The 57,487-nt window shown below is 60.5% G+C and carries 49 protein-coding genes and 3 pseudogenes (1 of these 52 cut by a window edge); 18 read left to right on the plus strand and 34 right to left on the minus strand.

Going from position 1 to position 57,487, the window contains the following annotated elements; genetic code table 11:
* Positions 1-170: 170 nt before the first annotated feature.
* The 3 genes and pseudogenes from J7E36_RS12375 to J7E36_RS12385 all read right to left on the minus strand — a co-directional run bounded on the left by J7E36_RS12375 (position 171) and on the right by J7E36_RS12385 (position 2,078).
* The gene (locus J7E36_RS12375) at positions 171-818 is read right to left on the minus strand and encodes an HvfC family RiPP maturation protein (RefSeq protein WP_231286341.1); all 648 of its coding nucleotides are present in this window, start codon (positions 816-818) and stop codon (positions 171-173) included.
* A gap of 59 nt (positions 819-877) precedes the next feature.
* A pseudogene (locus J7E36_RS12380) lies at positions 878-1,516 on the minus strand (DUF692 domain-containing protein); the annotation flags it as partial.
* 46 nt (positions 1,517-1,562) lie between these two features.
* Positions 1,563-2,078 (minus strand): HvfX family Cu-binding RiPP maturation protein, encoded by a 516-nt coding sequence (locus J7E36_RS12385; protein ID WP_215003248.1) that lies wholly within the window; start codon positions 2,076-2,078, stop codon positions 1,563-1,565.
* A gap of 325 nt (positions 2,079-2,403) precedes the next feature.
* Between J7E36_RS12385 and J7E36_RS12390 the strand changes: the two genes are divergently transcribed.
* On the plus strand, positions 2,404-2,796 hold the full coding sequence (locus J7E36_RS12390) for a Rieske 2Fe-2S domain-containing protein (protein ID WP_231286342.1): 393 nt from the start codon (positions 2,404-2,406) through the stop codon (positions 2,794-2,796).
* On the opposite strand, the gene J7E36_RS12395 is transcribed toward J7E36_RS12390, so the two are convergent.
* Positions 2,769-3,218 (minus strand): MFS transporter, encoded by a 450-nt coding sequence (locus J7E36_RS12395; RefSeq protein ID WP_231286343.1) that lies wholly within the window; start codon positions 3,216-3,218, stop codon positions 2,769-2,771. The two genes, J7E36_RS12390 and J7E36_RS12395, sit on opposite strands and share 28 nt — an antisense overlap.
* Before the next feature lie 300 nt (positions 3,219-3,518).
* Here J7E36_RS12395 and J7E36_RS12400 point away from each other — a divergent pair, with 300 nt between their 5' ends.
* The 6 genes and pseudogenes from J7E36_RS12400 to J7E36_RS25295 form a co-directional block, all read left to right on the plus strand.
* A complete protein-coding gene (locus J7E36_RS12400; RefSeq protein ID WP_215003250.1) occupies positions 3,519-4,508 on the plus strand; it encodes an aldo/keto reductase in 990 nt (329 codons plus the stop codon).
* 54 nt (positions 4,509-4,562) lie between these two features.
* Complete coding sequence (locus J7E36_RS12405; RefSeq protein ID WP_215003251.1) at positions 4,563-5,555, plus strand: aldo/keto reductase; 993 nt, start codon at positions 4,563-4,565, stop codon at positions 5,553-5,555.
* 25 nt (positions 5,556-5,580) lie between these two features.
* Positions 5,581-6,060 (plus strand): (R)-mandelonitrile lyase, encoded by a 480-nt coding sequence (locus J7E36_RS12410; RefSeq protein ID WP_215003253.1) that lies wholly within the window; start codon positions 5,581-5,583, stop codon positions 6,058-6,060.
* A complete protein-coding gene (locus J7E36_RS12415; protein WP_215003256.1) occupies positions 6,057-6,827 on the plus strand; it encodes a carboxymuconolactone decarboxylase family protein in 771 nt (256 codons plus the stop codon). The genes J7E36_RS12410 and J7E36_RS12415 overlap by 4 nt, the downstream gene beginning before the upstream one ends.
* A gap of 2 nt (positions 6,828-6,829) precedes the next feature.
* Positions 6,830-7,912, plus strand: a complete 1,083-nt coding sequence (locus J7E36_RS12420) for an alpha/beta hydrolase (protein WP_215003469.1) — start codon at positions 6,830-6,832, stop codon at positions 7,910-7,912.
* Positions 7,913-7,980: 68 nt separating this feature from the next.
* Positions 7,981-8,277, plus strand: a pseudogene (locus tag J7E36_RS25295) (alpha/beta hydrolase); the annotation flags it as partial.
* 42 nt (positions 8,278-8,319) lie between these two features.
* On the opposite strand, the gene J7E36_RS12430 reads toward J7E36_RS25295, so the two are convergent.
* The 15 genes and pseudogenes from J7E36_RS12430 to J7E36_RS12500 form a co-directional block, all read right to left on the minus strand.
* Complete coding sequence (locus J7E36_RS12430) at positions 8,320-9,153, minus strand: SDR family oxidoreductase (protein WP_215003260.1); 834 nt, start codon at positions 9,151-9,153, stop codon at positions 8,320-8,322.
* 192 nt (positions 9,154-9,345) lie between these two features.
* Entirely contained in the window at positions 9,346-10,182 is an 837-nt protein-coding gene (locus J7E36_RS12435) for an SDR family oxidoreductase (RefSeq protein WP_215003262.1), read from the minus strand.
* 273 nt (positions 10,183-10,455) lie between these two features.
* Positions 10,456-11,349: pseudogene (locus J7E36_RS12440) on the minus strand (LysR family transcriptional regulator).
* Between the two features lie 281 nt (positions 11,350-11,630).
* Positions 11,631-13,829 carry an aldehyde oxidoreductase molybdenum-binding subunit PaoC gene (paoC, locus tag J7E36_RS12445; protein ID WP_215003264.1) on the minus strand — a complete coding sequence of 733 codons (2,199 nt, stop codon included), beginning with the start codon at positions 13,827-13,829 and terminating at the stop codon, positions 11,631-11,633.
* Positions 13,826-14,782, minus strand: a complete 957-nt coding sequence (locus J7E36_RS12450; RefSeq protein ID WP_215003266.1) for an FAD binding domain-containing protein — start codon at positions 14,780-14,782, stop codon at positions 13,826-13,828. The genes paoC and J7E36_RS12450 overlap by 4 nt, the downstream gene beginning before the upstream one ends.
* The gene (gene paoA / locus J7E36_RS12455) at positions 14,779-15,414 is read right to left on the minus strand and encodes an aldehyde dehydrogenase iron-sulfur subunit PaoA (protein WP_215003268.1); all 636 of its coding nucleotides are present in this window, start codon (positions 15,412-15,414) and stop codon (positions 14,779-14,781) included. The genes J7E36_RS12450 and paoA overlap by 4 nt, the downstream gene beginning before the upstream one ends.
* A gap of 410 nt (positions 15,415-15,824) precedes the next feature.
* Positions 15,825-17,183, minus strand: coding sequence for a hypothetical protein (locus J7E36_RS12460; protein ID WP_215003270.1), 1,359 nt, complete (start codon positions 17,181-17,183; stop codon positions 15,825-15,827).
* Positions 17,180-23,488 (minus strand): AAA domain-containing protein, encoded by a 6,309-nt coding sequence (locus J7E36_RS12465; RefSeq protein WP_215003272.1) that lies wholly within the window; start codon positions 23,486-23,488, stop codon positions 17,180-17,182. The genes J7E36_RS12460 and J7E36_RS12465 overlap by 4 nt, the downstream gene beginning before the upstream one ends.
* Positions 23,489-23,499: 11 nt before the next feature.
* Positions 23,500-24,144, minus strand: a complete 645-nt coding sequence (locus J7E36_RS12470; protein WP_215003274.1) for a 4Fe-4S single cluster domain-containing protein — start codon at positions 24,142-24,144, stop codon at positions 23,500-23,502.
* Between the two features lie 2 nt (positions 24,145-24,146).
* Entirely contained in the window at positions 24,147-25,979 is a 1,833-nt protein-coding gene (locus J7E36_RS12475) for an AAA family ATPase (RefSeq protein WP_215003276.1), read from the minus strand.
* A 210-nt stretch (positions 25,980-26,189) separates the two neighbouring features.
* Complete coding sequence (locus J7E36_RS12480; RefSeq protein WP_215003278.1) at positions 26,190-27,029, minus strand: ABC transporter ATP-binding protein; 840 nt, start codon at positions 27,027-27,029, stop codon at positions 26,190-26,192.
* Positions 27,017-27,820: an ABC transporter permease gene (locus tag J7E36_RS12485; RefSeq protein WP_215003280.1), complete on the minus strand. Its 804-nt coding sequence runs from the start codon at positions 27,818-27,820 to the stop codon at positions 27,017-27,019. The genes J7E36_RS12480 and J7E36_RS12485 overlap by 13 nt, the downstream gene beginning before the upstream one ends.
* Positions 27,821-27,834: 14 nt before the next feature.
* Positions 27,835-28,821, minus strand: a complete 987-nt coding sequence (locus tag J7E36_RS12490; RefSeq protein WP_215003282.1) for an ABC transporter substrate-binding protein — start codon at positions 28,819-28,821, stop codon at positions 27,835-27,837.
* A 283-nt stretch (positions 28,822-29,104) separates the two neighbouring features.
* Positions 29,105-30,703, minus strand: a complete 1,599-nt coding sequence (locus tag J7E36_RS12495) for a GMC family oxidoreductase (protein WP_215003284.1) — start codon at positions 30,701-30,703, stop codon at positions 29,105-29,107.
* 28 nt (positions 30,704-30,731) lie between these two features.
* Positions 30,732-32,219 carry an aldehyde dehydrogenase gene (locus J7E36_RS12500; protein ID WP_251030612.1) on the minus strand — a complete coding sequence of 496 codons (1,488 nt, stop codon included), beginning with the start codon at positions 32,217-32,219 and terminating at the stop codon, positions 30,732-30,734.
* 269 nt (positions 32,220-32,488) lie between these two features.
* On the opposite strand from J7E36_RS12500, the gene J7E36_RS12505 reads away from it, so the two are divergent.
* Positions 32,489-33,397 (plus strand): LysR family transcriptional regulator, encoded by a 909-nt coding sequence (locus tag J7E36_RS12505; RefSeq protein WP_215003289.1) that lies wholly within the window; start codon positions 32,489-32,491, stop codon positions 33,395-33,397.
* Here J7E36_RS12505 and argE read toward each other — a convergent pair.
* The 3 genes from argE to J7E36_RS12520 all read right to left on the minus strand — a co-directional run bounded on the left by argE (position 33,364) and on the right by J7E36_RS12520 (position 36,789).
* Entirely contained in the window at positions 33,364-34,557 is a 1,194-nt protein-coding gene (argE, locus tag J7E36_RS12510; protein ID WP_231286344.1) for an acetylornithine deacetylase, read from the minus strand. The two genes, J7E36_RS12505 and argE, sit on opposite strands and share 34 nt — an antisense overlap.
* Complete coding sequence (locus J7E36_RS12515) at positions 34,550-35,224, minus strand: DUF1028 domain-containing protein (protein WP_215003291.1); 675 nt, start codon at positions 35,222-35,224, stop codon at positions 34,550-34,552. Before J7E36_RS12515 ends, argE begins: the two co-directional genes overlap by 8 nt.
* 182 nt (positions 35,225-35,406) lie before the next feature.
* On the minus strand, positions 35,407-36,789 hold the full coding sequence (locus J7E36_RS12520) for an aspartate aminotransferase family protein (RefSeq protein WP_215003293.1): 1,383 nt from the start codon (positions 36,787-36,789) through the stop codon (positions 35,407-35,409).
* Positions 36,790-36,961: 172 nt separating this feature from the next.
* Between J7E36_RS12520 and J7E36_RS12525 the strand changes: the two genes are divergently transcribed.
* From J7E36_RS12525 to J7E36_RS12540, 4 genes are all read left to right on the plus strand, one after another.
* On the plus strand, positions 36,962-37,567 hold the full coding sequence (locus J7E36_RS12525; protein WP_215003295.1) for a TetR/AcrR family transcriptional regulator: 606 nt from the start codon (positions 36,962-36,964) through the stop codon (positions 37,565-37,567).
* A 100-nt stretch (positions 37,568-37,667) separates the two neighbouring features.
* Positions 37,668-38,990: a flavin-containing monooxygenase gene (locus J7E36_RS12530; RefSeq protein WP_215003298.1), complete on the plus strand. Its 1,323-nt coding sequence runs from the start codon at positions 37,668-37,670 to the stop codon at positions 38,988-38,990.
* 52 nt (positions 38,991-39,042) lie between these two features.
* Complete coding sequence (locus J7E36_RS12535) at positions 39,043-39,498, plus strand: RidA family protein (protein WP_215003300.1); 456 nt, start codon at positions 39,043-39,045, stop codon at positions 39,496-39,498.
* 8 nt (positions 39,499-39,506) lie between these two features.
* Positions 39,507-39,701 (plus strand): hypothetical protein, encoded by a 195-nt coding sequence (locus J7E36_RS12540; protein WP_215003302.1) that lies wholly within the window; start codon positions 39,507-39,509, stop codon positions 39,699-39,701.
* 85 nt (positions 39,702-39,786) lie between these two features.
* On the opposite strand, the gene J7E36_RS12545 is transcribed toward J7E36_RS12540, so the two are convergent.
* Positions 39,787-40,755, minus strand: a complete 969-nt coding sequence (locus J7E36_RS12545) for an AraC family transcriptional regulator (protein WP_215003304.1) — start codon at positions 40,753-40,755, stop codon at positions 39,787-39,789.
* A 102-nt stretch (positions 40,756-40,857) separates the two neighbouring features.
* Between J7E36_RS12545 and J7E36_RS12550 the strand changes: the two genes are divergently transcribed.
* Complete coding sequence (locus tag J7E36_RS12550) at positions 40,858-42,108, plus strand: MFS transporter (protein WP_215003306.1); 1,251 nt, start codon at positions 40,858-40,860, stop codon at positions 42,106-42,108.
* Positions 42,109-42,210: 102 nt separating this feature from the next.
* Here J7E36_RS12550 and J7E36_RS12555 read toward each other — a convergent pair whose 3' ends face one another.
* Both J7E36_RS12555 and yfcF read right to left on the minus strand, forming a co-directional pair.
* Positions 42,211-42,453: a YceK/YidQ family lipoprotein gene (locus J7E36_RS12555; protein WP_231286345.1), complete on the minus strand. Its 243-nt coding sequence runs from the start codon at positions 42,451-42,453 to the stop codon at positions 42,211-42,213.
* A gap of 114 nt (positions 42,454-42,567) precedes the next feature.
* Positions 42,568-43,200, minus strand: a complete 633-nt coding sequence (yfcF, locus tag J7E36_RS12560) for a glutathione transferase (RefSeq protein ID WP_215003310.1) — start codon at positions 43,198-43,200, stop codon at positions 42,568-42,570.
* A 402-nt stretch (positions 43,201-43,602) separates the two neighbouring features.
* On the opposite strand from yfcF, the gene tspO reads away from it, so the two are divergent.
* Complete coding sequence (tspO, locus tag J7E36_RS12565) at positions 43,603-44,043, plus strand: tryptophan-rich sensory protein TspO (RefSeq protein WP_215003312.1); 441 nt, start codon at positions 43,603-43,605, stop codon at positions 44,041-44,043.
* A 72-nt stretch (positions 44,044-44,115) separates the two neighbouring features.
* Here tspO and J7E36_RS12570 read toward each other — a convergent pair whose 3' ends face one another.
* The 6 genes from J7E36_RS12570 to J7E36_RS12595 all read right to left on the minus strand — a co-directional run bounded on the left by J7E36_RS12570 (position 44,116) and on the right by J7E36_RS12595 (position 50,402).
* On the minus strand, positions 44,116-45,039 hold the full coding sequence (locus tag J7E36_RS12570; protein WP_215003314.1) for a fumarylacetoacetate hydrolase: 924 nt from the start codon (positions 45,037-45,039) through the stop codon (positions 44,116-44,118).
* Positions 45,036-46,310: an MFS transporter gene (locus J7E36_RS12575; protein ID WP_215003316.1), complete on the minus strand. Its 1,275-nt coding sequence runs from the start codon at positions 46,308-46,310 to the stop codon at positions 45,036-45,038. The genes J7E36_RS12570 and J7E36_RS12575 overlap by 4 nt, the downstream gene beginning before the upstream one ends.
* A 123-nt stretch (positions 46,311-46,433) precedes the next feature.
* A complete protein-coding gene (locus J7E36_RS12580; RefSeq protein ID WP_215003472.1) occupies positions 46,434-47,483 on the minus strand; it encodes a type III polyketide synthase in 1,050 nt (349 codons plus the stop codon).
* Positions 47,484-47,640: 157 nt separating this feature from the next.
* On the minus strand, positions 47,641-48,081 hold the full coding sequence (locus tag J7E36_RS12585; protein ID WP_215003317.1) for a Zn-ribbon domain-containing OB-fold protein: 441 nt from the start codon (positions 48,079-48,081) through the stop codon (positions 47,641-47,643).
* A gap of 10 nt (positions 48,082-48,091) precedes the next feature.
* Positions 48,092-49,288: a thiolase family protein gene (locus J7E36_RS12590; protein ID WP_215003319.1), complete on the minus strand. Its 1,197-nt coding sequence runs from the start codon at positions 49,286-49,288 to the stop codon at positions 48,092-48,094.
* A 31-nt stretch (positions 49,289-49,319) separates the two neighbouring features.
* Complete coding sequence (locus tag J7E36_RS12595; protein ID WP_215003321.1) at positions 49,320-50,402, minus strand: hydroxymethylglutaryl-CoA synthase; 1,083 nt, start codon at positions 50,400-50,402, stop codon at positions 49,320-49,322.
* Between the two features lie 415 nt (positions 50,403-50,817).
* Here J7E36_RS12595 and J7E36_RS12600 point away from each other — a divergent pair, with 415 nt between their 5' ends.
* Positions 50,818-51,423: a TetR/AcrR family transcriptional regulator gene (locus tag J7E36_RS12600; RefSeq protein ID WP_215003323.1), complete on the plus strand. Its 606-nt coding sequence runs from the start codon at positions 50,818-50,820 to the stop codon at positions 51,421-51,423.
* 18 nt (positions 51,424-51,441) lie between these two features.
* Here the strand turns inward: J7E36_RS12600 and phlG are convergent, their stop codons facing one another.
* Positions 51,442-52,341: a 2,4-diacetylphloroglucinol hydrolase gene (gene phlG, locus J7E36_RS12605; protein ID WP_215003325.1), complete on the minus strand. Its 900-nt coding sequence runs from the start codon at positions 52,339-52,341 to the stop codon at positions 51,442-51,444.
* A gap of 150 nt (positions 52,342-52,491) precedes the next feature.
* Between phlG and J7E36_RS12610 the strand changes: the two genes are divergently transcribed.
* On the plus strand, positions 52,492-53,169 hold the full coding sequence (locus J7E36_RS12610; RefSeq protein WP_215003327.1) for a TetR/AcrR family transcriptional regulator: 678 nt from the start codon (positions 52,492-52,494) through the stop codon (positions 53,167-53,169).
* Positions 53,170-53,274: 105 nt separating this feature from the next.
* Here the strand turns inward: J7E36_RS12610 and J7E36_RS12615 are convergent, their stop codons facing one another.
* Positions 53,275-54,273, minus strand: a complete 999-nt coding sequence (locus J7E36_RS12615; RefSeq protein ID WP_215003329.1) for an NAD(P)H-quinone oxidoreductase — start codon at positions 54,271-54,273, stop codon at positions 53,275-53,277.
* A 383-nt stretch (positions 54,274-54,656) separates the two neighbouring features.
* A complete protein-coding gene (locus J7E36_RS12620) occupies positions 54,657-55,859 on the minus strand; it encodes an ROK family transcriptional regulator (RefSeq protein WP_215003331.1) in 1,203 nt (400 codons plus the stop codon).
* Positions 55,860-56,057: 198 nt separating this feature from the next.
* Between J7E36_RS12620 and J7E36_RS12625 the strand changes: the two genes are divergently transcribed.
* Positions 56,058-57,461, plus strand: coding sequence for an APC family permease (locus tag J7E36_RS12625; protein ID WP_215003333.1), 1,404 nt, complete (start codon positions 56,058-56,060; stop codon positions 57,459-57,461).
* 9 nt (positions 57,462-57,470) lie between these two features.
* Positions 57,471-57,487 carry the beginning of an ROK family protein gene (locus tag J7E36_RS12630; RefSeq protein ID WP_215003335.1) on the plus strand. It continues 991 nt past the right edge of the window, so only the first 17 of its 1,008 coding nucleotides appear in the window; its start codon is at positions 57,471-57,473; its stop codon lies beyond the right edge, outside the window.

The raw sequence follows: 57,487 nt of genomic DNA on the forward strand, positions 1-57,487 counted from the left end.
TTCGACAAAAGAGCGGCATAGTTAGGCGACGCGACAACTACCTTGAAAAACGCCGATGTATCAGGGGAGAGAGGCATTTGTAAGCCAATCCCAAGACTTCGCATGCGGATACATAGAGATACAAAAACTGACCTCGGCTTTTGATCGTCAGTCAGGACAACAGCCTTAAATCAGTGTGTCGCTGACACGCCGACTGCAGCTTGTTCATGCAGCTGGCGCAGAAGAACGTGGGCGTCAGCAACGAAGCTGGTCACATCTGATGCACCAGCCTCTGCAGCCAAAGCGTGCAACTGCGCTCGACCGTCCATGTCCGGGAACTGCTCGATCCGCTGCAACAAACGGAATGCCAGCGGGCTGACCTCGGAGAACTGCACTTGACCACTCGGCACACGGCTGATCAGCAGCAACTTCGGTTGCTCTGGCGGCTCAAAAGGCAGGTGGCCTGGCCCGAGACGATTTACGTCCCAGGTGTAAGCCAGCGGCCAGACGAGCGGGGATAGCCGAAGGGGGCGGTCGAGTAACTGCGCCGCATCACTGGCCGTTAGCGGCGCAGCGTCCAATTGCTGCAGCGCCATCTCCACCCACTCGTAATGGGCCAATTCAGGTAAGAACGCGTACCAGGAATGTTCGTGACCAGGCGAGTCCTCCAGGCTCGCTACGAAGTCTACAAACTCGCGTGCAATTTCTCCGAAACGTGGCGTTTGCGCGCGGTAGTCACGCAAAAAACGTCGAACCAGCGCACGCCAACCAGTATCGCCCAGCACGGCCACCAGTACCGGAAACGTTCCACCCAACAAACTCAGGAGATTATTGAACACCAGGTTCAGATAGATCTCAAACTTGCAGTGGAGTCAGCCATCGACGGCCACACGCACCAAAGCACGCGTTCAGGTTCCAGGCCGGCCAGGAAAACTGCTGGATCAAACCGATGATTCACTGAGTTGACGTACACATTGTTGACGTCGAGCAAAAGGTCGCAATCAGCCTCGCGAAGTACTGCATTGGTGAAAGCAAGTTCGTCCATATCCTGATGAGCAGCGGCGTAGTAAGAGACGTTCTCTACAGCAAGACGGCGGCCGAGAATGTCCTGTGCACGACGGATACGCGCAGCAACGTGATGAACTGCCTCCTCAGTAAATGGCAACGGCAGCAGGTCATATAGGTGGCCGTCGTCACTGCAGTAACTCAGGTGTTCGCTATAAAACGGCACGTCGTAGCGATCGAGAAACCCGCGTACTTGCTCAAGAAAAGACTCGTCCAACGGCGCACTACCACCCAGCGAGAGTGACAGGCCATGGCATGACAGCGGGTAGCGTTCAGCTAGCAACTGCAAGGCCTCGCCATGAGCGCCGCCGATGCCAATCCAATTCTCCGGAGCAACTTCCAGAAAATCGAAATCCCCGACGGGAGCGTCACGAAGTGTTTTGAGAAGCGCACGGCGCAATCCGAGCCCAACGGTCGGCTTAAGCGGGGGCTGTGGGGCTGAACGTTCTGATGATGAAGTATTCGTTTGCATGAGCTTAATTCTCTTACTCGATGTATCTGACGAAAGCCATAACCATTCAGCGCCTATTCAAACGCTTGATACACCGATCGATGAATGCATCCAGGCTCAGCTTGCCGGCGCCCGTGAACAGCAGCGGCACAAGTGCTACGAGATAGATCAAAGGAAGTTTGAAATTGCCGTAGCCGTTGTTGCTGATGGAGTAGCCTCTGGCCAGTTCGCTCAATGTCGACCAGTCTGCTGGCCAGTGAACTGCAGCAGTTGCCACGACGGTGACCACTATGAGGATAAGTGCAGAGAGGCGTGTTCCCAGACCGACAAGCAAAGCAATCGAACAGAGCAGTTCTGCCCACATTGATAACTGCCAATTGAACGTAGCGGGCAGCTGATTAAAGGGAAAAGGAAAGGCACCTTGAATGCTTGGGAACCAGTTCTCACCGTTCCACTTTTCCCACCCCGCTTCAAAAAACTCCCACGCCAGAAAAACGCGCAGGCTTAAAGGGGCGATCCAGGCGCCAACGCCATCAAGATTAAGGTGCAGCCGCTTCAAGACCGATGACATAGTTGCTTGCATTGGTTTAAGCCTCCGAATTGTGGTCAAGAAAATGGAAGCACTTGAACTGCTCCCAATGAGAGGTGCCAGGCACGGGACGTACTGCGCTGGCCGTGACCGTAGTTGATCCTGTCGGTGTATCTCGCTTGTGTCTTGCGCCACAGCAAACTCAATGTTGTGTAACGCGTCCGCCTCCATACACACTTGGATACAGACCAATACCCGGCAATTAATGAGGAGAGGTTCGATTCATTCGAGATCTCACACCGAGCTGAACACCGTTGTCCGAAATGCGTCAAAGAAGGCTAAGCCACTCCCGTTCCCAGCCATTGAGTTCAACTTCCTGATGCTCGCAAACCTTTGGTATGTCTTCCTGCCATCCTCACAATTGACCGACGAACTTGCGGCAGTACGCTTGCTTGGCCAGCCGTTCGTTGCCTTTCGTGATGACAACGGGAAGGCAGATCTTCTATCCGATGTCTGCGCTCATCGTGGGGGCTCGCTTTCGGCCGGCATCAAAGTTGGGGAGAGCGTGCAGTGCCCTTACCACGGATGGCTGTTTGGAGCGGACGGCATTTGCACACATATCCCGGCACAACCGCATTTGCGCATTCCGGCTAAGGCGCGAGCCGATGCCTATCCCACACTTGAGCGCTACGGCTGGATCTGGGCGTTTCTCGGCGATCTGGACGCAAACCTTCTCGCATTACTTCACTGGAAACCGAACAGCCACCCGTAGGTCTGCGGGGATACTTGGTAAAAGTCGATATATGCGAAGGGGGGGCGACGATAAAGGCATAGGCACCGCCGTAGAAAAAAACCGCCCGATAATGCATAGCCGATTAAATGAGGATGGCGGATCAGTCGCCAATAAGCGACGAATGTATTGCGTCCAACGCGGTCGCTGATCGGCCCCCATATCAACTGGCCGAGGCTGAACCCGATCAGGAACGCGGAGAAGGTCAACTCAACGCCCGCTGAATCAGTCTGTAATGCGCGACCAATGGCGGGCAGGGTAGGTAGATACATATCAGTGGAAATCGAGGCGAACGACATCAACGCACTCAGGTTGAGCATCAACTGCAAGTTGTTGGTTTTGCGCGGCACGTCCGATGAACTGCCAGCGTTGAATTCTGTCTCGGCAGGACCAAGAGATGGCACGGAGTTCGCCTAGAGCCGGTAAGTAGCTCGCTAGCATAAGTGTTACTGAATGTTTGATTAAGCCTCTAATCCCGCAAGGGGAAATGAGCACTGCTCATGAATGTTGCGGTGAATCAACGGTTGCAGCGACGATGCTTTAGATTGATGAGTTCTCTTCATATGCCCTTGCCGATTTGCCTGGGTAGTCCGCTTGAACGTCCTCCCTTAACGTCTCCCCATCCAGGATGCAGGCGACTGACTGCAACCTTCCCCCTTTCTTGATTCACGGCTGGGGGTTCGCTCACGCTGGGAGAGAACACGATGCAAAAGCGCTATCTGGGCAACAGTTCTTTAGAGGTCTCGGCACTTGGCCTGGGTTGCATGGGCCTAAGCCATGGCTATGGTCCTGCTACTGATACCAAGGATGCTGTGTCGCTGATCCGCGCCGCCGTTGACATGGGCGTCACCTTTTTCGACACCGCGCAGGTGTATGGCCCCTACCTGAACGAAGAGGTGGTGGGCCAGGCGTTGGCGCCCGTGCGCGATCAGGTGGTGATCGCCACCAAATTTGGTTTCACCTTTGGCGAGGACAACAGTCAACAGATTCTCAACAGCCGCCCGGAGCATATTCGCGAGGCTGTCGAGGGTTCGCTGCGTCGGCTCAGGACCGACTGCATCGATCTTCTTTACCAGCATCGGGTCGACCCGGATGTACCCATCGAAGACGTCGCGGGTACCGTCAAAGCGCTGATCGCCGAAGGCAAGGTCAAGCACTTCGGCCTCTCGGAAGCAGGCGCACAGACCATCCGTCGGGCGCACGCCGTGCAACCGGTCACGGCGCTGCAAAGTGAATATTCGATGTGGTGGCGGGAGCCCGAATTGGATGTTTTCCCAACCCTCTCCGAACTGGGCATCGGCTTCGTACCGTTTAGCCCGTTGGGCAAAGGTTTTCTCACCGGCGCTATTTCAGCCGACACATCGTTTGGCAGCGATGACTTTCGCAGCATCGTTCCACGCTTTGGCCAGGAGGCGCTGCAGGCCAATCAGAACCTGGTCATTCGGCTGCGTGAGATCGCCGCGCAAAAAGAAGTAACGCCTGCGCAGATCGCTCTCGCCTGGCTGCTCGCCCAGGCGCCGTGCATCGTTCCGATTCCGGGGACGACCAAGCTGCATCGTCTTAAAGAAAACATTGGCAGTGCGTCGGTCAACCTTACCGATGCGGAGCTGGAGGCCATCACCTGCGCCTTGTCGCAGATCAGCATTCAAGGTGACCGCTACCCCGAGTCGCTTAAAGCGCGTGTCGGACGCTAAGCGATGCGCGTTATCGATCCGCTGCGTCCCCCAATCTCTAAGCTGGAGACAGTCATGAAAACCCGCATTTTGGGCAACGGCCTGGAAGTGTCCGCACTCGGTCTTGGCTGCATGAACATGACCCAGGTCTACGGCCCGGCCGCCGACAAACAGGACATGATCAAGCTGATCCGCACCGCCCACGACCGTGGCGTGAACCTGTTCGACACCGCCGAGGCCTACGGACCGTTCAGCAATGAAGAGCTGCTCGGTGAAGCCCTGCGGCCAATCCGCGACCAGGTCGTGATCGCCACCAAGTTTGGCTTCGATATCGATTTGATTTCCGGTGCCCGAGGGGCTGGGCTCAACAGTCGACCGGAGCATATCCGCGCAGTGGCTGACGCCGCATTGAAGCGCCTGCGCACCGACCGTATCGATCTGTTCTACCAACATCGTGTCGATCCTGCGGTCCCCATCGAAGAGGTCGCAGGCACCCTCAAAGACCTGATCGCTGAAGGCAAGGTCAAACACGTTGGCCTCTCTGAAGCCAGTGTCGAGACGATCCGCCGCGCCCACGCGGTGCAGCCGCTGTCTGCGGTGCAGAGTGAGTACTCGTTGTTCTGGCGTGGCCCTGAGCAAGAGCTGCTGCCCGTGTTGGAGGAGTTGGGCATCGGCTTCGTGCCGTTCAGCCCACTTGGCGCCGGTTTTCTCACCGGCAAGATCGATGAGAACACTCGGTTTGATGCGTCGGACTTCCGTAACTTCGTGCCGCGTTTCTCCTCGGAGGCACGCAAGGCCAACTTGGCCTTGGTCGAGGTGATAAAGGCCGTCGCACAGCGCAAGAACGCCACGCCTGCCCAAGTGGCCTTGGCTTGGCTGCTGGCCCAGAAGCCCTGGATCGTGCCAATCCCCGGCACGACGAAACAGCACCGACTGGATGAAAACCTTGGCGCTATCGAGCTCGAATTGAGCGGCGATGACCTGCGCGCGATCCATGAGCAGATTTCGCAGATCCAGGTCCTTGGCGAACGCCTGCCTGAGGCCGTACTAAAGATGACGGGGCTTTGATCCGTCCTCATTGGGAGCTATACCTATGAATCCCCTGATCGCCCCGCTGGTTGCCTTTTCTCTGATGGCAGGCGAAGCAACAGCCGAGGAAACCAAGGAAGTGCGCGTCACCCGTATTGGCTCCCAGCCTTCCGTTCAAGGTCCTGCTGAGAACTTCACAGGCACCGTACGGGTTGATGGCCTGTTCAAGGGCGATACGCCCGCACGCATTGGCGGCGGTACAGTCACCTTTGAGCCTGGCGCACGCACCGCTTGGCATACCCACCCGCTGGGCCAGACGCTCATCGTCACCGCTGGCGTGGGCTATGTGCAGGAGGAAGGCGGTGCCCGCCAGGAAATTCGCCCAGGCGACACCGTATGGATTCCCGCCAACGTGCGTCACTGGCATGGGGCTACCGCCACCACAGCCATGACCCATATCGCGTTGGCGGAATCCCTGGATGGCAGCGCCGTTACCTGGGGCGCCAAGGTCTCCGATGCCGAGTACGCAGGCGCGCCGAAATGACTTCGTATCGCGAAACCCGCTCCCTGGCCGCGCTCTTGGCATTGTGCCTTGGCTTGGGTGAGGTTCCCGGCGTTATCGCCCAAGACGGCGTGGCACAGCCCGCCACCGCCAACGCAGCACCGCCCTGCGAAGTATTGTCGAGCAAGCAGCAGGCCATTCCACTGATTGCTGCGTTTATGGCATCCAGCGACATGCCCCGCCTTAATCAGGCGTTGAATCAAGGATTGGATGCGGGCCTGACCATCTTTGAAGCCAAGGAAATTCTGGTGCAGCTCTATGCGTACGCCGGGTTCCCACGCAGCCTGAATGCGCTGGGCGAACTGATGAAAGTCGTTGATGCGCGCAAAGCGCGAGGTATTCAGGATGCCCCAGGTCGCGAACCCAGCCTGCCCATCCCAACGGGCCAGGCGTTGGTTGAGATCGGTACCGTTAACCAGACCCGCATATCGGGTGGTCCAGTGAAAGGTCCGGTGTTCGACTTTGCGCCGGTCATCAACCAGTACCTGCAGGCCCATCTGTTCGGCGACATCTTCGAGCGCGACAACCTGGATTGGCAAGGCCGTGAACTGGCCACCGTCGGCGCTTTGGCAGCGACACCGGGTGCCGAGCCGCAGTTGCGCTCCCATATGCTGGCGAGCATGCGGGTCGGCTTGAGTGCTGGCCAACTGCGCCAAGTGACCGAAGTACTCGCCAAACACGCAGGCGAAGCAGTCGCCCAGCGTGCAAGGGCTGCGCTGACTCAAGCCCTTGCGGCATCGGGCAATTGAAGATGAAGAGCACAGGGAACGTTCTAATCCTCGCTATCACGTGCCTGCTTGCAGCCTGTGCGACGCCTACCCGCAACCCAGGCAACACTGCCGCGCCGATGCAGATTAAGGAGCAGGGCAGCTTCGCCGCCGGCGGCACCCTGATCACGACACCGGGTACGTTCGACCCGCACAAGCCCATGTTGCCCGATGGCCAAACCTACCATGGCGATCACGCCTATGTGTTTTACCAGGTGCCGGTCAACGCGCGAAAACTACCGATCGTCATGTGGCACGGCGCCGGCCAGTTTTCCAAAACCTGGGAAACCACAGCCGATGGCCGTGAAGGCTTCCAGAACATTTTCCTGCGCCGTCAGTTCAGCGTGTACCTGGTCGACCAACCCCGCCGCGGCAATGCCGGTCGCAGCATGGTAGAAGCGACGCTCAAGCCCACGCCGGACGAACAGCTGTGGTTCAACCAGTTCCGCATCGGTTTGTGGCCCAACTATTTTGACGGCGTGCAGGCCGCACGCGATGAGCAAACGCGCGACCAGTTCTTTCGCGCCATGACCCCCAACACCGGGCCGTTCGATATGGGCGTGGTTTCCGATGGCGTATCCGCGGCGTTCAACCGGGTCGGCCCCGGCATCTTGTTCACTCACTCCCAGGGCGGCGGCCCCGGCTGGCTCACCGCGATCAAGAACGACAAGGTGAGGGCCATCGTCGCGTTCGAGCCGGGGAGCAGCTTCGTCTTTCCTTCAGGAGAAGTCCCGGCACCGATACCCAGTGCCTTCGACACGGTACAAGGCACCGAGGTGCCGATGAGCCAGTTCATGGCATTGACGCGGATTCCGATCCTGATCCTCTACGGCGACAACATCCCCGATCATGCCATCGACCTACCGGCTCAAGACAGCTGGCGAGCCCGGCTCGCGATGGCTCGACTGTGGCGCGACAGCGTTAACAGACATGGCGGTGATGTGAGGCTGATTCACCTTCCCGAAGTGGGCATCAAGGGCAACACGCACTTTCTTATGTCAGACCTGAACAACGTCCAGATCGCGGACTTGGTGGCCAAGTTCCTTGCTGAGAAGCGTCTGGATTGACCTGGACTGATGGTCTGGCGAATCAGAAAAATCCTGCTGTTCACACTTCAATCGTTTGGAGAAAACGTGTGAGAAGCACTGCGCTCAAAGCCACATTCATGGCCGCGCTGGTCGGCATTTCGGCTGGCAAGAGCATGGCGGCTGACTACAGGAGGAACCCGTTCACGCTGGTCTAGGCCGGTGCGCTTAGCAAGAATGAGCCGGGCAAGGTCAACATCCATCCGGTGACCTACCAGCTGGGCGACCTGGACATCGTCGCCAACGGCTACACTCCGGCCAGCTACGACCCGCAAAGGGCCTATCCCACCGTTGTATGCACAGCGCCTGGCCGAACAAATCGCGTGCTTGGGCATCAGCGCCAGCGCGACCGGATTGTCGGCTCGCTGTGATACCGGGGGCGTCGTCTGTCAACCCGGGGTTTGCAGTTTGCCCGCGCGCATCGCAGCGATCACGCCGCCATCGATCAGCAAATCGCTGCCGGTGATGAAGCCGGCGTCGGGACCCAGCAGGAACGCAGCACTGATGGCGACTTCTTCTGGCGGTGCCATCCGTTTCGCGGGCGAAGCGGTGACCATGGTGCGGTACATGTCGCCGATGTCGGAGTTCAATTCATGCTGTGCCAGGGGCGTGACGATGATGCCTGGACTGATCGAGTTCACCCGTGCGCCACGCTCACCCCAACGGATAGCCGAGGCTTGCACGCGAAGATGATTGGCGCGTTTGGCGATCATGTAGGCAACCAGAGAGTTGGGCACGGCGTCCGCTTGCAGGAAGGGCAAGCCGAGCAGTTCTTCGGTGGGCGTATACGCCAGGGCCCGATCCTGCTCCGGGGGCAACGCCGGCATCATGTGTCCCGCCATGCTGGAAATCACCAGGGCGGATCCGCCTGGTGCGATGACGTTTTCGAACTCATCGAACACCAACGCCGAACCATAGAGGTCCACTTTCAGGATCTGCTCGACCGACGCCATATTGGGTGAAACGCCAGCGGTGTTGATGACCTGGACCACGTTACCGAGCGCAGCAGCGGCACGGGCGAGTGCCTGTACCGACTCGCGCGAGGATACGTCGACTGGGTGTGTTGCAACGGCATAGCTGGCATTGCGCATGTCCTGGGCGGCGGCGCTCAATGTCTTCTCATTGAAGTCGGCCAGAAGCACGGTTTTGCCGAACCCCTGACGACGGGCGATTGCCAGGCCGATCCCGCCGGCGCCAATAACGACAACGACTTCTTTAGTCATTTCCTTTTCCAATGGGGTGATGCGTTGTGTACAAGAGAGAGAAGGGGGCAGGTGTCTGGTTTTCGATATCCGCAGGTGTGGATGTGGATGTCCACCTGCTTCCAGGCACTGGTCTTCCCGGCGATGACGCGATCCCGCCGAGGGAATCGCGTAGGTACCAGACGGTTGAACCGTCAAGGACGACGAGGCTGACTAGCTGGGCGCCAGGTCGCCATACCAGTAAGCTGCCGTCACGCCGCCGTCCATGAGGAAGTCGCTGCCGGTGATGAAAGTGCCTTCCGGCCCCATGAGCAACGCGCCAACTGCAGCCACCTCGTCCGGGGTGCCACCGCGTCCAGCGGCGCTGCGATCGATCATGTTCCGGTAACCTTCGCCGCGAGGGCCGCTCAGCTCATCCCGTGCCAGCGGCGTGAAAATAATGCCCGGGCTGATGGTATTGACCCGCGCGCCTCGTTTACCCCAACGTACCGCCTCAGCCATCACGCGCAATGAGTTGCCACGTTTGGATACCTGATAGGCGTGCAGAGGATCGGTAATCTGGTCGGGTTGCAACATAGGCAGGGTTAGCAGATCGTCCACGGGTGTTATCGCCAGTGCCTTGTTCTGTTCCGCCGTCAACGCAGGCAAGCGGTGGCCGGCTTGTGAAGCGATGACCACGGCCGAGCCGCCTTCGGCGATGACGGTGCCGAACTCTTCCAGCACCACCGCGGTGCCGTAGAGATCGACCCGCAGGATGGTGGCGACCGGGGCCTGGGAAGGGGAAACACCAGCGGCATGAATGACCCCGGTGACCTCTCCGATTGCGGTAGCTGTACGCACCAGCGCTTGTACGGACTGGCGAGAAGAGATGTCCACTGTCGTGGTGGTGACCTCAAATCCGGCATCGAGCAAGACCTTTGCAGCCGCATCGGCGTTCTCCTGCTTCAGATCTGCCAACACCACATGTTTTCCGGCACTGACTCGCCGGGCAATGGCTTGGCCGATCGAGCCCGGGCCGATGACAACGACGACGTTCTTGCTGTTCTTCATGAACTCATTCCTGAAGGTGAGACTTGGATGGTTGGCCAAGAGCGCCTCTTGTGGGTTGTATCACCTTATATCGCTGTCCATGGCGCAACAATACGGCCCCTGGTGCATAGCTTGATGAGGAGAATTCATTAATGATGCGTGCGGATGTGCCTGGTCGCAGGTATCCACCTCATTGATGACGTCCAGTCTGCGCGGGCGGCGCGCGATGAGTCCGGGGAGAACGTTGCTCTGGGCTGCTTCATCGCGCCGTGCCGCGCGGAAACGGCGCGGCAATCAGCCTCGATAACGCAAGGCATCCAGCAACAGCGCGAACGCAGGGGATGTCTGGCGACGGTTGGGGTAATAGAGATGGAAGCCCACGAAAGGTGCACACCAGTCGTCCAGTACCTGCACCAGATCTCCCGCGGCAATATGCGGCGCGACCATGTCCTCGGGAATGTAGCTCAGGCCGAAGCCGTCAAGTGCGGCATCGAGCAGTTGGTAAGCGCCGTTGTAGGTCACTTGGCCCGACACTCGAACATTGAGGCTTTCCTCGCCTTTTTTGAACTCCCAGGCGTACAAGCCGCCATTGGTAGGAAGGCGCAGGTTATTGCAACGATGCTGTGTCAGGTCGCGGGGTGTCGAGGGTACTGGGCAATTGGCAAAGTAGGCGGGGGATCCGACGACCAACATGCGCATGTCTGGCCCGATTCGAGTGGCGATCATGCCCTGAGCCACATCTTCACCCAAGCGCACCCCCGCATCGAAACCCTATGCGGCAATATCGACAAAACTGTAGTCACAACAAACCTCGACCGAAATGTCGGGGTACTTGGGCAGGAATGTTTTCAGTACGGGCCTGAGGATAAATTCCAGCGCGTGGTCCATCGCGTTGATACGGATTGTCCCCGTGGGTTTGTCCCGCAGATCGCTCAGCGCCGCCAGTTGGATCTCCACCTGGTCGAAGTGCGGCCCAATCGTCTCAACCAGATGCCGACCGGCTTCAGTCGGTGAAACGCTGCGGGTCGTGCGCGTCAGCAAGCGCAACCCCAGGCGTGCTTCGAGGCTGCGAATCGTGTGGCTCAGCGCTGACTGGGAAACCCCTAGCTTGGCGGCCGCCTTGGTAAAGCTGCGTTCCCGCGCCACAGCCAGGAAGGCGAGCAGGTCATTGGCATTTTCTCGCAGCATTAATGAGCGTTCCGCATAAGTTTTCCTGATTCTAGTGACTAATTTTAATAGCGCACGGCGGATAGAGTGAGCGGTATCTATCGCTGCAAACGCCGTGCGTGTCGATGCGCCCTTCAAGGGGCGGAGCAGGACTGGCACACCCATCCGCATCGCCATTGCCGAAGTACTGGACCGAAAAGTGGTGGACTGGATGGAGCAGATCAGGGCCGGGACGACCCCGACGGGCAATGACGCGAGGCTGGAACGACCCTGATCGCCATGATCGTTCCAGGCTGTATCGATCAGATCATCGGCGGTAACTTATCCAGCAATTTGTCCAGGGTGATCGGGTATTCCCGGACCCGCACGCCGGTGGCGTTGTACACCGCGTTGGCAATTGCCGCACTCACGCCACACAAGCCCAGCTCACCGACCCCCTTGGCTTTCATTGGAGAGGAATACTCGTCGGTTTCGTCGAGGAAAATCACTTCCTGATGGGGGATGTCTGCATGGACCGGTACTTCATACCCGGCCAGATCGTGATTGACGAAAAAACCCTGGCGTTTGTCCACCGCCAACTCTTCCATCAACGCCGCGCCTACTCCCATGGTCATGGCGCCGATCACTTGGCTGCGGGCTGAGGTCGGGTTGAGTATTCGACCCGCCGCGCACACGGCCAACATGCGCCGTACACGGACTTCGCCGGTGGCACTGTCGACCGCGACTTCAACGAAGTGGGCGCCAAAGGTTGACTGTACGTATTGCTTGTTGAGCCCACCGAACTCGATGGAATCCTCGGCGACCAGCTCACCAGTGCGTGCGGCGGCGCCCAGGGGCAGATGCTGGTCGCCGACGCTCACCTGTCCGTCACGGAACTGCGCCTGTAGCACGTCCATGCCCAGGCGTTGCGCAACGGCTTCGCGCAGTTTCACGCAGGCGGCGTAGACGCCAGCTGTCGAGCAATTGGCGCCGAACTGGCCACCGGAACCGGCGGATACCGGAAAGCTCGAATCCCCCAGACGCACGACTACCTTGTCGAGGGGCAAGCCCATCATCTCGGCAGCGGTCTGGGCAATGATCGTGTAGCTGCCCGTGCCGATGTCGGTCATGTCGGTTTCCACGGTAACGATGCCCTGGTCATTGAGCCGGACCCGTGCCCCGGACTTCACCAATTGATTGGCGCGAATGGCGGCACCGACGCCCATGCCGATGAACCAGCGTCCATCGCGTTGCGCCCCTGGTTGCCGATGTCGCTGGCTCCAGCCGAATCGCTCGGCCCCGGTTCTAAGGCATTCAACCAGTTGCCGCTGGGAGAAGCGTCGTTCGGGTTTGACCGGATCGACCTGGGTGTCGTTGAGAGTGCGGAACTCGATGGGGTCGATGCTGAGCTTTTCGGCCATCTCGTCCATGGCTATTTCCAAGGCCATCAGGCCAGGGGTTTCTCCCGGTGCGCGCATGGCGTTGCCTTCCGGCAGATCGAGGACGGACAGGCGCGCCGTGACGCGTCGGTTGGCGCCGGCATACAGCAACTGACTGGGCTGCGCAGCCCGTTCGACCTTGCCGCCAGGCAGGTCCCCGGACCAGCTTTCATGGCCCATGGCGGTGATTTTACCGTCACGGTTGGCGCCAATCCGAATGCGCTGGATAGTCGCCGGGCGATGGGTGCTGTTGTTGATCATAAGCGGCCGACTCAGCGCGACTTTCACCGGCCGACCTGACAGGCGTGAGCCAATAGCGGCGAGCACCGCGTCCGATCGGATGAACAGCTTGCCGCCGAAGCCGCCACCAATGTAAGGCGAGATCAGGCGTACGTTTTGCTTGGGCAGGCCGAGGGTGGCCGCGAGGTCGGTGACGGACCAGTCGATCATTTGGTTGGAGGTCCAGACCGTCACCCGATCACCTTTCCAACTGGCCATCGAGGCAAAGGGTTCCATCATGGCGTGGGTTTGATCGGGCGTGGTGTAGGTCGCGTCCAGTTGTACGGGCGCGGCGGCAAATGCACCGTCGAAATCGCCATGCAGGCTGTCGGCCAATTGTTCCTTGGACTCGACTCCCAAGTCGCGAACGCTGGCCAGATCAAACACGCCGTCGTGGCGTGAATAGCTGACCTTCACCCGTTGGGCGGCACCGCGTGCTTGCTCGAAGGTCTCCGCCACCACCATGGCCACGGCCTGATGATAGTGCTGGATCTCAGGCCCACCCAGCAGCCTGGCAGTGTTGAATTTGCCTTTGCCCAGCTTGCCCGCGTTGGCGGCGGTGACGATGACGATGACCCCCGGTGCCGACTCGGCATCCGACAGGTCCATGGAAGTAATGCGACCCTTGGCGATGGCTGAGCCGATGACATAGCCATAGGCCTGGTTTGCCACGGCGTCATGATGCTCGTAGGCGTAAGGGGCCCGCCCGCAGGTCTTCAGGGAGCCTTCGATCCGGACTGTTGGCTTGCCGACCACTTTCATCTGGTCGATGGGGTTGGTCGCGGCAGGGGTATCGAATTTCATGCCTGGGTCCTCGCTTGCGCTATCACCGAGGCGAGTGTTCGTTCCACCAGGGTCAGCTTGAATGCGTTTTCATGGGTGGGGGTGGCGTCGGCCAGTAATCGTTGGGTCACCGCTTTCGCCCCGCTGGGCAGCACCGATTCGGCCGCTTCCACGCGCCATGGCTTATGCGCGACGCCGCCCAGCGCGACGCGCCCGGTGCCGTCCGATTGAATCACCGCACCAACCGAAACCAGCGCGAACGCATAGGAGGAGCGGTCACGTACCTTCTGGTAAATATGCGTGCCCCCAATGGGCGCCGGCAGGGTAACGGCGGTGATCAGCTCATTGGGCGCCAGGGCGGTTTCGATATTGGGGGTATTGCCGGGCAAGCGATGGAAGTCCGCCATGGCAATGACCCGCGTCGTACCGTCCGGGCGCACGGTTTCAACCTGGGCATCGAGGGCGCGCAGGGCGATGGCCATGTCGCTGGGGTGGGTCGCGATGCAGGCGTCGCTGACCCCGATGATCGCCGATTGCCGACTGAAGCCTCCGATGGCCGCGCAACCACTGCCAGGTTGGCGTTTGTTGCACGCTTGGTAGGTGTCGTAGAAGTAAGGGCAGCGGGTACGTTGCAGCAGGTTGCCGGCGGTGGTGGCCGCGTTGCGCAACTGGCCTGACGCTCCGGCGAGCAACGCCCGGGACAGCAGGCCGTAGTCCTTTCTGATCCGCGCATCGGCGGCCAGGTCGGTGTTGCGCACCAGTGCGCCAATCCTCAGGCCGCCCTCGGATGTGGCCTCGATGCGGTCCAGCTCCAGTCCGTTGACGTCGATTACGTGCGTGGGCGTCTCGATCTCCAGCTTCATCAAGTCCAGCAGGTTGGTGCCGCCGGCAATGAACCGCGAACCACTGACCTGGGCCGCCAACGCAGCGGCTTCCGCCGGGGATTTGGCACGTAGATATGTAAAAGGTCTCATACGTTGACCTCCGCGACTTCGCTGATCGCCTCGATGATGTTGGAGTACGCCCCGCAGCGGCAGATATTGCCGCTCATGCGTTCCTGGAATTCGCTGGCGATCAGTTGGGGGGCAGCGGTGAGGCTGGCGCTGGCGTGGCTGGGAATGCCCTGACGAATTTCATCGAGCATCGCCACGGCGGAACAGATCTGTCCTGGCGTGCAATAGCCACATTGATAGCCATCGTGTTTGACGAACGCCGCTTGCATCGCATGCAGTTTGTCCGGCGTGCCGAGGCCTTCAATGGTGATGATCTTCGAGCCTTCGTGCATAACCGCAAGGGTCAAGCAGGAATTGACACGCCGACCGTCGACGATGACTGTACAGGCACCGCACTGGCCATGGTCACAACCTTTCTTGGTGCCGGTCAGCTTGAGATTTTCCCGCAAGACGTCGAGCAGGGTGGTGCGGGTATCCACGTCCATCGCCCGGGGCTGACCATTGACGGTCAGCCCCACCATGGCCTGGATCGGTCGCGTCAGGTTCGCCGCAGAGGCTTTGGCGCTGATGAAGGGTGGAAGGGCCACCGTCGCGGCCGTCACCGCGCCGACGATCATAAAGGTGCGTCGGGATATGTTCAGCAGGTCGTCCATTGATTCTATTCCCGGTTTCGGCAGCGGTTTAGGGGTGGACAAGGCAGGCGGTGCGGGTCTTTGTCGCCCGATACGCTAGTCCTGGCCACTACTCATCAGAAAAAGTGACTCCCATGCTCGCAGATTGTTTTTGCGTTATCCGGGTATAGAGCTATGCGTCGATTTCATGAATGGGCGGGGAGTACGGCTGGCTTGGCCTGTAGGGGAGAATGGCGGAATCAGCAGAACGGATGGAGGTGTTTCAGAATGTATCTTCAAGGCAACGTGCTATGGAATCGCTGCCGGGTGGGCGGGGGACGTTAGAAGGTCTTTTCGAGAAGGATGTATACGCTGTTGATCTGTGAGAATGGCCCTTTGGGTAAATCCAGGACACAAAAAATCGCTTAGATTGCTGCGCAGGCGTTAGACGTTCATTTATGAAGAGTCTTTTGCTGACCAACGATTGCCTCTACACCAGGTCCGGAAATGCTCGTTTCTTTAAGCGGGACTTCACCCACCGAAAGTGCCCGCTCGATCAGTAACTCGCCACCCTTGTCTTTCAATAAGGCCTGCAACCGCTGGAACTCGCCGCACCAGATGGTTTCAATGTCGCGATCTCGCGTCCTGTCGCGGTCGCTGCTGAGGGCGACCGCGCGGACTTGCAGGCGGCCGTTGTCGGCTTTGCCACCCACCTCCACGCCATACCCCGGAGTGGCGGTTTTGCGCAGCACGACCCGGCCGGTTTCTGCCCAGGCGGTCGCCATGCCTTCGCGCACTTCGTAGCCGAGGCTGGCCAAGCCGCCGAGCACGGCTTCGCGACGGGCGAGGGCGGCCTGGTCTTGCAAGTGGGCAGCGATGAGCGTTTTACACTGTTCGATCAGTCCGGCCATTGCCGAGAGCTCGGTGTCGGTTGTGCAGGCGCCGATGTGACCAAGCAAGGTTGCGTGTTCGATGCCCGTGTAGGTTTCGATTTCGCTGGCCAGATCCCGTAGTTGTTCCAGGCATTCGCGCTGGCTCTGGAAGTTTCGGGTGGACGCGGCGAGGTCAAGCACCAGGCTGTCGAGCAGCAGGTTACGCCGCTTGGCATCGGTTTGCGTTTCAGCTTTTTCCAGTGCCAGGAGGAACGGCGCGGCACGCTCGGCGCCTTGCAGCAGTTGCAGCTCAACGATGTGGCGGTCAATGCGCAGCAGCCGTACGTCGCGCGTCGCATCCGGTTCCCGGGCCGCGATCCATTCGCGCAGGGAAACCTCGGGTTCGTCGACCTTGAGTTGCTGCACCAGGGCGCGTTGGGTATCGCTCAGGGTTGGCTCCTCGCTTGCCTTGCTCAAGCGGGCGAAACCCTCGGCCAGCAGACGTTCGGCATCTTCCCGACTGGCACCGCTGGCCAATCGTGAGAGGGACTCCAGCAAGGCTTGATCGACGCTTTCGGGTTTGGCTTGCAAGGCATCAAGCAGGGTCGCGGCGTTTTCCTGGACGCGTCGGTCACGTTGACGGCGCTCGGCGGCACGGAGGATCGCGCGTTCCTCGCGATCTTCCAGGTCACGGCGCAGGTGCTCGATCTCCACTGGCACGGCCTTCTGCAGTTCCGCCAATCGGTCTTCTGCCAGCAGAGCGCGCAGGCGAGCGTGTCGCGCCAGGGCGGCGGCGCGCTCCTGTTCGCTTAACTCGCCAAGCCTGGTGGCCTGTGTCTGCCAACGCTCCACGGCGCGCTCCAGGCGTTGCAAGTGGCCTTCACAGATGGAGATGATTTCTTCGCGAGTGACAATGCGAACGACCTTGGGACCACTCATTGGCAGATTTCCGTATCAACTGAAGTAGGGCTGGGTTGCGGTGGCGGTTCGACCTTCATGGCTTGTTCGATGGCTTCACGCAGGCGTGCACGCTCGCTGTCGCCATTGTGATACCAGGCTTGCGATGACACTCGGTGGATGTGCGGGATGGCGCGGTGCAGCACGGATGGGCGCCAGATTTCCCGGGCGCGGGCGCGCTCGAGCAGATTGTGGCAAGGCGCATCGCACTCGATGCCGATGGCGTACAGGCCCGTACCTGGATTTTCGATGGCGAAGTCGAGACCGAAAGCGTCGCCTTCACTGGCGGGAGCGGCTTGCCATCCCAGGGAATGAATGAACTCACCGACCAGCCTGACAAAACCATCACGCTGCTGCCCCTGCTCACGCTGCTGGCTGCTGCGGTCGGTCTGCAGGCGCTCCAGCAGCTTACCGCTGCTGCTGAATTCGCCCGAGGACAGCGCGCGAGCGTACTCCAGATAGCCTTGCAGATAGTCACGGGGGCTGCTGGGGGCACGGTGCGTGTTGAGCATGTCGGAGATATCGGCGATCGGCATCGACGTGATCATCACCACCTTGCGCCGCGCGCGGGTCACCGCCACGTTCAGGCGCCGTTCGCCACCCGTCTGCCCGAGCACGCCGAAGCTGCGGCGGAATGTGCCTTGGCTGTTGCGGCCGAAAGTGGAGGAGAAGACGATGATGTCGCGTTCATCCCCCTGCACGTTCTCCACGTTCTTGACGAACACCGACATGTCCTCGCCGTCTTCGCTGCGCTCGCGCTCCTGGGCATAGGCAGCGCGGAACAGTTCATCCTGCTCAGCGCGCTGCTCCAGGTGCTCTTCGATGAGGTCGGCCTGCTTGCGGTTGAAGGTGACGACACCCACTGAGGGGCGCTGGTCGTAGGGCTCCTGCCACAACTCGTTGAGGTACTCGACGACCCGTTCGGCTTCCTGGGCGTTGCTCTGGTTCTGATACAGCCCACCGACCTGGATCAGCTCCACGGGCTTGATGCGCTGAATGCTCGCCTGCGGGTGGCGGACCGGAACGTTAAGGCGATTGCCATAGAACGAGGCGTTGGAAAAGCCGATCAGTTCACGGTAGGCCGAACGGTAGTGGATCTGCAATGTGGTGCTGGGCAGAGCGTTACGCGCCAGTTGCAGTAGGTCAGGGCAGTCCTTGATTTCACGACGGTTCCAAGTGTCTTCGAACGCTTCGCGCTGTTCCTCATCCGCGTCTTGGTCAGGCTCGTCGCCGTCGAACATTTCGGCTTCGTCGCTTTCGATACGACTGGAAAAGAAAGCCGTCGGCGGCATTTGCTTTTCATCGCCGCTGACCACAGTGACCTGACCGCGGAACAGAGTAGGCAGGGCGAACTCAACCGGCATCTGCGAGGCTTCGTCATAGATGACAGTATCGAACAGGCCTGCCTTGAGTGGCAGTACACGGCTGGCGACGTCGGGGTTCATCAGCCACACCGGACGCAGGCTCATCAAGCCAAGGTTACTGCCCAGTTCGATGAATTCGCGCAGGCGCCGCGAGCGTTTGCCCGTCAGGCGGGTGACGTCCTCCCATTGCTTGCGATTGCCCAGGTGATCGAGGTTTATGCCGTTGGCCAGCAGCTCACGATTGAGCAGCCGCATCTGTGCATCGGCTTGTGCGAGGCTGGCGACTTTGGCGCGGGCTTCGTCCTGGCTGAACAGCAGCTCGGGATGGGTTTGCTCGATGCGGTGTTTCCAACCCAACCGCGCTTCGCGGTTGAGCAAGCGTCGTACTGCGGCTTCGAGTTGGTCGGGCGCAATGCTGTCCAACTGCTCCTGGCGTTGGCGCAACAGTGCGAGCAACTCCAGGTCGGCTGTCGTTAACTGACCGGCGCGCCCGCGGAATGTCTGGTAGGCGGCCAGGAAGGGCAGCGCCTGATGCAGACGATCCAGGCTCAGTTGATTGCTCAGGTTGTGTTCGATGGCGTGCTGCAATTGCTGCACCAGCTCTTCGCCCAGCCAATCGCCGAGTACCTTGAGTTGCTCGAGGCTGGATTGGCGAACGCCGTGGCGCATCAACGAAGCATCGAGATCGCTGAGCAGCGCCTCGAGATGTTGTTTGTCGCCGGCGAGGGCGGCCTCGTCTGCTTGTCGGGCGCGAGGCGATTGCGCCAAGGCCAGGGCCAGCGCCTGGATTTCCAGCAGGTGGCGGATGTCGCTCTTCACGAAGCTGGTCAGTTCCAGGCAGGCTTGCCTGCTCACCGTTTCCAGTTCCAATGCCTGATGCAGGGTACTCAGCTCGGCGCGCAATGGCCGCCACTGGCTTTCCAGTCGGATGGCTGCCTGCAGGGTTGGCAGCGCTTCAATAACACGGCTTTCCCCTTGGCCTTGAAGGAAGTTGCGCAGTCGCCTGCGCCGCAGCAGATGCAGGGGGTTGATGTTCGCCATCCAGGAGCGGGCAGCCATGACCTTGGCGCAGTCCTGATCCAGATGCCTGAGGGCTTTGTTTTCGAGCAGGCAGAGGACCGGTGACAAGGCGGGGGCGTAGTGGTCCTGATCGAGTTGGCCAAGTTGCTGGTCCAGTTGCTGCAGTTCGCCGAGAATCGACTCACCCCGTGGGAGCCGACCCTCTTCGCGGCTGCGGAACAGCGGCAGCCAGCGCGCAAGACGCAGTCGTTGCTCTTGCTTCAGGTCAAGCAGGGCAGCGACATGGGCCGCTATCCAGTGACGGTACGGCGCCGGGTCGTCGATCTCGAAGCTGGCAGGGTGTGCCTGCAACGTGGCCTGACGGTTGTTTTCAGCCTGGGTGAAACTGTGCAAATTGTCGGTGAAGGCCTGCAGGGTCGCCCGGTCGGCGGCGAATGACTGCAACTGCCCCAATGGGCTGCCTTCGTAGCGTGCGGGTAACCACAGGCGAATCAGCGGCGCGCAGCTTTCTTCCAGGCGGGTCAGGCTGGCGAGGTCCAGGGAGGCCAGGCGTTGGCGCAAGGCCGGAAACTCGAGCGGAGCGGGGCCGGACTCCAGTTCGATCAGTTCGCCAAGCAGCCTGCGATAGCTCAGGCCGGTATTTTCATCCAGGCGATGCAGGCTCTGGTGGAAGCGGTCGAGCTCGCCCTCCAGGGCCTCGATGCGGGCCGCGACCTGTTCGCGCTGGCGCTGGCAACCCTGCGCCTGACTGCCGTTCGTGAACAGGCTTTCCAGCTGTTCGCGGATACCGCGAATGACGGGCTCGCGGTCACGGTTGACGTCATTGAGCATGACGATGCGTTGACCGAGGCCTTCGGCGACCAGACGTTTGTACACCACCTCCAGCGCCGCATGCTTCTGACAGACAATAAGCAAGCTGCGCTGGCGGCCGATAGCATCGGCGACCATGTTGACGATGGTCTGGCTCTTGCCGGTTCCGGGAGGCCCCTCGACCAGCAGTCCCGGGCTCTGCCGGGCCTGGATCACGGCCGCTTCCTGGGACGGATCGCTGGCCACGGTGAAGTAGCGTTGCAGCTCGCCAGGCGGTGCCTCGTGCCCGGTTTCGTCGGCAGTCTTGAGGCGCAACGCCGTTTCCAGGCCGGTGCCAGCGGGTGACAAGGTCTTCAGTTGGCGCAGGTCCTCACCGATGGCTTGTCCCATGAACGTCACGTGAAACAGCACTGCCGCGCAGTCCAGTTCATCTTGGTAGGGAGCAATCTCTACCGTGCTGGCGGGCAGGTTGCCTAGGGCGCGTGAGCGGATGCTGGCGAGCATGCCGAAGGCGTCCATCACATCCGTCGCACGAATTGACGAGCGCCCTAGCAGTTCATCGGCGGTCTTGCGCCAGCGCTTGCAGGTTTCGGCGCCGAGTACGCTTTCCAGTGCAGGGTTGAGCCGCACTTCCTCTCGTTCACTGTCAAACGCCAGGGCGACATGACCACGTGAACCCAGCTCCAGCAGCAGTCTCACTGGCCACAGCAGCAGCGGGATGATCCGCGTACGCGTGGTGCCGCGAGGGTCGCGGTTGAGCAGGAAAGGGAAGCCCAGGTAGAGCCCGTCGATGCCGGTGTCGCGTTTGTACAGTGCGCTTTGCCGGTACAGGGCCTGCAAGCGCGATTCAAGTTGGCCGTTGAGCTGAAAACTCTCCGGATCGAGGTTTACTGCTCGGGCATTGCGTTGCAGTAAATGGTCGAGCAAAGCCGTGGCCGGACTGCGCTGGCTGTTCAGTTCGTTGAGGTCGATCCGTGCGGTGGTCTTGCCGATGCTCATACGCACCAGCGGCCCGCGCATCACGGCGGTCACCACCTTCTTCTCGAAGAAGTCGAGGATCTGTGAGACGTACTGCTGTTTCTGTGGTTCCAGCCAATGACTGGTCGGAATGGCCAGCAACACCAGTGCCTGGGCCAACGGCATACGTCGCTCCAGACGGAACTGCTCGGCCCACTCATCCACTGCCGGCACGCCACAACGAGCAAACCCTTGGATGCGCTCGTCGACGCTGCGGTACAGCTCAAGTCGCGAATGCAGCAGCAGTTGGGTCGCCGCTTCGGCGTCGAACCAGCCAACGTCAGCATTGCTGGCCAGCTCGGCGGCGGCCTCTATGATCGAGGATGCCGAACGGAACTGACTGATCGCGGCGCTGAGCAGCACGATCAGGTCTTCTTCGGCGATCACCCGGCGCTCCGACAGTGAACTCAGTCCTGGGTGGTCGGTGTCTGGAAACAGGCGTTGGCGCTCCTGCCACTGCGTGGCCAGCTTGGCTCGCGAGGTCGACAGCAGGAGTATCCGTAGCTGCTCTTCAACCAACTCGATGTGCTGGTGCAAGGCGCGCTGACGAACGTTTTCGGCGCGGGATTTGAGGCGCGACAGCCAGTTGTCGGTTTGCAATTGCTCGAGCAGGTCCGGGACCGACCCGCTGATCAGGCGATAGCCTTCCAGCGGATGCTCCAGCAGCCACCCTGGCGTGACGATGTCGCCACGATGGATCAACGGGATTTCCGGGTTGAGGATTCTCAAGGCCAGCATGAGACGGAAGTCGTCCTCGATCCCTTCGTGCTGGACGACCTGACGCAAGCCAGCGACCAGGGAAGGGGCGAGACCGACCTGCTCGGCCCATGTCACGATCACACCGCGCAGCAAATGGTCCAGGGCCTGTTGCCAGTTATCTGCCTGGGCTGCCGCCAGGGCGAATACGCCGGGCTTATGGAAGCGACGCTCACCCAGCAGAAGGGTGGCACCTTCACCTTCGTCCGTTTGCTGGACGGAAGAGGCCGGCGCCTCGACCGCACTACCCTTGAGCCAGCCTTCGACCTGCGGCCATTGCCAGCGCTGATGACGGTCGCGTGCCAGCAGACCTCGCAGCAGCAGGTTCAGACGTGGATCGAGATCGTCGGGGATTGGCACGCCGTTGGCCAGTACGTGAATGAGAAACGCATTGGCGTTGATGCCGTCGAAGCAGGCGCCCTGGGTCAGTTGTTCGAGCAGGATCATGCCCAGGCTCCACCAGTCCGAGGCGGCCGCAACGCCGCCTGCGATGGCTTCTGGCGCCATGTAGCGACTGGTTTCCAGAGGCGAAACGATGTCCAGGTCGAACTCGGACAGGCGTGCCGAACCGAAACCGCTGATGACCAGGTCCAGTGGTTCGCGAGAACGTACCAGCAGGCTGGCTGGGCGCAGGTCACGATGGCGCAGGCCAGCCTCGTTGAACGCATGCAGCGCCAGGCCTAGTTCGTTGACCACATGATGCACGCTGTCGCTGTCGCGAATCACGCTGCCGAGGTCTGCCAGGGTTCCGCCGGTGAGTTCCTCAATGACCTCGTAGGCACGATCATCCCAGCGGCCGGTGGCGATGATTTCAGGTACGTGCTCGCGTGGCAGTCGGCGAATCACGTCATAGATCGCCGGGTCCGGTTCGGCACCGGGTCGATACAAGGTCAAGACTGCTCGTTGCGCGGTTTCATCGTGCTCGGCGAGGTATCGCTCACGTACGCCGTCGGTGCTGCTGATCTGGCGGATCAGGCGCCAGCCATCGATCAGCGTCTGGGTGATGCCTTCTGTTTCATTGCTGTCCCGAAGCGCCCCAGAGGACGTTGCTTGCGCAGGTGAGCTGCCACATTCAAGGCACATCAGATCACCATCGGCCATCGGATGGCCATTTTCGCAGAGCAAGGCCGGTGCATTTTCCTGGGCCGGGCTGGCTGGCGGGAGGGTTTCTTCGGTAAAGATGGCTTGCGGCCGCCAACCTTCGGCATGGATGGGTTCGCCGGCGAGGTCCCAGCCGCAGGGTTGTTCCTGAATGAGCCCTTCGCAGAACATTTCCTGGAGGGCGCGCTCGGTTTTGCAGTTGGGGCAGAAACGTATCATGGGTGCTCCACTCAGCGGCGTCGCGACGCGTGTGCGCTGATCTGTAAATGGTGGCCTTGTTCATGCAACAGATCGCGCAAGCGCAACAGGTCGCCACGTCGTGGGATGCCGGCCATCCAGACGCTGCCACTTTCGTCAAACATCAGGTCGAGCGCCTTGTCGGCGGGTTCGAGCGAGCGTTCATAGTGGCCAAGGCGTGCCCGGCCCAGTGGCGTGAGCAGGTTCAGGCGTTGATTGTCACTGCCGCGCAAGGCCATGGTCTGGCTGAGTGCTTCGATATAGGGGTCGCTGATCAAGGCGTCTATCAAGCCTTTGGTCTGAAGCAAGGGCTCGTCGAGTTGCTCAAGGGAGTAGCCGCTGTAGATCAGGATGTCGAGATCGGTCAGCCGTCGTAGGCCTTCGAGCAGCGCACGCAGGGCGTCGAGCTGGTCGAACGGCTCCCCTCCGGAAATCGTGATCCCTTCTGCCTGGCGCAGCCAGGGAGTTATCTGTTCAAGCAGTTGCTCCAGCGACAGGCGCCGATGCCCTGGCCCCCAGGTATCGGCAGAGATGCAGCCCGGACAGCGGATGCTGCAGCCTTGAAACCAGATACCCAGGCGCCGCCCCGGACCGAGGGTGGTGACCGGAAAATGTATGCGCGACAGACTGAGGTCCATGTTCAGCGACGTTCCATCTTCAGTCCGGTGATGTCCAACTCGGTAATGGTCAAGTGCTCGCCCGGTTGCGCGTCCTGATCGAACAGTGCCCGCGACAGGGGATTGAGCAGGCGGGCTTCCAACTGGTTACGGATGCCCCTGCCACCGTTGGACAGATCCTGCAGGCAGAGGCTGTGCAGTGCCTGACGTGCCTGGGGAGCCAATTCGATGAATAGGCTTTGTCCCTGCAGGTCGCTGAAGGTGGCGTTGACCATCTGTTCGAAGATCTGCACGGCAACGTCTTCGCGGATGAAGTCGAAGACGATGATGTTCTCGCCGATTCGATTGAGGATTTCCGGTCGGTTGAGCACCAGCTTGAAATAGCGGTCGATCTCGCTGTGCACCTTGTCCTGGACCTGCTCGAAGGCTTCGCCCGGCAGGACGTTGGCGACGCGTTCGCCATTGTCGCCCTGGCGATAGATGCCCAGGTTGGAGGTGAATACGATCAGGGCCTCTGAAAAGTACACCCGATCACCGCGTCCTGAGGTCAGCACGCCGTCGTCTAGGATCTGCAGAAACTTGTCGAGGATTCGCGGGTGGGCTTTTTCGATTTCATCGAAGAGCACCACGCTGAATGGCTTCTCGCGGATGGCATTGGTCAGCTCGCCGCCGACGTCATAGCCGACGTAGCCGGGCGGTGCGCCGATCAGGCGTTGATCGGCATGCTCGGCGCTGAATTCCGACATGTCGAAGCGGATGTACGCGCTTTCGTCGCCGAACAGCAGGCTGGTGATGGTTTTGGCGAGTTCGGTCTTGCCCACGCCGGTCGGTCCCGCGAGAAAGGCTACGCCCCGTGGGCGGTTGCCTTTGCGACTGGCGCCGACGCCTGTCATCGCGCGCTTCACGATATCGAGCATGTGCGTCACTGCATGCGCCTGGCCTTTGACCCGTTGGTGGACGAGCGCGTCCGCCTGGCGGATACGCTGGCGATCGATCTTCAGCCACGGATCCTCAGTGACACCGATCTTGTAGCGGCGCACTGCATCGGCAATCTGCGGCATGGATACGCCCTCGACCCGCGCCAGTTGCGCAATGGCACTGAGATCGAGCAGCAGCAATCCTTCGGTGTTCTGTACGAAGGCATCCACGGCTTGATTCATGATCTCTTCGCTGGCGCCCTGGCTGCCACTGAGCCCTTTGAGCAGCGCCGGCGCCAATGCGCGGCGGGCCAGTTGATCGGGTTTGGACACGGGAATGTGGCGCAGGCGCGGGTTATCGACCAACAACCAGTCGGGCAAATCACCTTCTTTTTCCACCAGCCACAGCAGGGTATTAAAGAACGGTTTGCGCTGCTCCGTGGCCGGACGGCTGCGAGCCTGATGGGATTGCACCAGGGCCTGGGTGAAGAGCTGGTGTTCAGTTGCGCTGAGGGAGTCGTTGCGAACCACCAGCCGCGAGGCAAAGTCAATGATCAGTGCGACAGGTTCGCCAGCACGACCCACCAGCCGCGACAGGGTGGCGCCCAGCAGGTCGATACCGGCCGGCGCGATGCCGTTCACCGGCGTCAGGCCAAGTTCCTGAAGCAACGTCTGGCCGGCCTCCGGGTCGGAGCCAGGTTTGCCGACTGTGCGAAAACCGGCCACCGGATCCCAGGCGATGACCTGGGCATAGCCGGCATCGAGCAAGGCATTACAAAGGGTCTGGTTGATGCTCTGCGCGGTCACCGTGCCGGGCGCCACTTCGCTGGCCTGCAGGTCGCGGATGTTGCCTGACAGGACGAATTGGCTCTTCAGCGGCAGAAAGCGCAGAAGGTCTCGTAGCCAACGTGGGCTTTCAAATATGGCAATCCCTGACATGTTTCAGCTCGTAACGTTGGGTCGATACGGGCAGGGTATTGCTCAATGCGCTCATTTGCCAGTGCGCTGCTACGAAAAGTTTTGTTGAGAGCCTGGACGCCTGGAAGCGTCCAGAAAAATCACTGCGCTCTTCGAGAATGGAAAGGCGAGTTTCCCATCCCGCTGGTGCTTGAGCGCCCGGAGCGCAGGATGCAGGGCTCCTTGGCGGGATCAATCAGCATGATCCTGCGGCCCATCATGAAGCAGATGAAAAATGTTGCGCTTCATGCGAATGAATTCCGGGTCCATGACCATGTCGAGATTACGCGGACGACCGATGGGCACGTCGAGCACTTCCTTGATCCGGCCAGGGCGGGCGCCCATCACGAATATCCGATCGCCGAGCAGGATCGCCTCATCGATGTCATGGGTGACGAACAGCACGGTCTTCTTGCTGTGCTCCCAGACCTTGAGCAGCAGTTGCTGCATGTGCAGGCGGGTCTGGCTGTCGAGTGCACCGAACGGTTCGTCCATCAGCAGGATCTGCGGGTCATTGGCCAGGGCCCGAGCGATCGCCACGCGTTGCATCATCCCGCCGGACAGCTGTTTGGAATAGTTGTCCGCAAAGCGCCGCAGGCCGACCTCGTTCAGGTAGAACTCGACGATGTCCTTGCGCTCGGCGGCGGGCATGCCCCGGCGCTTGAGGCCGAACTCGATGTTCTGGCGCACGCTCAGCCACGGGAACAAGGTGTAGCCCTGGAACACCATGCCGCGATCGGCACCAGGGCCGTCGACTTGCTGGCCGCCGACGTAGATATCACCCGCGGTCGGCTCAGCCAGGCCGGCGGTCAGGTACAGCAGGCTGGATTTGCCACAACCCGACGGGCCGACCAGCACCGCGAACTGCTGGTCGGGAACATCGAATGAGACCTTGTCCAGCGCCGTGAACGTACCGCCTGCTGGCGTCTTGTATTGCAGGGTAACGTTGTCGACCCGCAGGCGCGGTGTGGCTGGCGCACTCACTGGCATCGGTCGAAGCGGGATCGGAGAGGTTGCGGTTACTGAGCCCATGCGGCCACCTTCAAGCGAAGAAGTCGGAAAAGTTGATCGGTGATCAGGCCCAACAGGCCGATGACGGCGATCGCCAGGAAAATCACGTCGACCTGGAACCCGCGCATGGCCTTGAGGCTCAGGTAGCCCAGGCCACTGGAGGCCGCGACCAGTTCGGCCACCACCAGGTAGGTCCAGGCCCAGCCCATGGTCACGCGCAGGGTGTCCAGCACGCCGGGCAGCGAGGCGGGCGCGATGACGTGCAGCACCGCGTCCGTGCGGCTGGAACCAAGGGTGTACGAGGCGTTGATCAGGTCTTTGGAGATCCCTTTGGAGACGTCGGCGATCATCACCAGTTGCTGGAAAAACACGCCGAAAATGATGATCGACACGCGTTGTTCCAGGCCGATGCCGATCCACAGGATGAACAGCGGCACGAACGAGGTCACCGGCAGGTAGCGGATGAAGTTGACCAGCGGTTCGAGAAACGCTTGCACGACCCGGAAGCTGCCCATCATCAGGCCGATCGGCACCGCGACCACCGATGAAACGATGAAACCGACCATCACCACTTCCACGCTGGCCCAGACATGCGGCCCCAGGGTGCCGTCGCGGGCCAGGCGCATCGCTGCCTCGAAGACTGCGCCCGGTGTCGGCAGGAACATCGCGGGCACCACGTCGCCATAGGAAAGACAGGCCCACAGGCCGATCAACAGGGCCCAGGCCAGACCGCTGGCGCTCCAGATCACCTGCACCGGCAGGCTGGTCTTGGGCGTCAGGCAGCGGTTGAGCCACGAATTACGCTTGGACATGAGGTGCTCCTGGTTTATTTCGGGCTGATGAAACGGTTGTCGATCAGATCGCTGTAGCTCACGTTGTATGGCTTGCCCTGCAACTCGCTGGCGGTTTCGTTGGCCAGCTTGATGACCGTGGCGGCGTCACCCTGGCTGCCGTTACTGCCTAGCAGCTTTTCGCTCATGGCCTGGTCGTAGAAACGCACGCCCTTGGCGGCGGCTTCCAGTTCAACCGGGTCTGCGAGGTAGCCACCGACCCCTTTGGCCATGATTGCGTAGGCCTCTTTCGGATGGTCCTTGGTGTATTGCACGGCCTTGTAGAGACCGCTGACCAGCGCCTTGACGTCGGCCGGTTGCTTGTCGATCACCTCACAGCTCAGTGCCACGACGTCGACGATCACCCCAGGCGTCGTGCTGCTGTCCACCAGCACCTTGCCTTGCTGCTTGTTGCGCACGGTGGTCAGGTGCGGTTCCCAGGTCACCGCGGCCGGTACGCGGCCAGCGATGAAAGCGGTGGCCGCGTCGTCGGCGGTCATGTTCTGGATGGTCAGGTCACTCATCTTCATGCCGGCGTTCTTCAGCAGGTAGTTGAGCCAGAACTGCGATACCGAACCTTCGTTGACCGCAACGGCCTTGCCCTTGAGGTCCTGCAGGCTGTTGACGTCCTTGCCCACCAGCACGCCGTCGCCGCCGTGGCTGTCATCCAGCGCGGCCACGGCCTTGAAGCAGAATTGCGGACGGTACTTGAGGATTTCATCGAGGGTCGAGGCCGAGCCGGACAATTTGCCCGAGGCCTGGGCTGCCATGTACATCGAGGCTTCCTCGATGGTTGGCAACTCGACGGTCAGGCCCTGGTCCTTGAAATAGCCCAGGTCCTTGGCCAGGTACAGGGTGCCGTAACCCACCCAGGTGGTGTGTCCGATGGACAGCGTGCCGGCTTGAGCACCACTGGCAACGCCGGCGGCGATTACAGTCAGGGCCAGCGGACGCACGCAACGCGATACGAAAGACTTGATCATTTGACACTCCCGGAATCGTGGTTTTAGTTCGTTATTTCTCGGGGCAGTGGGGCTAGGTAAAACAGAATGCTTATGGCCTCTTGCGGACCTTTTCGCCTCTAGGGGCAGGGTTGATGGTGGCCGATGTCGGGGGATAGGAAAATTAGTAAATATGTGGTTGCTGATGAGGAAAAAACTGGGGTGGGAGAGGGGCTGTGAATCGCGTTCCAACCTGGGGCGCGCGCGCTGGATAGTGCCGCTTCCTGGTGCAGCAAGCGGCGCTTCCTCCCGTCATTTCAGGTCTTCAACCGCCGATGTTTCGGCCGAGGATCAGGTCCGCCGCTTTCTCGCCGATCATGATGCAGGGCGCGTTGGTGTTGCCGCTGATCAGCGTCGGCATGATCGAGGCATCGACCACGCGCAGGCCCTGGATGCCGTGCACCTTCAGGTCCGGCCCGACCACACTCATGGCGTCGTTGCCCATTTTGCAGGTGCCCACCGGGTGGAACACCGTCGCCGCATACTCACGCACATAGCTCATCAGCTGTTCATCCGTCTGTACATGGGCGCCGGGCAGCATCTCCTTTCCACGAATACCATCGAACGATTGATCGAAGAGGATCCGGCGTGCCAGTTTCAGGCCTTCGATCAGTACCCTGGCGTCCTCGGGGTCGGAGAGAAAGTTGAAGTCGATGACCGGCCTGGCCTCTCGGTCCAGGCGTATCTCGCCGATACTCCTGGGGCGCAGCACGCAGGTGTGCACCGCATAGCCGTGGCCCCATTCGAACAGCCGTCCGCGGTGGCTGCGATAGCCCGGCACGAAGTGAAACTGCACGTCCGGCAGCGCGTCGGCCAGCGCTGTGCGGGCGAAGCCTCCAGCCTCTACGTAGTTGGTCGTCAGCCAGCCTTTTTTACCCAACAGATAACGCAGCGGTGAGAGGACAATGCTCGGCAAGGCGCCCAGTGAAAAACCCAGTGTCAGCGGGCTTTTCGAGCGAACGGTGATGAGCCCGTCGAGGTGATCCTGAAGATTCTTGCCGACACCGGGCAGGTGATGTTCAACCCTGATCCCGGCTTGTTCCAGCTCGTTCGCGGGCCCGATACCTGACGCCAGCAACAGGCTCGGGCTGCCCAGTGAGCCTGCCGACAGGATGACTTCGCGACTGGCCCCCAAGACGAGGTTCTTGCCGTCCGCGACCACCTTCACACCTTTGGCCACTCGCTGTTGCAGCACCAACGCCTGCACCGAGCAATCGGTGATCACGGTGAGGTTGGGGCGATCGAGCACGGGGGCGACAAACGCGCGATAGCTCGACAGCCGCCGGGCGTTTTTCTGCGTCAGGTTGTAAAGGCCGCAGCCTTCGAGGGTGTCGCCATTGAAGTCATCGTTGGGACGGATGCCCACGCGCTGCGCGGCCTTGATGAACAGTCGCGACACCGGGTTGGGATCGCGCGCCGCCTCGACGTTCAATTCGCCTGCCGTGCCATGCAGGCGTGGGTCCTGGCCGAGCCGGTTGTTCTCCGATTTCTTGAAGTAGGGCAGCACGCTGTCCCAGTCCCACCCCGGGCAACCGGCTTGCGCCCAGCGATCGTAATCGCTGGCGTGACCGCGAATGTAGATCATGCTGTTCATCGAACTGGAGCCGCCCAGCGCCTTGCCGCGCGGCGTGTGCAGCGTTCGGCCGTTGAGGTGCGGTTGCGGCGCGGAAAAGAAATTCCAGCTGTACTTTTTGCTTTTGTACAGCGTGATGGTCCCGGCGGGCGTCTGGATACGCAGGCTGTTGTCGTGGCCGCCGGCCTCGATCAGGCAGACGCTGACGCCGGGATCGGCGCTCAATCGGTTCGCCAGCACGCAACCGGACGAACCGGCGCCGACAATGATGTAGTCATATTCGGTTTTCATGAGAGCGCCCAAGTGCTATGTCCATGGTTCAACGCAGTTGAAACCAGGTGGTCTTCAGTTGCGTGTATTTGTCGAAGGAATGCAGTGACAGGTCGCGACCGAAACCGGACTGCTTGCCGCCACCAAACGGCACGCTGACGTCCAGCGCATCGACGGTGTTGACCGAAACCGTTCCGGCGTTCAGGCGGCTGGCGACCCGGTGCGCGCGATTGAGGTCGTCGCTCCACACCGATGCCGCCAGGCCATAGATGTGTTCGTTGGCCATTTGCACGGCCTGGTCTTCATCGTCGAACCGGGTGATCGCCAGCACCGGGCCGAACACTTCTTCGCGGGACAAACGCATGTCCGGTGTGACGTTGGTGAACAGCGTTGGCTGGATGAAGTTGTCCGAGCCGTTGATGACGACTCGTTCACCGCCTGCCACCCGTCGTGCGCCGCTGTCGCTCGCCTCGCCGATGTAATCCATGACGCGGGCAGCCTGGGTGGCATCGACGATGGCGCCCATCTTGCTGGCGGGATTCAGTGGGTCGCCGGGCTGCCAGTGCCGCGTTTTCTCGATCAGCCGTTCGACGAACTCATCGTGGATCGAGCGTTGCACCAGCAGCCGCGAATTGGCCGAGCAGACTTCCCCTTGGTTGAAGAAGATCCCGAACGCGGTTTTTTCCGCCGCCAGGTCCAGGTCCTGGCAATCGGCGAACACCAGGTTCGGGCTCTTGCCGCCGCACTCCAGCCACACCTGCTTGAGGTTGGACTGGGCGGCATACTGCATGAAGTATTTGCCCACCTGGGTCGAGCCGGTGAAGGCCAGCGCGTCGACATCCGGGTGCAGGCCCAGCGCGCGTCCCGCCTGTTCACCGAGGCCGGTGACGACATTGAACACACCCTCCGGCACGCCCGCTTCCAGCGCCAGGTCAGCCAGGCGCAACGCCGAGAAGGGTGATTGTTCGGCGGGCTTGAGGATCACGCTGTTGCCGGCGGCGAGCGCCGGCGCGAGTTTCCAGGCCGCCATGTCCAGCGGGAAGTTCCACGGCACCACGGCGGCGATCACCCCCAGCGGTACGCGGGTGATGGTTGCCAGCGTGCCGGGCCCTGTCGGTGCGACCTGGTCGTACAATTTGTCCAGGCTTTCGGCGTACCAGGCGAAGACATGGGCAGCACCCGGCACGTCGATGTTGTAGGCGTCCATCACCGGCTTGCCCATGCTCATGGAGTCGAGCAGCGCGAGTTCTTCGCGATGGGCCAGGATCGATTCGGACAGGCGCAGCAGGATGGCCTTGCGTTCCTTGGGGTGCATGCGCGCCCAGGGCCCGGTTTCGAAGCACTGGCGAGCGCTCTGGACAGCCTCGTCGACCTCCGTGTCCGAGCATGCGGCCACGTTGGCCAGCAAGGTGTTGGTGGCCGGGTTGATCACGGCGAAGGTCTCGCCACTGTGTGCCTGGCGCAGCTTGCCCGTGATCAGGGCCATGCTGTTAAAGCGTTGGTTCTCAGCCAGGCGTTGCCAGCTTTTCAAATCCATCACCGCACACTCCTGATTGGCCTGCGGGCCATGTTCAAAATCAGTGGTGCCAATAGTGGGGGAACGGTGGGTGACGGGAAATTATTAAAAATGTCGTTGCTACTGATAAAAAAACTCGCCTGAGACGCCCCGGGTGGCGCTCCATGCCGTGCTTGAGGATAGGCTTTTTAGCTTCACTGGCGAGCAATTTGCTTGTTTGTTCGCTGCTGTGAACATCGCAGAATAACCCGCAGGATCCGGTATCCCGGTTCACTCAGTTCGAGGTAGCTATGGCCGCTTACAATCTGCGACAACTCAGGTACTTCGTTACCACCGTGGAGTGCGGCAGCGTGGCCGAGGCCTCGCGCAAGCTCTACATCGCGCAGCCTTCGGTCTCGACCGCCATCAAGCACCTGGAAGAGAGTTTCGCCGTGCAGCTGTTCATCAGGCACCACGCCCAGGGTGTGTCGCTGACCCCGGGTGGCGCGCGTTTCTATCGCAAGGCTCAGGAGCTGCTGCGCGTGGCCCATGAATTCGAGCAGAACGCCCTGGCAGACAACGACATCGTCGCGGGCCAGATTGATATCGGCTGTTTCGAAACCGTCGCACCGTTGTACCTGCCGCGGCTGATTGCCGGCTTCCGCGACCGTTGGCCGGGGGTGGAAATCCGCATACGCGATGGTGAGCAACAGGAACTGGTGCAGGCGTTGACCTCGGGCAGCATCGACCTGGCGATTCTTTATGAGCACGATCTGGACAGCACCATCGAAACCGCGCCGCTGATGGCGCCGCAGCAGCCCTATGCGTTGTTGCCCGAAGGCCATCGCTTCGCCAACCAGGCGAAGGTTTCGCTCAACGATCTGGTGCTTGAGCCCATGGTGCTGCTGGATGTACAGCCGAGCCGGACCTACTTCGTCAGCATTTTCGAAGAGCGCGGCCTGAGCCCGCATATCCAGTTCAGCTCACCGTCGATCGAGATGGTCCGGGGCATGGTGGGGCGTGGGTTCGGCTTCTCGATATTGGTCACCCGGCCCAAGTCCGATTACACCTACGACGGGCAAAAGGTCGTGTGTGTGCCGCTGGCCGAACAGGTCACCGGCTCGGGACTGTCAGCCGCCTGGCTTCGCCGCGCGTCATTGACCAAGCCGGCGCAGCTGTTTGTGGATCATTGTCGGCAGGAGTTGGCGCCCAGGACCTGAGTCATCCGGCGCAACATCTCATCGCACCCTTCAAGCTGTTCGAGGCTGACGAATTCGTCCGGCTTATGGCCCTGGTCCATGCTGCCCGGGCCGCACACCACGGTAGGAATACCGATGGCGTCGAACAGCCCGCCCTCCGTGCCGAACGCAACGGTCGTGAACGCGTCTGACCCACAGAACCGGGCAATCAGCTGCGCGGCCTCGCTCCTTGCATCGGTGGCGAGACCGGGGTACGCCGACAGCTCCCGAAAGTGAATGTCACTGCCCGGATTGACTTCGCGCATGCGCGGCAGCAGTTGCTCCCTTGCGTACTGCTGCAACTGCTCTGCGACCTTGAGCGGATCCTGGGCCGGCAGGGCACGCACTTCAAAATCGAACCGGCAATCGGCAGGCACGATGTTCAACGCTTTGCCGCCGGAGATCATGCCGGCTTGCACGGTGGTGAAAGGAGGGTCGAAGCGCGTGTCATGCAGATGTCTGGCGCGCAGGCTCGAACCGATGCGGCCCAGTTCCGCAATCAACTCGGCGGCGTACTCGATGGCGTTGACGCCCCGGGGCGCGTAGGCCGAATGGCAGGCCGCGCCCGCCACGTCGCAGCGCATCGCCAACTTGCCCTTGTGCCCGAGCACCGGCTGGAGTTCGGTGGGTTCGCCGATGATGCACAGCAGCGGTTTGACCGGGCGCTGCGCAAGTTCGGCCAATAACGAACGCACGCCAAGGCAGCCGACTTCTTCGTCATAGGACAGCGCGATGTGCACCGGCATCCGCAAGGGCGCTGCCAGCAACCCCGGCACCGCCGCCAGGACACAGGCGATGTAGGCTTTCATGTCTGCCGTGCCGCGCCCGAACAGCTTGCCGTCGTTCTCACTCAGCTCGAACGGCGCCACGGTCCAGGATTGGCCGTCCACCGGCACGACATCGGTGTGACCGGACAGTACGATGCCTGGCCGATCAGCTGGACCGATGGTCGCGAACAGGTTGGCCTTGCTGCGCTGCTCGTTGTAGATGAGTTCGCAGGGCACATTGAACTGCGCCAGGTAATCGCGGACGAACTCGATCAGGTGCAGGTTCGATTCGCGGCTGGTGGTGTCGAAGCCCACCAGGGCGGCCAACAGGTCACGGCTACTGGACCCTGCGTCGCTCATCGGTGCTTTATTCATCACCGGGCACGCCGTAACGGGGGGCTTTGGTCGGGTCGAGGGCGCGGGTGAGGTAATCCTGCATCTGTGGGCTGTAGTCGGCCCATAGTTGGGCCAGCTTGCCGATCGGGTCTTCGTCAGCCCAATCCACGCGCAGATCGACGATCGGCCAGGTCAGCTCACCCACCACCACCAGTGCCGCCGAGTGTACCGGGCCGGCTTCACCCCCGGTTGCCACGGCGGCCTGCATCGCTGCAATCAATCGATCGGCCAACTGGCCGCCGCTGGTTTCAAAGGTCTGCACCAGCGTCTCGACGACCGCGCGATCGGCCAGCATGTTGCCCGCACCGACGCATTGCTCACCGGAGAGCGCATTGTGTATGCCCAAGGTTTCGCTGCCGCTGAAGTGGGCGGTCTGGCCCAGGTGATCGATGGCGGTCAATTGGCGAAACTGGCTATAGCCGTTGCTGGTCAGCGCCTTGTCCAGCGCCTGGGACACGGACAGGCCGTTTTCCAATTGATCGAGCACGTGGGGGCCGAGGGCGGGGAGGGTGATGTTCTGCGTGGCAACCGCCCCAACCCCCGGGCGCAACCACGGGCAACGAGCGCCCACGGCAATGCTGGAAGAGCTGATCGCGATGCCCAACTGCCCGGTTTCGGCGCAACGGCCGACGATGGAAAACGTCATGGTGTGTTCGTCCTGTTTCGTCCTGAGCCTCTATCCGCTGTCCGGGCAGCGATGCGACGCTGCCCGGACGGGACGGTACATGAGGGCATTGTGTCGATGCGCTGCAGTGGGCGAAACGAGGTTTTTTGTGGAGCCTGACGACGTAAAAACTTCTCAACCTGCGGATGAGACAGCGGTGCTGCCTACAGACGCCCGTATTCTCGCGCCGTGCGATCCACCGCGATGCGGGTCTTGTCGACCAGTTCGTCCAGTTCCGCGCGGGTCGCGACCAGTGCCGGGGCCATGATCATGCGACCCAGTGTCGAGCGGATGATCACGCCTCCCTCGAAGCCGAGCGTGCGGCAGCGCCAGGCGATGTCATTCTCGTTGGCGAAGCGTTTGCGCGTAGCCTTGTCTTCGGCGAACTGCAACGCCGCCACCAGGCCCATGCCTTGGATTTCACCCACCAGCGGGTGATGGTCGAACACCTCCCGCAGGCATTTCTGCAAGTAAGGCCCGGTGTCGGATTTCACCTGGGTCACTACGCCCTCGTCGCGCAAGGCCTTGAGGTTGGCGATTGCCACCGCGGCGGCCACCGGGTGGCCGGAGTACGTCAGGCCGTGGGCGAATACGCCGCCTTTTTCCACCAGTGCTTCGGCCATGCGCCGCGACAGGATCAACCCGCCCATGGGGATATAACCCGAGGTCAGGCCCTTGGCGATGGACAGGGTATCCGGCTCGAAGCCCAGCGCCTGATGGGCAAACCATTCGCCGGTGCGGCCAAAGCCACCGATCACTTCGTCGGCGCACAGCAGCACGTCGTACTGGCGGCAGACGCGCTGGATCTCCGGCCAGTAGGTCTGCGGTGGAATGATCATCCCGCCCGCGCCCTGGAACGGTTCGGCGACGAACGCCGCCACCTTGTCGGCGCCCAGTTCGAGAATCCTTTCCTCCAGTTGACGCGCCGCACGCAGGCCGAATTCTTCGGGGCTCAGATGACCTTCGTGAGCGAACCAGTACGGTTCGTCGATGTGGACAACATCAGGAATCGTGCCGCCCATTTCGTGCATGAATTTCATGCCGCCCAGCGCCGTCGCCGCCAGGGTCGAGCCGTGGTAACCGTTCCAGCGGCCGATCATGACCTTCTTCTCCGGCTTGCCCATCACTTGCCAGAACTTGCGTACGGTGCGGATCAGCACCTCGTTGGCCTCGGAGCCGGAGTTGGTGTAGATCGCATGGCTGTAGTGCGCGGGCAACAGGCTGAACAGCAGCTCAGACAGCTCGATCACCGCCGGGTGGGTCGTGTGGAAGAACATGTTGTAGTAAGGCAGTTGCGCCAGTTGTGCGCTGGCAGCAGCGGCCAGGTCCTTGCGTCCATAGCCAAGATTGGTGCACCACAGGCCCGACATGCCATCCAGGTAACGATTGCCGTCGTTGTCCCACAGCGACAGTCGATCCCCCCTGACCATCACCCGCGGGCCTTCTTCGTTCAGCGCCTTCTGATCGACGAAGGCGTGAATGTGATGGGCGGCATCGGACGCCTGGTAATCACGCGTGGTGCGGGTTGGATCGAGTTCGGTGGACATTGCACTTCTCCGGGGTGATGGCGCCGCGTCCGCGTTCACGGTTGGTGCCAGGTCGGGGTGGGGATGTGGAATAAGTTTTGCCAGCTAAAAATATTTTTGTAAAGAAAATATTTGTTGATGGAAATCCTTTTCCGTAACCTGCGCATCACTCAAAAAACACGCCTGGGGCGCCATGACCGGACTCAGAGAACGACAAAAAGAGCAGCGCCGACAGAGCATCGCCGAGGCGGCGCTGGCGTTGTTCAAAGCCAATGGTTTCGGCGCCACCACGTTGGAGCAGATCGCCCATCAGGCCGGGGTCTCATCGCCCACGGTGGTCAATTATTTCGGTGGCAAGCAGGAAATTCTGCTGGCCCTGTTGAAGGCGCCGGATGAACAGGCGATGGGCGAGGCGAGGGCGAATCTGGACGAACACTCCGATCCGCTCGACGCCCTCTGTGAACTCGAAGGCTTGATGACCCGTTATCAGCTGCGTGCGATGCCGGCCTCGCTGTGGCGTGAGCTGGCGCCGTTTCTGTTCACGGGGGATCTGGCCCAGGCGTTCCAACCCTGGAATGCCGCCGTCGTTGAAGAAGCCAAGGCGCTGCTGGTGCATTTCCAGAAACAAGGCAAGGTGCGCGAGTCAGTCGATATCGACGTGGCCGCGACCCTGTTCAACCAGTACGCGAACCTGGCGTTCATTCGGCTGGCGACCGAAGCGGTGCCAGATCGCGAGGCCCATGCGGCGCACATGCGCAGTGTGCTGGGGTTGATGTGTCATGGGATGCTGAGCGAGTGAGCTAGTTTTTTCCTGCTCTGCGACGACAAAAAACATAATTTCGCTCTCTCCCGATCCTGCACAGAATGCGTCCAAACCCGCCTTCGTGAAGGACACCGGTATGACAGCTGGAAACATTGAAATCGATACGCTCGTGGTTGGCGCAGGCCAGGCTGGCATTGCCATGAGCGAGCACCTGAGCAAACTGGGTATCGCTCACCTGGTCCTCGAGCGCAATCGGATTGCCGAAGCATGGCGCACCGGGCGCTGGGATTCGCTGGTCGCCAACGGGCCGGCCTGGCACGATCGTTTTCCGGGGCTCGAGTTCGACGACCTGAGCCCCGACAGCTTCGCCCCGAAAGAGCGGGTCGCCGACTATTTCGAAGCCTATGCGCGCAAATTCAAGGCGCCGATTCGCACCGGCGTCGAGGTGCGCAGGGTCGAGCGCAATGTCGGTCGTCCGGGCTTTACTGTCCAGACATCCGAGGGTGTGATCCAGGCCAATCGAGTGGTCGTGGCCACGGGGCCTTTCCAGCGTCCGGTGATCCCGGCCATCGCCCCGAAAGACGAGCGTCTCACGCAGATTCACTCCGCCCACTACCGCAATCCCCAACAGTTGCCTGAAGGCGCCATCCTGGTGATAGGCGCCGGGTCCTCCGGTACCCAGATCGCGGATGAACTGCAACGTGCCGGTCGCCAGGTCTATCTCTCGGTGGGCCAGCATGACCGGCCGCCGCGTGCGTACCGCAATCGGGATTTCTGTTGGTGGCTGGGGGTACTGGGGGAGTGGGACCAGGCGACGATGAAGCCGGGCCGCGAGCATGTCACGATCGCCGTCAGCGGCGCCCAGGGTGGGCGAACCGTGGACTTTCGCGAACTGGCCGGACGCGGCATGAAGCTGGTAGGTGTGACAAGCTCGTTCGACAAGGGCCTCGTGACGTTCCAACCGGACCTGGCCGACAATCTGGCGCGGGGCGACGAAAACTACCTGGCGGTGCTCGATGCGGCCGATGCGTACATCGAGCGCAACGGACTGCAACTGCCGCTCGAACCCGAAGCACGTCGCGTATTTCCCGATCCTGAGTGCGTCAGTAACCCGATCCTTGAGCTGGATCTGGTCGAGGCGGGCATCACCACGATCATCTGGGCCACCGGCTATGCCACCGATTACAGCTGGATGAACGTCGATGCATTCGATGCCAAGGGCAAGCCTGTCCACCAGCGCGGCGTTTGCAGCGAGTCAGGCATCTATTTCCTGGGGCTGCCATGGCAGTCGCGGCGCGGGTCTTCATTCATCTGGGGCGTTTGGCACGATGCCAAGTACGTCGCCGACCACATCGCGACCCAACGGACCTACCTCGAATATCGCGACGCAGCGCAGCGCGAGGATGAACAGTGCGCAGCGGTGATCGCGCCGATCCTGGACCGCCCCGTCGGCGCCTGACACACCGCGCTGAACACCGGCGCGGCCAACCTTCCGTTTGGAGCAAGCTCACATGGCACAACCGACCCACACCCGTATTCGCATGTTCAACACCAAAGAGACCTATCCGAACCAGTCCTTGGATAACGACCTGTGCCAGGCGGTTCGCGCGGGTAATACGATTTACGTGCGGGGCCAGATCGGCACCGACTTCGACGGCAATCTGGTCGGGCTGGGCGATCCGCGAGCCCAGGCCGAGCAGGCGATGAAGAACGTCAAGCAACTGCTCGAAGAAGCCGGCTCGGACCTGTCACACATCGTCAAGACCACCACCTACATCATCGACCCACGCTATCGCGAGCCGGTGTATCAGGAGATCGGCAAGTGGCTCAAAGGCGTATTCCCGATTTCAACGGGACTGGTGATTTCCGGCCTGGGCCAGCCTCAATGGCTGATGGAGATCGACGTGATTGCGGTGGTGCCTGACGACTGGCAGCCGATCACCAGTGATGAACGCCAGCGACGTTGACAGTGTACGTGGCACCTGCGGCAAGGAATCAACACGTCCGTAAGGCGCTGGCAAAAGCGTTGGTTGCACAGACCGCCCTTCATGTTCAGAGCGTGCGTCTTTCCACCGATACTTCTGGAGGCGATGCGTTTTACCTGCGCTGCGGCTTCGTGCGAATAGAAGATGTCCATGCCACCCACATCATGGAACTGGTCAACGCGTGATCAGACAGCTTTGGCCGAAAGCTGCCTGACGCTCACGACCGTGCAAAGCCGCTCCCTATGGTTCCTCCGCGACTCCCGCTCGGCTTCAGGAAACAGCGAACTGCCTCGACTGGCGACTTAATCCAGGCGTCTTGCCTGTAATGCGTTTGAATGCGCGACTGAAGGCCGCCTGAGAGGTATAGCCCAGGCGCTGCGCTACCTCTTCAATCGGTAGCCTTTCAAGCGTCAACCACTGGCTCGCAAGCCGCATCCGCAACTCAGTGACGTAACGCAGCGGGGCCATGCCAATCGTCGCTTGGAAACGGTCCGCGAAGACCGAGCGCGAGGTGTTGCATTGCTCCGCCAACTGCGCAACGGTCCAGTCGCGCCCCGGCTGTTGATGGAGCGCGAGTAGCGCACCCGCCAGGCGCGGATCGCGCAATGCTGCGACCAGGCCGGAGGCATTACCGCAGGCGCACTCCACCCAACCGCGAACGACCATGGCGGCCACCACGTCGGCCAAACGCGCGAGGATACCGGCGAAGCCGACACGCGCGGCACTGACCTCGCGTTCCATGGTGGTCAGGATAGGCACCAGTCCGGGGTAACGTTGGCCGCCGGCATCAATCAACATCAGGCCCGGCATCAGCCTGCCAAGGCCATGGATACTGCCCAGTTCAAACTCCATGCAGCCACTGAACAATAGGGTGGTCGGCGTGGGGCTGGCATCGGTTCCGGTATCCACCGCGCTGACCGTATCACCGAGTGGGGCGCCGTCCAGGCGGTCGATGTCCTGAACAGGCACGTCCGTATGGGAAAGCAGTTGATGGGCCGCGCCATGGGAGATGAATACGGCGTTGCCGGCGGACAGCGCATACGTAGTCCCGTCCTCCATCCGCAACACCGCATTGCCGACCGCGAGGAAGTGAAACCAGGCATGCCCAGGTTTTTCAGCGAAGCCCAGGCCGAAGGCTGGACCGGCTTGGATACGTCGGTACTCGACGCCGCGCAGACGCATGCCGCGCAACAGTTCGTTGATGAGATCCGAGGAGAGGGCAAACTGATTGGTCGGCATGATTCAGGCGTTTCAGTCAAAAAAACGAGGTTTTCGATCATAGATCATCCAGTTTCCTCCGCCTAGACTGCGGGTCGCGATTAAATTTGGGAGATCCGTGCAATGACTGACTGTGTGTGTAATGCCGTATCCGACAGCCGTCCTGGCGCCGGGCTGGATGTAGAACCTGCAACCCCTGCGTGGATGGCTGTTTTCTCGTTGGCCATGGGCGTGTTCGGATTGCTCACCGCTGAGTACCTGCCGGCCAGCCTGTTGACGCCGATGGCTACCGATTTGGCTGTGTCCGAAGCGCTGGCTGGCCAGGCGGTAACGGTAACAGCGGTGGTTGCGCTGTTCGCTGGCTTGTTGGTGCCAGGCCTGACTCGCGGTATCGACCGCCGCTGGGTGCTGCTGGGGTTTTCCCTGTTGATGATCGCATCCAATCTTCTGGTCGCCGTTTCCTCCAGCTTCGCGGTGCTGTTGGTGATGCGTATCTTGCTGGGTATTGCCCTTGGCGGGTTCTGGAGCATGGCGGCAGCGGTGGCGATGCGCTTGGTACCGGGGGCTTTGTTGCCCCGAGCGCTCTCGATCATTTTCAGCGGCATTGCCGTCGGGACGGTGGTTGCGGTCCCGCTGGGCAGCTACCTGGGCGGGCTATATGGCTGGCGCAGCGCGTTCTTTGCAGCGGCGGCGGTAGGTCTGGTGACCCTGGCTTTCCAGTCGTTCACGCTGCCGCGCCTTGCGCCGCGCACGCCGGCACGTCTGCGCACCGTACTCGAGGTTTTGCGGCGCCCGGGCATCGCCATGGGGATGTTCGGGTGTGTGCTGGTGCACAGCGGTCACTTCGCGATGTTCACCTATGTTCGGCCATTCCTCGAGGGCACCACCGGCATCGGCCCGCAAGGGTTGTCGCTGATGCTGCTGGGATTCGGTGTGGCGAACTTCGGCGGCACGCTGTTGGCCGGGTGGCTGCTTGAGCGTCATCCACTGGCCACCTTGGTGTTGATGCCTGCGCTGGTGGGCGTCGCAGCACTGGCGTTGGTTCTGTTGCCGGCCTCGGTGCCGGGGCAGGCGATGCTGCTGGCGATCTGGGGCCTGGCCTTTGGCGGTGTGCCGGTGGCGTGGTCGAACTGGGTCGCCAGCGCAATACCTGATCAGGCGGAAAGCGCGGGAGGCATGGTGGTGGCTTCTGTGCAGTCGGCCATCGCAACGGGCGCCGCCGCTGGCGGTGCGATGTTCAGTCTCGGTGGCAGCGCAGGCGTATTCGTAGCGGCGGCCGTGCTGATGCTGCTGGCCGCGCTGCTGATTGCGTTGCGTGTCCGAGTCCCTTCTGCCCATGGCGGTGCCCAGGCCAGGCCGGCGCTGCACCTTTGACCCGGCTCCCCAGCCGCCCCGATTCCTCGTGCCAGAGCATCTCGGATGAGCGATGAGGAATCGGACGCCGGGGGCCGATTTTCAAAGGTGCTCGGGATGCCGCTACTCGTCGGCACTTTTCATATGAAAAATCGTGTACGGCAGGATCAGCGTATCGGCGACAAAACTGAATGGCAGGTCAATGACTGCAAACGGAGCCAGGGCACTCATGGCTCCGGCGTCGTCGTCCGCCGCGCCTTTGATGATCTCCAGATCGACAGTCACGCCGCAGTAAGGATGGAGGCCGCACATGTGCCCGTAGCTGGAGCTTTCGTTGACAGTCGCGCACCCTGTCAGCAGCGCCATGATCATAGCCGTTAGCATGAGCCGCATGATGTACCCTCGCCCTGAAAGAGCAAGACTGTAGCACTGAAACCGGCCGCCCCCTGTCGTTACGCGGAAAGTTTTGCAGTGCGTCTTCTACAGCGCAGGACGTTGCAATTTGACCCATTCCTGTACCGTGGGTCGTTGCCATTGGCGCTCTGCGTATTCCACCAGCGCGCTGGGCACGGAGTCGCCGTTGAGTATCAGTCTGTTGAGCATCAACGCCAGGTCAACGTCGGCGATCGACCACTGGCCGAACAGGTACTCCGGACTGTTGGCCAGCAGCGATTGTGCGGCGCTGACCAGCTTGCGCGCCGCCGACTGTGCCGTTGGCGACAAGGGCGCTGATTTGACTCCATAGAACACCACCAATGTGGAACGCTCCTGCCGAATTGGCAGCAGGTCACTGCGCAACCATGCCTGCACCTGGCGTGCCTTGGCGCGTTGGAATCGATCCTGCGGATACACCGGCGTCAACGGGAAGGCCTCTTCCAGGTACTCGGTGATTGCCGACGATTCAGACAGGGCGAAATCGCCCTGGACGAGCGTGGGCACCCGTTGGGTCAGCGAAAGGCTGGCATAGTTCTGTGCCAGGTTTTCGGACGCATCGAGGTCTATCGGGCTCATCTCAAATTCGATGTCCTTTTCGCGAAGTGTCACGAAAACCGACATGGCATAGGGACTGCTGAATTGAGCGTCAACGTACAGGCGCAGGCGGGAATCGGTCACGGGGGGCATCTCCATCTGTATGAAGGGCACACGCTACGAGTTCGAGCGCGATAAATACAATCCAGATTTTTCATGGGCGTATTCCTCGCCGGAATAGCGTGCAGCCTGCATCGCTCTTACGCTTGCCAAAACTGCGACTACACTCGGTCTTGCCGGCCCAGAAGGATCGACGGTTGCCACAGGTCTTCGTTGGGTCGTTTGAAAATCGGGATCGATGGCTCTCATGGGGGCAGTCTACTCAAGACGCCCCCCCCCCGATCGCCTCGAAAGCCACGTCCCATTGAATTTATGCCCCCATGATCGAGTCATTGACTGAGAGGGGGGCGAAGCGCCTCATACCAACCATTGAAATCACCCGCCTGGCTGCTTACCTAGGTAACGGGTCTGCCCTAAGGATAGACAATGACCTTTTTCATTTTTCTCTTGGCCTGTGCTGCCGCGGCGAGTACGGGGATCATCTTCAAGCCCGGTTCATGGTACGCGTCCCTCGTGAAACCTGGCTTCACGCCCCCTGACTGGCTGTTCCCGGTGGCCTGGACCGTGATCTATCTGTCGCTGGCCTGGGCAGGCTACCGCTTGACGCTGATTCCGGGGAGCCAGGCGGTGATCGCATTATGGGCGGCGCAGATCGCGCTCAACACGCTGTGGACGCCCGTGTTTTTTGGCGCGCACCAGATGTTCGCCGGCATGGTGATCATCACGTTGCTCTGGCTTGTCGTGGCTGCCCTGGTGGTACTGTCATTGCGCCTGGACGTGATCACCGGGCTGATTCTGTTTCCGTATCTGGCATGGCTGTGCGTGGCGGCCGCGTTGAATTTTTCCATCTGGCGCAATAACCGTTAGAGACCCGATTTGCAGGGCGGCCCTAACGGTTTCAGCTCGGCCGGTGCACGCACGACCTGACCCATTCCATCCTCAGGATTTTCTGGGAGGCGACAAGGGGAGGTCAATGCACGGGCTATGCCGTGCGCGTCTTGCGGGCAAGGGAAACAGCGACACGAGCTCCTCTTCGACGATCTGATTGCTCATGGTCAGTTCCAGTTCGGGGCAGTCGATGCTGAGCCAGTCACCGTGTTGAAGCGGCACGTGGGTGGTGCGGTGGCTCAGGCTGTGGAAGACATAGTGAACGAGCCCGGGTTCGAGAAACTGCTCATGTTTCTCCAGGAATTCCTGCGAATATCGACGCAGGCTCTGCCAGCCATGCAAACTCATTCGATGGTGGCTGGCGGCCAATGGCTGGCCCTCGCGTTCCACCTGCACGTTGATGGCCAGGTCGGCCTGCATTTCCCCCAGTATCAAGGCCGGGGCTACGGCGCAGGTGCGCAAGCGGGCTTGTGCGGAAGAAATGGCGTCACGGCCGTGCAGCACATGATCGTGGATGTCATTGCCCAGGGTGAAGCCAATGAAGCGCAGCGCGCCAAAATGGTCGACCCAGTAGAGGCAGACGATGCACGGTTCGCTGCTGATGCTTTGTGAATGGTAGGGAACCTGGAGAGGCTCGCCGTCCGTCGTGAGCAGTCGTCCGTTGCCTTTGTAATACCAGGCTTGTTCTGTCTTGGCGGTGCACAGTGTGATTTCGCTGATCTGGACCGATAAGTTGTTATCAGGCTTGAGCGGTGGCCGGTATTTCACTGCAGTGGACGTGAGTGGGTAGGGGGTGGACGGCAGGCCCTTGAGATAGGTTTCCCAGTCCAGGTTTGCCTGGGCGCAATAGACAAGCGCTTCGTACAGGTTTTGCTGCGATGGGCGCACTTCCAGGCTGTGACCGGATTTGAAGTCGAACACGCCTAGGCCGCGTTGCGGCTCCGCAGCGTCCAACAACATCACGTAATGCGTCATGACTTATCCTCCAGGATCAAGTGGGTGGGTAGGGGGCTGCGGTCGTTAAGCCTGTTGAAAGTGGGGTTGGCTTCCTTGAGCCGCAAGGACAGCAACCCACCCGTCAAGCTGCCCGCCAGCGCCAGGAACAGGATGGCTGTCAGTCCCCAGGTCATCGCGATGTAGCCGGCGACCACGGGCGCGACGCCACCGCCCAGAATCTCTCCGCACCCCACCACCAGGCCTGTCGCGGTGGCCAACAGGCTGGGCGGCACCGATTCGCTGGTCAGTGGCCCGACGGTGATGCAGATCAGGCTGAAGTTGATGAATGACAAAAAGAACAATTGAAGGAACAGCAGCCAGGGCAATGGCGGGCTGACGATGAGCAGGCCCACCAACAGTGCGCTGATCATGAAGCAGACGGAAACGACGGGCTTGCGACCCAACTGGTCGGAGAGGCCGGGGATGACGAGTTGACCAAAAAAGCCACCCAGGCCGATCGCGGAAATGACCATGGCCATGGAGAAATTGCTCAGGTGCAGAATATCGGTGAGGTAGCTGGGGAGCAGGGCGCACAGAACGAATTGACACGTCAGTATGCAGAGCATCAAGGCAATGTTGAGTCGCACGTTACCGCTGCCCAGGGCCGTTCGCCACTGGCTGTCGGAGGGTTGACCAATGGGCTCCGCGTGCGCCCTCTTGGCAGGTTGATAACTCTTATAGAGATACCAGGCCACCAGCAGTCCCGGTAACGAGATGATGGCAAATACCGCGCGCCACGATCCGAAAAACTCAAGCAACATCCCTGCTAACAGCGGGCCCAGGCACAAGCCAATGATGGGAAACAACGCCTGCTGGATCCCCAGGTTGAGTCCCCGTCGGCAGGGTTGTGACACTTCATCGGTGACAATGATACTGACGGGTGTGAACGCGCCTTCACAGACGCCCATCAATGCGCGCAGGAGCACCAGGCCCACCAGACTGGTGATCAATGCAGAAGCGCCGGCCAGAAGCGACAGCAGGGTGATCGACAGTACCAGCAGTTTCTTGCTGCCCAATAGCCTGATGGCCGAGCCCATGAATAGCGCCGAGCCGCCCCACGCGAATGCCAGGATCGCCGACAACAGGCTCAGGTCCTGATAGTCCAGGGCCAGGTCATGCATGATCACCGGGAACAGCGGCATGATGATGAATCGGTCCAGTCCTACCAGCCCGAAGCTCAGTGATAAAAGAACGATCATGCGTCTTTCATATCCCCCCCAAGGTCGGGTGGCCAGATACTTTCTCTCCATGTTCCTTTCCTTCCTATCCGTGGTCCTTTGGAAGTCCTTTCGAACGAGCTGGACGCTTGCGACCACAACGGCTGTAGCCGAGGGGCACGTGTGCCCCCGGCTTGGTGCTTGTGGTTCGGCCCGTCAGGCGACCCACTTGCCCACGGCCATTTCGGCTGTGAAACCCGGTCCGAAGGCGGCCAGCATGCCTGTCGCGCCTGCATCAGGTCCGCTGTCGAACTGGCGCTTGAGCACGTCGAAGACCACCACGCTGGCGATGTTCCCGGCTTCGCTCAAGCTGTCCCGCGACTGCGCGACCCTGCCAGGATCCAGATCCAACTGCAGTACCAGCTCATCAAGGATTTTCCGCCCGCCCGTATGGAAGATGAAAAAGTCATTTTGCGCGCAGTGCTGATTGAACGTTTCGTAGTTCAACTCTTCCATCATCGGTGCCACATCTTTGATGGAGTTCATCACGGCCTTGTCCAGGGTGAAGTGGAAGCCGCTGTCCTTGACGTCGTATTTAATGTAATGCTCGCTGTTGGGCAGGAAATAAGAGCCGGTTTTGGCAATCTTGAATCCAGGCGCCTTATCATCGGCTCGCATCACACAGGCTGATACGGCATCACCGAACAGTGCAGCAGAGATGAACGCGTGCAACTTGGTGTCGTCGGGTTGATAGCAAAGTGACGAAAACTCCAGGGAAACGATGAGCACATGGTTTTCTGGCGACAGGCTGGCAAAGTCATTTGCTCGATTAATGGCCGCCGCACCTGCCACGCAGCCCAATTGGGCAATTGGCAGTTGTACGGTGGATGTCCTTAACCCAAGGTCGTTGATCAAGTGAGCCGTCAGCGAGGGCATCATGAAGCCGGTGCACGAGGTCACGGCAACCATCCGGATATCGTCGGTGGTCAGCCCCGCATTCTCGATGGCCTGGCGCGCCGCGATGGACGACATGCGACGGGCCTCGCGTTCATAGATGATGCTGCGGTGGGTGAAGCCGGTGTGCACCGCCAGTTCATCGATCGGCAGCACCAGGTGACGCTCATTGACCTGGGTGTTCTGGATCATTCGTTTTGCAAGGGCCATTCGGGGATGGTCATCGTGCAACTGTTCCAGGTGATCAATCATTTGTTGTTGAGTGATCTTGTGTTGCGGGAACAGCAAGCTGGGTTTGCAAAGAGTAGACATGACAAGTCCTCGGCTTAACGCCAATAAAGAGTTGGATAACACGTTTAAGGCAATGGCAAAGCAGGACTCTGAAAAACAGAATCAAAGCAACGGCGGGCCGGCCGTATAGATCGAATGTTGTTATGAATGGCGCGGGGTCAGGCGGACAATTCGCTTGTTATTTCACCAATACGAACTTATAGGCATATTGCCAGGCGAGGTTGCTTTCCCGGACATGTTTACGAATAACCATGCGTACGGGCGCGCCGCTGACAACCTGGCGTGGATCGACGACGTCAACGATTTCCGATGCAATCACCAAACCGTCATCCAGACGCACCATCGCCATGAAGCGCGGTACGGTTTCGCCATACCCCATGGCGGCGAGGACAGGGTTTTCAGCGTGGGCGCTGACTTGGATAGTGCCGGTGCGTGCACAGCGATACGGTTCCACGTTCATTGAGTTGCAGGCGCCGCAGACCGTACGCCGAGGAAAGAAGATCTCCTTGCAATCCTGACACCGGCTGCCTTCGAGGCGATATTTGCCGCCGTGTTCGCGCCATTCCCGCAACATGCTGGCAGTGGTCATGCGGTGGATTTGTTCTGGGTAAAGGGACATGGTCGGCTCCTTAATCGTTGGAAAGCACAATGACGCTGTTATGCGCGGCGTAACCGCCCAGGTTCTGCGAGACGCCAATACGAGCGTCCTTGACCTGGTTGTTGGATTCGCCACGAAGCTGTCGGAAGAGTTCGGTGATGTGCAGGATGCCGTCGCAACCGGAAGCGTGACCGCGTCCGATGTTGCCGCCGTCCGTGTTCAGTGGCAGTTGCCCGTCCAGGGCTATGCCGCCTTCCAATACAAAATCGCCAGCCTGGCCTAAACCGCATACGCCCATGGACTCCATCTGAATCAGGCCAGCCCCCAGCAAGTCGTAGACCTGTGCCACGTCAATGTCTTTAGCCGTGATGCCGGCCTTTTTGTAGGCGATTTCGGCACAGGCTATCGAGTTGGCGGAAACCGCCATGCCCACGTCTTTCGGCAGACCCGCATGTTTCAAGGTCGGGTTGTGATAACGCGTCCCGAAGTAGTGCGACACGCCGGTATAGGCGCAGCCTCGGACGAACACCGGCTGAGTCGTGTAATGATGGGCGAGATGCTCTGCAACCAGGATCGCGCAACCGCTGGCTTCGCCCCAGGCCAACATCGAACCACACGCCTCACTGTTCTTGAGGGTTTCCAAGGACGGAATCGGCACGCCAAAGCGGGTCGCGCTCGGGGTGTTGTGGGCGTAGATGCGCATCTGCCGACCAAACGTCGCCAGGACATCCGCTTCGCGTCCCGCATAGCCGAACTTTTCAAAGTATTCGGCCGTTGCCAGGGCGAAGGCGTCAGTGTGTGAGATCCCCAGGAAATAGTCGTACTCACATTCAGTGCTGGAGCCGATGTATTCGGCGTAGTTGAAGTGATCGGTCATCTTTTCAAAGCCGCCGCACAGGACGATGTCGTATTCACCTGAGGCAACCATCTGGTGGGCCATCTGGAACGACACCGAGCTGCTGGTGCAGTTGGCAGTGCTCATGAAAGTAGGGGCAGGGCTGATGCCCAGAGCATCGGAAATGGTGGGCCCCAGGCCGCCATATTCGGAAATGCCTTCGCCATGGTAACCATAGGCGACCGCCTGAAGCTCGCGGGGGTGCATCTTGATGGCGTTGAGTGCCTGATAGGCAGACTCGACGATCATCTCTTTAAAGGTTTGACGAACTCGGGAGCTGCCAGGCTTGGGGGTATAGGCAGCCGAAACGATAGCAACGCGTCGTGCGCACATGGAAAGTGCTCCTTGCTGGGTAGATAGAAAATCAGAGGTAGGCGGTCAGGGCATAGTCGGGCCGCAAGTATTTGAACTCGTACTTGATCGACGTCCCGTAATCTACGTAATACTTATCATCCAGCAGGGTGCGCAGCGGGACATTGGTCTTTTGATAGGCGTCGATGGCAGGGGTCACCGTCAAGGCAATCGCATCGCTGCCCGCGCCAAACCCGTAGGACACCATCAGGATTTTTTCACCGGGACGTGCTCGGTCCAGTATGTTCACCAGACCCAGCAATGGGCTCGCAGCCCCCGTATCGCCGACGCTCTGGGCATAGATGCCCGGTTCGATCTGTGCTCTCGTGAAGCCCAGGCCTTTGCCGAGGGAGAAGGGGGTCGACACCAGGTTCTGCTGGAAGACGACATAGTGGAAGTCGCTGGCCTGCAGGTTCATCTTGGCCATCAATCCTGATGCAGCACGGTGGGTCTGCTCTTCAAGGCCAATGCTGTTCTTGTCGGAACCCAGTCCCATCCCCGAGCGAATATAGCGATCACCCTGGGGACGGATGTTGTCCGCGACATCCGCCGCGCAGGAAAAACTGGCGTCGAATTGCGCAATCACATTTTCAGTCCCTAACAGCAGGGCGGCCGCTCCTGCTCCCGCGTAGGATTCCGTCAGGTCGCCGGGCGCGGTGTTGCGGTTGATCGTATCCGCGCCGATGGCCAAGGCGTTGCCGCTCAGACCGGATGCCACCAGGGCATAGGCGATCTGAAGGGCGCTGGTGCCTGATTTGCCGGCGAACTGCACGTCGGCACAGAAGGCGTCATAACCGCAGCCGAGCATTTCCAGGATGACCGAGGCCGAAGCGCGGGAGTCATAAGGGTTGGTGCACGTGCCGAGGTAAAGGGCATTCAGATCACAGGGGGGCGCTTTGTCCAGCGCCCGCTGGGCGGCCAGTACGCCCAAGGTGATGACGTCTTCGTCGGGTTGAAGGACGGCTCTTTCAGTGACTCCAAGCTGGTTCGTGACCAGGTTCAGGTCGGTGTTCTTCCAAACGTGGATCACCTCTTCCACCTTCAGACGGCACACCGGAATGCCGGCGCCATAGCTCACAATTCCTACTTTATTCACGTGTACTTCCTCCAGATTCCTTTCTCCATCGGCCAGTGGCTTTTGCCGTGGCTGATGCATGAAATATTTAGAAACTATCTAATGGTGCCCGCAAAGTTTCATTGGCAGTCCTATGCCCGTAAATCGGGGGCCTCAGCGGAAAAAACTTGTATCCCGCAGGGGACCAGTGGGTTTATTACCGCTCTATTGTTATGTATGATACGAAACGTGCCGTATCGTTAAGGTTGCGCTAAAGTTTTATGACTTTTCTTTTAATCTCCGTTTATATAGCGGTCCATATCGCTTGCGAGGTGCGCGATAAGCAGAAGTCGAGATCAAATAACAATACAAAACGAAACGATCCGTTTCATTGCTTTTCGAGAGAATCCTATACCTGCTTCTCTTTTGTCAAGCACCATATTGGAGATTTTGAATCATGGCCCGTAAACCGTCTCGGAGCTCCATCGGCTCATTGAGGAGCCCACACACGCATAAAGCGATCATCATCTCTGCTATAGAAACGCTCAAGGAGTGCGGTTATTCAGGGTTGAGTATCGAGGCTGTGGCTCGGCGTGCCGGAGCGAGCAAGCCAACCATCTATCGATGGTGGGGCAACAAGGCGGCCTTGATAGCCGAGGTCTACGAGAGCGAAAGCGAGCAGATTCGCAAAGAGCCGGATAAAGGTTCCTTCAAGGAAAACCTCAATTTCCTGCTGCTCAATCTTTGGAAGGTCTGGCGGGAAACGATCTGCGGGGAGGCATTTCGGTGTGTCATTGCTGAAGCCCAACTCGACCCCACCACGCTGCCCAAGCTTAAAGATGAATTCATGGAGCGCCGCAGGGAGCTGCCTCGCAAGCTGGTGGAAAACGCTATACAGCAAGGTGAGCTGCCCAAGGACACGTCGCGTGAATTGCTGTTGGACATGATCTTCGGGTTTTGCTGGTACAGGTTGTTGACCGAGCAGTTGGACGTGGAGGGAGACATCAACGAGTTCACCACGTTGCTGATGAACGGTGTGTTGCGTACTTCGGCGGCGGTGTAAGGCGCCGCCGGAGCCTGATCAGAGAGGGGAGGATTTTCGCGCGGCGCCACTGAACTGTGCATGAAGGCTTGGCAGGATGCTGGCCAGGTGGTTGAACTCACACAAATCATGCACAGCAAATTCATAAGCCAGCGTTTCCAGCTCGGCTTCGCCCAAACCGTTTTTTTCCAGCAGTTGCGCAGCTTGATCGGCGCCCGGAAAACGCTGCATGGCTGGGTGGCTGCCCACCCAGTAACGGCTGGTCAGGTACAAGCCTTCGGGGCATTCCTTGAACAGGTGGACCATCAGCGATACAGGCACTTGCGGCTGGTCTGCCAGGCTCATCAAAGCGCTGACACTGCCATCGATTTTTGATTCACGGTACATGTCCGGGCAGAAGCCCAGCTCGCACGGGTCTCTGAAATGAATGTGCAGATGCATGAGGCGATCGCCAACGTACTCGGATGCGCAGAAGGTGTTTCCGTAGAGGCTGTCTTCAAAGCTCAGGTTGTCATCGACCAGGCGCTCGTGATGCACGCAGGGGTTTTCAACATGCGCGTAGGGAAACCACAAGGTGTAGCGCTCAGCTTCCAACGGGTGCCACATGAACCACCACTTGAGCATCTGCGCCGTGCAGTTTGGGAAGAACTTGCGGCTTTGCACGTAGGCCATCGGGCCGGGCAGCAGGGCGTACCCTGCTTCCTCGCTGACAAAATCCGCCGCCAGCATGCTGTTGAGGTCTTCGATGCTGGGTGTCAACGTCTCAGCCAAGGGCATCGGGCCTTGTTGGATTTTCTCGACGGCACTGAGCGGTACGTTGATTTGCGAACGGAAAAATTCGGCGTACGGCTTACCCTGAATGGCTTTCTGGTTGACCAGGAACTGCTTCTGCATAGGCAATGAGAAGTAGGTGAACGGTGTCATTACGCGCGCTTCCATGACGGTGATTCCTTGATGTGGCGAGAAAGCCTGCAGACATCGGGGCAGAGCCTTCACGCGGGGTTGTAAAGGGGCAGTGACGGGATCAAAATAGGTACGCCTTAATAAAAAGTCAAATTTGAATTAGAACTCTCGAGAAGTGAGCTGCTCATGGACAATGCTTCTGGCAAGCCTTCCCCCTCCCGCGCCTCACGACTTGATGGGCGGGCAACACGGCTGCAGATTCTGGAAAAAGCCGGCGAGTTGTTCGCCGAACAGGGGTTGGCCAACACCACCAGTAAACAGATCTGCGAGCATTCGCGGGCCAACAGTGCGGCGGTGAATTATCACTTCGTCAACAAGGAAGGCTTGTACAGGGCGGTATTGCTTGAAGCCCACGCTCGGTTCTTGCAGCTGCAAACGCTGATTTCACTCAGCGAACAGCCGGGCTCGCCACAGGACAAGTTGCGTGCGCTCATCACCCTGCTCGTCGAGCGCATACACAATCATCCGGATGGTTGGGCACTGAAAGTGCTGACACGCGAGCTGCTTTCGCCTTCCCCCGAGTTCGAGGCTGTCCTCAGGGAGCAGTCCTTTCCCAAGGCGCACATACTGCGTAGCCTGCTTGGCCAAATCATGAACCTGCCGGCCGATCATCCCACTACGTTGCGCAGCGCGATCAGCGTTTTCGCACCCTGTCTGTTCTTGCTTATCGCTTATCAGCCTTTGACCCGGCATGTACTGCAAGGGCTCAGCATCGAGCCGCAGGGTCTGATCGAGCACATGGTCAGTTATGCGCTCGGTGGCCTCCAGGCCGTGGCGGCCATGGCGCATGAGGCGCCAAGCTGAGGGGGGAGTCATGATGCGTCAGAGCACTGTGATCGCGTCGCCGCTCCACTTCGAGTCGAGGCAGCTTCCAGGCTGTTGCACACGCAGCGTCGTTAACGAACCAGCTCAACCCACGCTCAAGACAATCTTACCGATATGATCACCACCCTCCATCCGCGCATGGGCCTGGGCGGCGTCGGTGTAGTCGTACACCTTGTCGATGATCGGCAGGCAACGTCCAGCGGCCAGCACTGGCCACACATGCTCGCGCAACTGTTCGGCAATCGCGGCCTTTTCATCCTGGGTGCGCGCGCGCAGCAGTGAGCCGGTGACCACCGCGCGTTTACCGAGGATGGTCAGCAAGTCGACATCATGGGCCTTGCCGCCACCGAGGAATCCCAGCATCACCAGGTGACCGTCCATGCCCAGGGCCTTGAGGTTGTTGTTCAGATACGAAGCACCCATGATGTCGAGGATCACGTTGACGCCCTTGTCGCCGGTCTTTTGCGCAATGACTTCGGCAAAATCCTGCTCGCGGTAATTGATCGGCTCGGCGCCCAGCTTGGCGATGGCGGCGCATTTGTCGGCACTGCCGGCGGTGGCGAAGGCCTGGATGCCGAATTCCTGGCAAAGCATCAAGGCGGTGGTACCGATGCCGCTGGTGCCGCCGTGGATCAAGGCGCGCTGGCCTTTGCGCGCGCCGCCGAGGCCGAACAGGTTGGCCCACACGGTGAAGAAGGTTTCCGGCACGGCCGCGGCTTGAATCCAGTCCATGCCTTCGGGGATCGGCAGCGCCTGGCTGGCGGGCACCGCGCAAAACTGCGCATAGCCGCCGCCATTGGTCAGGGCACAGACCTTTTCGCCGATGCGGTACTCACTGACGCCGTCGCCCAGCGCTACCACTTCGCCAGCCACTTCCAGCCCTGGAATCGGGTTCATGCCGGGTTTCATCGGGTACTTGCCGGCACGTTGCAGGGCATCGGGGCGATTGACCCCGGCAGCGTGCACCCGAATCAGGATCTCGCCAGGGCCAGCCACCGGTATATCGGCCCGGCGCGGTTGCAGGACATCGGGGCCACCAGGTGTGGTGATTTCGATCAGGGTCATTTCTTCAGGAAGCGTCATTTGAGAATACCTGCAACGATGAGCGTATGGGGTGGGACCGCGTCGAGCGACCGACGGTTCACCAGCAGCATACCCGGGTCCGCCTCGGAGCCAGAGTGTGTAAAAACGCTCGTCAAAATTTTAAGTGTGCGCTTCTACGTTAAATCTGAAATCTATCGGCGGGTGTGCAGATGCAGATTTTGCGTAGGCGCACGATTTTTAGCTCGATTTTTGATGACTATCGCGCTGAAAATCGTTTTTACACACTCTGGAGCCAGCGGGGCTGCCAGCGGATCGTGTCGGTCCTGAGTTCAGAAATTATCTTCCTATCGAGAGCCAGAGGGGTTGCGCGTATTCTCCGGGCGGCGGCGGTTGGTTTCCGCCGGGCCGCCATTCCACTCTCTCTACAGCGGCCCCTTCAGCAGCGCCTCATAATCAGGGCTGATCTCCGCCAGGATCATCAAGGCGGCGGCGCCGACCGCCACGGCATCGTGGCCCGCGGAGCCCAGTTGTACGCGCGGGTATTGGCGGTCCGCCCGGCTGCTGATCGAGCGACTTAGCGGTTCGAGTCGGCTGATCAGTTCGTTCAGCACGGCTTCGGGGAGGAAGCCGCTGATCAGGATGGTCTGCGGGTCGAGCAGTGACTCCAGGATGTTGATGGCCTGACGCAAGGCCGGGGCCGCTTCGTCGAGCCAGGCGTCGATGGCGGCGCGGACGTGAGGGTCCTCCATGTCTTGCGCCGACAGGCTCTGGTCCGTGTCGCGGCCCAGGTGTTCCATTAACGCGGCGATGGAAATGTAGCGCTCCAGGCAGCCGTGGTTGCCGCAGGAGCAGGCCTTGCCATTGGCGATCACGGTCATGTGCCCGATCTCGCCGGCGTTGTGCCAGTGGCCGGCGTACAGGCGATTGCCCAGGTACATGCCAGCCCCCAGGCCACTGCCGATGAACAGGTGGACGAAGTTCTGCACCTCGCTGGCGAGGCCATGAAGGCGTTCGCCCATGGCGGCGCAGGTTGCGTCGTTCTCGATCAATACCGGCATGCCGGCCAGTGGCTGCAAGCGCTGGGCGATGTCCGGCCCGTCCCAACCCGACAGTGCTGTCGGGCCCACCGAGCTGATGCCTTCGACGTTGAACGGGCCGGGCAGGGCGATACCCGCGCCAATGAAGCGTCCGCCGGGGCGTTGGCGACGGAAGTCTTCGATGACCTCCAGGATCAGCGGCAACGCCTGGTCGTAGGTCGGGTAGCGGACCGGCAGGGTCGTCTGGGCAATGGTCTCGCCGAGCAGGTCGAGCAGCACGCCGATGATGCAGTGTTGCTCAACATGAAAACCGATGGAGAAGCCGCCCTCGGGGTTGATCGACAGCGGCACCGCCGGCTGCCCGCGGGCGCCTTTTTCAGGCGTATGGGTGAGCAACATGCCTTCGCTTTGCAGCTCGCTGACGATATTGGACACCGTCTGCGCCGTGAGTGAAGTCAGGCGTGTCAGGTCGGCACGGGTCAGGCGCCCGGCCAGGCGGATGGCTTCCAGGATCACCCGACGGTTGTGCTGGCGGGAGTGTTCGGCATTGGTGCCGGTGGTGGCCGTTCGGGTGCTTGTCGTTTTCATCCGCCGATCTTCGCGGCTGGCTATTAATTAAATCAAGTTGAATTAATCTATGCGCTGTGATTTTCTAGTGCTGCCCGAGCTCATGGCCGGGGCGATGCCCGATAACAATAAGGTCCATGTGACAGACGCCAGTTGCTGGCACGCCGTTCTTCCAAGCCTGCCCCAACCGTACTGTCCATCCACAAGAGGTCGCCACTGATGAATGCCCCGATTCCCGCCGAACAAGGTCCTTCGGCTATCCGTCGCAAAATAGGTTTGTTCCCCGCGATCACGCTCAACATGAGCCAGATGTGCGGCGTCGGTCCGTTCATCACGATCCCGGCGATGATCGTCGCCATGGGAGGCCCCCAGGCGTATCTGGGCTGGATTCTCGGCGCGTTGCTGGCGCTGTGCGACGGCCTGGTATGGGCTGAACTCGGTGCGTCATTGCCGGGGGCGGGCGGTACTTACGTGTACCTGCGAGAAGCCTTCGGCAAGCGCACAGGCAAACTGTTTCCGTTTCTGTTCGTGTGGACGGCAATGCTGTTCATCCCGCTGATCATGTCCACCGGCATCATCGGGTTCGTCCAATATCTGAGCTGGTTCTGGCCGCAGATGAGCCAGACGGCAGGCAACGTCATTGGCCTGGTATTGATCTGGGCAATCGTCCTGCTGCTGTGGCGCAAGATCGAGTCGATTGCCCGGCTCAGCATCGTGCTGTGGGTGATCATGCTGGTCAGCATCGGCGCCTTGATCGTGGCCTCGCTCTCGCACTTTCACGCCGACCTGGCCTTCAGCTTTCCCGAAGGCGCGTTCAACCTGGGCGACAGCAGCTTCTGGTTCGGCATGGCGGGTGGCTTGACCATCGGCATCTATGATTACCTGGGCTACAACACCTCGGCGTACCTGGCCGGGGAAGTCGAGCAGCCTGGCCGCGTGATACCGAAATCAATCGTGCTGTCGATCCTGGGCATCCTGTGCATCTACCTGTTGATGCAAGTGGGCGTACTGGGCGTGGTGGACTGGCACCGCATGCTTGATCCGGACTCGGCCGCGTACAAGTCGGTGGCCTCGGTGGTGCTGAGCGAAACCTGGGGTGACACAGCGGCGGCGATTGTCACCGTCCTGATACTGATCACCGCGGTGGCGTCGGTGTTCGCCGGTCTGCTGGGCGGCTCCCGGGTGCCGTTCGAGGCGGCGAATGACAAGGTGTTCTTCGGTGTCTTCAGCAAGACCCACCCCAAGCACCAGTTCCCCACCTACGGCATCCTCAGCATGGGCGTGCTGACCTCGGCAGGCTTCATGATCGGTCGCTTGACCGACCTGACCACGCTGATCCAGTTGCTGACCACGGTGATGATCCTGGTGCAGTCGCTGTCGCAGATCGTGGCGTTGTTCGTGCTGCGCAAAACCAAGCCTCACCTAGCCCGACCTTACAAGATGTGGCTCTACCCGGTACCGGCGGTGGTCGCCTTGTTGGGCTGGGTCTACATCTACTTTGCATCCAACCACAACGCGCCGGGCGCCTATCCCATTCAATGGTCGCTGGTGTGGGTGATCGTGGGCGCCGTGGTCTTCCTGTTGTGGGCGCGGATGCAAAAGCTCTGGCCGTTTGAGAAGTGAGATTTGTCCATGTACCAGCCGTTTGA

This window comes from Pseudomonas fluorescens, assembly GCF_018614775.1.
Lineage (GTDB): Bacteria > Pseudomonadota > Gammaproteobacteria > Pseudomonadales > Pseudomonadaceae > Aquipseudomonas > Aquipseudomonas fluorescens_BY.

Bases quoted from the DNA above. Each gene is read 5' to 3' on its own strand.
- J7E36_RS12495 (WP_215003284.1), bottom strand. From the start codon at position 30,703: ATGAAAACCGAATATGACTACATCATTGTCGGCGCCGGTTCGTCCGGT.
- J7E36_RS12400 (WP_215003250.1), top strand. From the start codon at position 3,519: ATGCAAAAGCGCTATCTGGGCAACAGTTCTTTAGAGGTCTCGGCACTT.
- J7E36_RS12610 (WP_215003327.1), top strand. From the start codon at position 52,492: ATGGACAATGCTTCTGGCAAGCCTTCCCCCTCCCGCGCCTCACGACTT.
- J7E36_RS12415 (WP_215003256.1), top strand. From the start codon at position 6,057: ATGACTTCGTATCGCGAAACCCGCTCCCTGGCCGCGCTCTTGGCATTG.
- J7E36_RS12575 (WP_215003316.1), bottom strand. From the start codon at position 46,310: ATGGAGAGAAAGTATCTGGCCACCCGACCTTGGGGGGGATATGAAAGA.
- phlG (WP_215003325.1), bottom strand. From the start codon at position 52,341: ATGGAAGCGCGCGTAATGACACCGTTCACCTACTTCTCATTGCCTATG.
- J7E36_RS12520 (WP_215003293.1), bottom strand. From the start codon at position 36,789: ATGTCCACCGAACTCGATCCAACCCGCACCACGCGTGATTACCAGGCG.
- J7E36_RS12570 (WP_215003314.1), bottom strand. From the start codon at position 45,039: ATGACGCATTACGTGATGTTGTTGGACGCTGCGGAGCCGCAACGCGGC.
- argE (WP_231286344.1), bottom strand. From the start codon at position 34,557: ATGAATAAAGCACCGATGAGCGACGCAGGGTCCAGTAGCCGTGACCTG.
- J7E36_RS12500 (WP_251030612.1), bottom strand. From the start codon at position 32,219: ATGGATTTGAAAAGCTGGCAACGCCTGGCTGAGAACCAACGCTTTAAC.
- J7E36_RS12620 (WP_215003331.1), bottom strand. From the start codon at position 55,859: ATGAAAACGACAAGCACCCGAACGGCCACCACCGGCACCAATGCCGAA.
- J7E36_RS12585 (WP_215003317.1), bottom strand. From the start codon at position 48,081: ATGTCCCTTTACCCAGAACAAATCCACCGCATGACCACTGCCAGCATG.
- J7E36_RS12555 (WP_231286345.1), bottom strand. From the start codon at position 42,453: ATGGCGCTGCTGACAGGGTGCGCGACTGTCAACGAAAGCTCCAGCTAC.
- J7E36_RS12505 (WP_215003289.1), top strand. From the start codon at position 32,489: ATGGCCGCTTACAATCTGCGACAACTCAGGTACTTCGTTACCACCGTG.
- J7E36_RS12420 (WP_215003469.1), top strand. From the start codon at position 6,830: ATGAAGAGCACAGGGAACGTTCTAATCCTCGCTATCACGTGCCTGCTT.
- J7E36_RS12450 (WP_215003266.1), bottom strand. From the start codon at position 14,782: ATGAGACCTTTTACATATCTACGTGCCAAATCCCCGGCGGAAGCCGCT.
- J7E36_RS12600 (WP_215003323.1), top strand. From the start codon at position 50,818: ATGGCCCGTAAACCGTCTCGGAGCTCCATCGGCTCATTGAGGAGCCCA.
- J7E36_RS12475 (WP_215003276.1), bottom strand. From the start codon at position 25,979: ATGTCAGGGATTGCCATATTTGAAAGCCCACGTTGGCTACGAGACCTT.
- J7E36_RS12530 (WP_215003298.1), top strand. From the start codon at position 37,668: ATGACAGCTGGAAACATTGAAATCGATACGCTCGTGGTTGGCGCAGGC.
- J7E36_RS12405 (WP_215003251.1), top strand. From the start codon at position 4,563: ATGAAAACCCGCATTTTGGGCAACGGCCTGGAAGTGTCCGCACTCGGT.
- J7E36_RS12515 (WP_215003291.1), bottom strand. From the start codon at position 35,224: ATGACGTTTTCCATCGTCGGCCGTTGCGCCGAAACCGGGCAGTTGGGC.
- J7E36_RS12545 (WP_215003304.1), bottom strand. From the start codon at position 40,755: ATGCCGACCAATCAGTTTGCCCTCTCCTCGGATCTCATCAACGAACTG.
- J7E36_RS12580 (WP_215003472.1), bottom strand. From the start codon at position 47,483: ATGTCTACTCTTTGCAAACCCAGCTTGCTGTTCCCGCAACACAAGATC.
- J7E36_RS12590 (WP_215003319.1), bottom strand. From the start codon at position 49,288: ATGTGCGCACGACGCGTTGCTATCGTTTCGGCTGCCTATACCCCCAAG.
- paoA (WP_215003268.1), bottom strand. From the start codon at position 15,414: ATGGACGACCTGCTGAACATATCCCGACGCACCTTTATGATCGTCGGC.
- J7E36_RS12385 (WP_215003248.1), bottom strand. From the start codon at position 2,078: ATGCAAGCAACTATGTCATCGGTCTTGAAGCGGCTGCACCTTAATCTT.
- J7E36_RS12435 (WP_215003262.1), bottom strand. From the start codon at position 10,182: ATGAAGAACAGCAAGAACGTCGTCGTTGTCATCGGCCCGGGCTCGATC.
- J7E36_RS12410 (WP_215003253.1), top strand. From the start codon at position 5,581: ATGAATCCCCTGATCGCCCCGCTGGTTGCCTTTTCTCTGATGGCAGGC.
- J7E36_RS12615 (WP_215003329.1), bottom strand. From the start codon at position 54,273: ATGACGCTTCCTGAAGAAATGACCCTGATCGAAATCACCACACCTGGT.
- J7E36_RS12535 (WP_215003300.1), top strand. From the start codon at position 39,043: ATGGCACAACCGACCCACACCCGTATTCGCATGTTCAACACCAAAGAG.
- tspO (WP_215003312.1), top strand. From the start codon at position 43,603: ATGACCTTTTTCATTTTTCTCTTGGCCTGTGCTGCCGCGGCGAGTACG.
- J7E36_RS12430 (WP_215003260.1), bottom strand. From the start codon at position 9,153: ATGACTAAAGAAGTCGTTGTCGTTATTGGCGCCGGCGGGATCGGCCTG.
- J7E36_RS12390 (WP_231286342.1), top strand. From the start codon at position 2,404: ATGCTCGCAAACCTTTGGTATGTCTTCCTGCCATCCTCACAATTGACC.
- J7E36_RS12625 (WP_215003333.1), top strand. From the start codon at position 56,058: ATGAATGCCCCGATTCCCGCCGAACAAGGTCCTTCGGCTATCCGTCGC.
- paoC (WP_215003264.1), bottom strand. From the start codon at position 13,829: ATGAAATTCGATACCCCTGCCGCGACCAACCCCATCGACCAGATGAAA.
- J7E36_RS12550 (WP_215003306.1), top strand. From the start codon at position 40,858: ATGACTGACTGTGTGTGTAATGCCGTATCCGACAGCCGTCCTGGCGCC.
- J7E36_RS12460 (WP_215003270.1), bottom strand. From the start codon at position 17,183: ATGAGTGGTCCCAAGGTCGTTCGCATTGTCACTCGCGAAGAAATCATC.
- J7E36_RS12485 (WP_215003280.1), bottom strand. From the start codon at position 27,820: ATGTCCAAGCGTAATTCGTGGCTCAACCGCTGCCTGACGCCCAAGACC.
- J7E36_RS12465 (WP_215003272.1), bottom strand. From the start codon at position 23,488: ATGATACGTTTCTGCCCCAACTGCAAAACCGAGCGCGCCCTCCAGGAA.
- J7E36_RS12470 (WP_215003274.1), bottom strand. From the start codon at position 24,144: ATGGACCTCAGTCTGTCGCGCATACATTTTCCGGTCACCACCCTCGGT.
- J7E36_RS12480 (WP_215003278.1), bottom strand. From the start codon at position 27,029: ATGGGCTCAGTAACCGCAACCTCTCCGATCCCGCTTCGACCGATGCCA.
- J7E36_RS12490 (WP_215003282.1), bottom strand. From the start codon at position 28,821: ATGATCAAGTCTTTCGTATCGCGTTGCGTGCGTCCGCTGGCCCTGACT.
- J7E36_RS12525 (WP_215003295.1), top strand. From the start codon at position 36,962: ATGACCGGACTCAGAGAACGACAAAAAGAGCAGCGCCGACAGAGCATC.